This is a genomic window from Cryptosporangium aurantiacum (genome assembly GCF_900143005.1).
Lineage (GTDB): Bacteria > Actinomycetota > Actinomycetes > Mycobacteriales > Cryptosporangiaceae > Cryptosporangium > Cryptosporangium aurantiacum.
The window spans coordinates 114,334-170,710 of sequence record NZ_FRCS01000004.1 but is presented as its reverse complement, the minus strand read 5'-3'; the positions used below and the strand labels follow the sequence as shown (position 1 = coordinate 170,710).

Genomic DNA, 56,377 nt, shown 5'->3' with positions numbered 1-56,377 from the left:
GCCCACGACCTGGGCCACCCCCCGTTCGGCCACAACGGCGAGGACGCGCTCGACGTCGTCGCACAGAGCGCCGGTGGCTTCGAGGGCAACGCGCAGACGCTCCGCGTCGTCAGCCGCCTGGAGGCCAAGGTGCCGGACGCCGGCCTCAACCTCACCCGAGCCACGCTCGACGCGATCACCAAATACCCGTGGGCGCGCAAACCAGGCACCCGGAAGTTCGGCGTCTACCCCGACGACGAGCCGGTCTTCCAGTGGTACCGCGAGGGAGCGCCGCAGCATCAGCGGTGCCTCGAAGCCCAGATCATGGACTGGGCCGACGACGTCGCGTACTCCGTGCACGACCTGGAGGACGGTGTGCACGCCGGGCACGTCCGGATCGAGCTGCTCGCCGACCCGGACGAGCGGCTCGCACTCTGCGCCGACGTTGCCGGCGCCTACTCCGACGAATCGCCCGATGACCTGCGGGAAGTACTGGCCGAGCTGCTGAGGCAACCCGTCGTGGACGGCCTGGCCGGATACGACGGGAGCCACGCCGCCCAGGCCAGGCTCAAGCACGTCACCAGCGCGCTGGTCGGTCGCCTCTCGGCGGTGGCGGTGCGGGCCACCCGAGCGAACGCCGGCCCCGGCCCCCTGCGCGGCTACGCGACCGACCTCATCGTCCCCCGGAAGGCCCGCGCTGAGTGCGCACTGCTCAAGGGGCTGGCGCTGCGGTACGTCATGAACCGCCCCGGCGCGGAGGCCCGCTACGACCGGCAGCGCGAGATCCTGGTCACGCTCGTCGAGGCGCTGGTGCGCCGGGCGCCGGACGACCTCGACCCGATCTTCGCCCCGCTGTGGAAGAGCGCCCCGGACGACGCCGCGCGGCTCCGCGTCGTCGTCGACCAGGTCGCCAGCCTGACTGATCCGGCCGCGGTCGCCTGGCACGACCGCCTCACGAGGGAGCCTCGATGAAATACGCCCGACTGGGCAACACCGGCCTGGAAGTCTCCCGGATCAGCCTCGGCTGCATGACGTACGGCGATCCGAACCGCGGCAACCACACCTGGACCCTGCCCGAGGACGAGAGCCGCCCATTCATTCAGAAAGCGCTCGAGAGAGGCATCAACTTCTTCGATACGGCGAACGTCTACAGCGACGGCAGCAGCGAAGAAATTGTCGGCCGCGCACTACGCGATTTCGCCAACCGTGACGAGATCGTCCTCGCCACCAAGGTGCACGGCCGCATGCACAAAGGCCCGAACGGCGCCGGACTCTCCCGCAAAACCATTCTCGCCGAAATCGACAACAGCCTGCGCCGTCTCGGCACGGACTACGTCGACCTCTACCAGATCCACCGCTTCGACCCGCGCACCCCGATCGAGGAGACCGCCGAAGCGCTGCACGACGTCGTCAAGGCAGGAAAGGCTCGTTACATCGGCGCGAGCTCGATGTGGGCGTGGCAGTTCGCGAAATACCTGCACACCGCCGAAAAGCACGGCTGGACCCGCTTCGTCTCCATGCAAAATCACTACAACCTGCTCAATCGCGAGGAGGAGCGGGAGATGCTGCCGCTCTGCCTCGACGCGGGCATCGGCGTCATCCCCTGGTCGCCGCTGGCCCGCGGCCGGCTCACACGCGACCCGGACGTCACCACCGCACGCAGCGCCAACGACGGCTTCGGACGCTCCCTCTACGACGCCACCGAGGCGGCCGACCGCGCGGTGATCGACGCGGTCGCCCGCGTCTCGGCCGAGCGCGGCGTCCCCCGCGCGCAGGTCGCGCTCGCCTGGGTGCTGGCCAGGCCCGGCGTGACCGCGCCGATCATCGGCGCCAGCAAACCGACCCACATCGACGACGCGGTGGCTGCGGTCGATCTCGACCTCTCCGCCGAGGAACTCGAGGCCCTCGAGAAGGCTTACGTCCCCCATTCGGTCGTCGGCTTTTAGATCTACGCATGCATGGCGGGCGCCGGGTGGATTCGCATCCGGCGCCCGTCGGCCGGTCGCGAGACGTCCCGCTCCGCCGTCGCGGTACGGGCAGGTGCCCTCGCGTCCTCGTTAGTACCCCCCGTGGTGGGCACCGCCGGCCCCGCGGAACCACCGCCCGGGGCAAAGCCGCGGCCCGCGGAACCACCGCCCGGGGCCAGAGCCGCGGCCCCTCACTCGACCGGATGTCCGTCGATCGTCCAGAAGTGGAATCCGCCGATCATCTCTTTGACCCGGAAACCCAGCTCCGCGAGCCGCAGCGCCGACCGGGTCGACCCGTTGCAGTGCGGCCCGTCGCAGTACGTGACGTAAACGAGCGAGCGGTCGAGCCCGGCGGTGGTCGCCTCGCTGATCGTCCGGGTAGGCAGGTTGACCGCTCCGGGGAGGTGGCCGGCCGCGAACTTCTCCGGCGACCGGGCGTCCACGATGACGAACCCTTCGACGCCGTGGGCCAGGTCGCTCGCAACGTCCGCACAATCGGTTTCGAAGCGGAACCGTTCCGCGAGGCGCGCCACCGCCTCGGTCGGGTCCGCCGCAGGGACGCGGGTGACCAGGCCGCGTAACACGCGGGGCGCGGTCATCGGGGGCCGTCCAACGCGAACCGGCGGACGGCCGACACCCGGCCGCCGAGCTCGACCAGGCCCTCGCCGGTCGGACCGGCGACCAGGACGGACCCGACGCCCTGGTGGATCTCGACCCGTCGCTGCACCTGCCCGACGAGCGCGACCGCCGCCGCGCCGGTGGCCTCGTCCTCGCTGATCCCGAGCGCGACCGGGAACGAGCGGGACCGGACCACGCCTGCGGCCTCGTCGATCCAGGCCCAGACGTACGTGTTGCCCTCGGTGGGCTGCGGGTAGGCGTCGACCTCGGCGGCGCTCGCGAGCTGCCGGAAGTTGATCGGCGGTGCCCATTCGGGGCGTCCGGAGACCCAGGTGAGCTCGGGCTCGTACCGCACGGGCACGGTGCCGGCCGGGGGGCGGAGTGCGGTGGCCGGTGTGCCCTCCTGCGCCAGCAGCCACGCCGTGCCCACCGTGGGGTGACCCGCGAACGGCAGTTCGGCGGCGGGGGTGAAGATGCGGATCGCGCCGGTGGCGGCGTCGTCGACGAAGACCGTCTCGCTGTAGTTGAGCTCGGCTGCGATGCGCTGGCGGTCGGCGTCCGGAACGCGCGCACCGTCCAGGATCACACCGAGCGGGTTGCCTGCCCGACCGTCCGGGCCTGGGAAAACCAGCAGCTCATGCACCTCGATACTCATGGGGCAGAGCATGACGTGCGGGCAGGCCTTCAGTCGAGTGGCAGAGACGCCCACTATCGAAAGTTTTCTGCCATCGGCCGCGCCGCCGATTGTCGGGCCTCAGCTTTACACTCGACGCCGTGGCGGGGCGGATCAGGGACAGCGACATTGCGCTGGTGCGGGAACGGTCGGCGATCGTCGACGTCATCGGTGAGCGGGTGACGCTGCGTCCGGCAGGCGGCGGCACGTTCAAGGGCCTGTGCCCGTTCCATGACGAGAAGACCCCCTCATTCAACGTAAATCCTGCCAAAGGTGTCTACTACTGCTACGGCTGCGCCGAGGGCGGTGACGTCCTCAGCTTCGTGATGAAGACCGAGGTGCTGTCGTTCGCCGAGGCTGTCGAGCGGTTGGCGGCGCGGGTCGGCGTCCAGCTCACCTACACCGAGGCCGGTCCGGCGCCGGTGCGCAACAGTGGCCAGCGCGCCCGGCTGATCGCGGCGCACACCGCGGCAGCGGAGTTCTACGCCGAGCAGCTCGGCACCCGCGAGGCGCTGCCTGCCCGCGAGTTCCTGGCCGCCCGCGGGTTCGGCCCCGACGCGGCCCGGCAGTTCGACTGTGGGTTCGCGCCGATCGGCTGGGACGCGCTGACCAAGCACCTCCGCGGCCGCGGGTTCACGCACGAGGAGCTGGTCACCGGCGGTATCTCCAAGGCGGCCCGGTCGGGCTCGTTGATCGACCGGTTCCGCGGCCGGCTGGTCTGGCCGATCCGCGACCTCGGTGGCGAGGTGATCGGGTTCGGTGCCCGCCGCCTGCTCGACGGGGACGACGGGCCGAAGTACCTCAACACGCCCGAGTCGCCGATCTACAAGAAGTCGCACGTCCTGTACGGGGTCGCGGCTGCGAAGAAGGACATCGCGAAGCAGCAGCGCGCGGTTGTCGTCGAGGGATACACCGACGTGATGGCCTGCCACCTCGCCGGGGTGGGCACCGCGGTCGCCACCTGCGGCACGGCGTTCGGCGCCGACCACATCCAGGTGCTCCGGCGCCTGCTGATGGACCAGGACGAGTTCCGCGGCGAGGTGATCTTCACGTTCGACGGTGACGCCGCCGGGCAGAAGGCCGCGGTGCGCGCGTTCGAGGACGATCAGCGGTTCGTCGCCCAGACGTTCATCGCGGTGTCGCCGCAGAACATGGACCCGTGCGACCTGCGGCTCGCGCACGGCGACTCCGCGGTCCGCGACCTGGTGGCCCGGCGTGAGCCGCTGGTCGCGTTCGTCCTGCGGACGATCCTCGCGCGCTACGACCTCGACACCGTGGAGGGCCGGGTGGCCGCGCTGCGTGCGGCCGCGCCACTGGTCGCCCGCATCAAGGACCGCGCGATGCGGCCCGAGTACGCGCGCAAGCTCGCCGGTGACCTGGGCATGGACCTCGAGCCGGTGCTCAAGGCCGTGAACGAAGCCGCCGGGAAGGCGCAGTCAGGCAAGAACGCGCAGGCCGGGCGAGGCACGCCGGCCGGCCGGGGCACGCAGCCCGGACGCGCGCCGCGGCAGGGCACCTCGCCGGAGGCAGAGTCGGCCGCGCCGGTGAGCCCGGCGGCCGGTGGACGCCCCGATCCGCACGATCGCGCGCTGCTCGTCGAGCGGGAAGCGCTGAAGCTCGCGGTGCAGGAGCCGGTGCTGGCCGGGCCGCTGTTCGACGCGGTCGGCGAGGACGCGTACACCCATCCGTCGTATCGGGCGGTGCGGCGCGCGGTCGCCGCTGTCGGTGGTGCGGTCGCGGGCACGTCCGGCCCGGAGTGGGTGCAGGCGCTGGTGTCACACTGCGAGGGCAGTGACGCCCAGGCACTGGTCGTCGAGTTGGCGGTCGAGCGGTTGTTCAACGACGGTGAGCTCGACCCCCGGTACGTCGCCGCGCAGGTCAACGAGGTGCAGCGGCTGGCCATCGTCCGTCGAGTGGTCGCCGTCAAGTCGAGGCTGCAGCGGGTGAATCCCGTCGACGCCGCGGACGAGTACATGAAGCTGTTCGGCGAGCTGGTCGCCCTCGAACAGTACCTGCACGGCCTGCGGCAACAGGCGATCGGAGGCCTGTAATTCTGTGCTGAATCCCAAGACAGTGCTCGACCGGTTACTGCGCCGGGATGCCCCGCCGGTGACACCGCCGCTGGAGGCGCACGACCGGGTGGTGGCGTGGGCCAACACCGCGGAGGCCGTGGCGGTGGCCAGCACGCAGGCACTCTGGTTGCCGCCCAAGAAGGGCACCGGCGACGGGGCGGAGTGGCATCGGCTCGGCTGGGCGGAGATCCACAAAGCGGTGTGGCGGGACGGGGCGCTCGTCGTCACGCCGGGCGTCGAGATCGAGCCGGGCGTCGTCGCGGACGGGCCCGTGCGCCGGGTGCGGCTCGCCGAGCCACGTGATCTCCCGGCCGAGGTGCAGACCCGGGTGACGCGCAGCGTGGCGTACACCAGTCGCCACGATCTGGGCACCGGTGGCGCTGTGCTGGTGCTGGCCCGCCGGGTGCCGGGCGTTGATGGTTTGACCTGGCAACTCCGGTTCGACGACCCCGCCGACCGCGAGGTGCCGGCCGCCCGCGCCGAGGCCGAAGGACTCCTCGCCGACGCCCGCGCCTCCCGCGCCTGACGCACCGCGCGTCGGCCGAAGGGCTCCTCGCCGAGGCGCGCGCGTCTCGCGCCTGAGACGTCGCGCTTCCGAGTCGGAGGACTCCTCGCCGACGCGCGCGCCTCCCGCGCCTGAGACGTCGCGCTTCCGAGTCGGAGGACTCCTCGCCGACGCGCGCGCCTCCCGCGCCTGAGGCACGCGCTTCCGGGGCACGCGCTGGCCGTGTCGGCTGAAGTGTCGTGCTAATCGGACCGATGGGCCCGGCATCCGAGATGTGTCTCGGATGACGGGACCCTGCACGGTGGGGCGTCTCCCTGAGGTGGAAGCCGGTCACCCGATCGACCATCTGCTTAGAGCCCTGCTTCGCGTCGACCCACGGCGAGGGGCCGGGGAGCGCGGGGCGGGCGCGCGCCTCCGGCGGGGCTCAACCCCAGTGCCAGGCCGACCGCGACGACCGCGATACCGACCCAGACGAGCACGCCCGGCACCGGCTGGCCGAGAGCGATGCCGCTCAGCGCTGCCGCCACCGGCGCGACGCCGGTCAGGAGCCCGGCTCGCCCGGAACCGAGGCGGTCCACGCACGTGTACCAAAGCACGAACGCCAGCGCGGTGACCGCGACCGCGAGGTATCCGACCGCAACCAGCTCGGTGCGGTCCAGGTGCAGTGCGGCGGTCGGCCCCTCGCGCAGGACGCCGATCGCCAGGAACATCAGCGCGGCGATCCAGGTGGTGTGCACCGAGACGCCCCACGGCCGGTGGCGCCCCAGCACGGGCACCGCGAGCAGCGTGAAGCCGGCCTCGCACGCGAACACTACGACGGCCCACACCAGCCCCTGGGTGTCACTGCGTCCGAGTCCCTCGACCAGCGCCGCCCCGCCGGTTACCACCAGCGCCGCGACCAGCACCCGCGCGGTCGGCCGCGCCCCTTCGAGCAGCGGCCCGACCGCGGCCATCACCACCGGCACGCTCGCCACCGCGACGCCGAGCACGGCTGGCTCGGCGTGCTCCGACCCGTAGACCAGCGCGACGTTGAACATCACCATGCCGGTCACCGCGACCCCGCTGAGCCAGAGCCACTCGACGCCGCGCGGTACGACGATTCGCTGCCGGGCGAGGCGCGCGAACACGACGAGCAGTAGGCACGCCAGCCCGTAGCGCACTGCCTGGACGGTGAAGAGCGGGCTGCTCACCAGCAGCGAGGAGACCGCGACGCTGCCGCCGACAAAGACCATGCCGGTGGCGCCGGACGCCGCGGCGGTACGGGTGCCGAGACCGGGACGAGCGAGTACGGAGTTGACCATACGGTCATGCTCGGCGACCCTCGTGGTTCGGTTGAAGGACCATTGAACGCGCGAGAAGGTAGACCAATGTCGTCGGGTTCGGACTTCCTCCAGCTGCGGGCAGCGTCCGCGCCGACCAAGGGACTGACGACCTGGCTGGTCGACGCGGTGCGTGCGGCGGTCGCTGACGGGCGCCTCGTGGCCGGGGCGCGGTTGCCGGCGACCCGGGTGCTCGCGACGGATCTCGGCGTCTCGCGGGGCGTGGTGGTGGAGGCGTACCAGCGGCTCGTCGACGAGGGACTCGCCCAGGCCCGGACCGGCGTCGGCACCGTGATCACCACCCTCCTCACCCCGCCCGCGCCCGGACCGGCCGGGGCTGGCCCGGCCACGCCCGGCCCAGCGACGCCCGACCCGGCCGAGGTCGCGCCCGGGCCGGCGGCGCCCGGCTCGGCCGAGGCCGTGCCCGGCCCCGGCGCGGTGGGCGGCCCGCCGGACAGGGCCGGCGCGTCGACGCCGACCGGGTTTCGGCTGCCGTTGGGCCCGGCGGCCGGGATCGAGTTCGACCTCTCGCCCGGCCGCCCCGACCTCGCCGCGTTCCCGCGCGCCGCCTGGCTCCGCGCCGAGCGAACCGTGCTGGCCACGATGACCAGCACCGACCTCGGTTACGGCGACCCGCGCGGCACGCTCCCGCTCCGCACCGAGCTGGCCGCCTGGCTGGCCCGCACCCGCGGCACCCGCGCCGACCCCGACGATGTCGTGGTCGTGGCCGGCGTGGCCCAGGCGCTCGCACTGGTCGCGCGCATCCTCGGCGCCGGTAGAGCCGTCGCGATCGAGGATCCCGGTTCCCGCGGCGCGCGTGACCAGCTGATCCACTGGGGCATGCACCTACATCCGGTCCCGGTGGACGGCGACGGGCTCCGGATCGACGCGCTGGCCGCGACCGGTGCGCCCATTGTGCTGCTGACCCCGGCTCACCAGTTCCCGACCGGCGTCGTGCTGGCCCCGCAGCGGCGGCGCGAACTGCTCGGCTGGGCCGACGCACACGGCGGCCTGATCCTCGAGGACGATTATGACGCCGAGCACCGGTACGACCGAGCGCCGGTGGCCGCGCTCCAAGCGTCCGCTGCGGACCGCGTCGTCTACATGGGCAGCACGTCCAAGACGCTCGCGCCGGGCATGCGCCTGGGCTGGATGGTCGCGCCGCGCGCGATGCGGGACCACCTGATCGCGGCGAAGCACGCGACCGACCTGGGCAACCCGGCGTTGTCCCAGCTCGTCCTCGCGCACCTCCTGGCCTCCGGCGAGTACGAGCGGCACCTGCGACGGGTCCGGGTCCGCCAGCGCCGCCGCCGGGACGCGCTGCACGCCGCGCTGACCCGGCACCTCCCGGACGCCCGGGTCGAAGGGGTTGCCGCCGGCCTGCACCTGTTGATCTCGCTGCCCGGCGACGTCCCCGACACGGTCCTCGCCGAGAAGGTCGCCGAGGTCGGCGTCCGGGTGCATCCGCTGTCCTGGCACCGGATGGTTCCCGGACCGCCCGGCCTGGTGATCGGTTATGCCGCACATCCCCCGAACCGTCTCGAAGAGGCCGCCCGCAGGATGGGCGCCGGTCTCGCCGCTGTGGTGCGGAGCACGACCGCGAGGTAGGAAGTCGGCATGGCACTCGTCGCAGGCGTCGACTGCTCGACGCAATCCACCAAGGTCCTGATCTGTGATGCCGAGACCGGGGCGGTGGTCCGGCAGGGGCGCGCGCCTCATCCGGACGCGACCGAGGTCGCTCCCGCGGTCTGGTGGGACGCGCTGCGTAGCGCGTCCGACGGGCTGCTGGACGACGTGCAGGCGCTGGCCGTCGGTGGTCAGCAGCACGGCATGGTGACGCTCGACGCGAACGGCGAGGTCGTCCGCCCGGCGCTGCTCTGGAACGACACCCGCTCGGCGGGGGCGGCCACCGACCTGATCGACGAACTCGGCGGCGCCCAGCCCTGGGTGGACGCGGTCGGCGTCGTCCCGGTCGCCAGCTTCACGGTCACCAAGCTGCGGTGGCTCGCCGCGAACGAACCGGACGAGGCCCGCCGCACCGAGCGGGTGGTGCTCCCGCACGACTGGCTGACCTGGAAGCTGTCGACGAACGCGGACCCGACCACCGACCGCGGCGACGCGTCCGGCACCGGCTACTGGTCGGCCGCAACCGGTGAGTACCGTCACGACCTGCTGCGACGTGCGTTCGGCCGGGAGCTGGGCGTGCCGGAGGTCAAGAAGCCCGACGCGATCGTCGGCCATACCCCGGACGGCATCGCGCTGGCCGCGGGCACCGGCGACAACATGGCCGCGGCCCTGGGACTGGGCGCCGGCCCCGGCGACGTCGTCGTCTCGCTGGGGACCAGCGGCACCGTGTTCGCGGTCTCCGAGTCGCCGACCACCGACCCGAGCGGTTACGTCGCCGGCTTCGCCGACGCGACCGGCCGGTTCCTGCCGCTGGTCTGCACGCTGAACGCAGCCCGGGTGTTGACCGCCGCCGCGGACCTGCTCGGCGTCGACCTCGACCGGCTGTCGGAGCTGGCCCTCGCGAGCACGCCCGGCGCTGCCGGGCTGACCCTACTGCCTTATCTGGACGGTGAGCGCACCCCCGATCTGCCCGACGAGACCGGGCGGCTCACCGGCCTGACCCGCGCCAACGCCCGCCCGGAGAACCTCGCACGCGCCGCCGTCGAGGGCATGCTGCTCGGCCTCGCCGACGGTCTGGACGCCGTCCGGCAGCACGGCGTTCCGGTGCGGCGGGCGCTGCTGATCGGTGGCGCGGCGCTCTCGCCCGCGGTGCGCGCGGTCGCGTCCGGCATCCTCGGCGTCCCGGTCGACGTCCCGGCGCCGGGGGAGTACGTGGCGCTCGGCGCGGCCCGGCAGGCCGCGTGGGCACTGTCCGGTGCCGCAGAACCGCCGCAGTGGACGGTTGAGGCGGAACGTGCCCCCGAGGCCACCGAGGACTACTCCGGGGCCCGTGACCGCTACGCCCAGTTTCGGACGGGAGTGCAAGAACTTTCGGTTCGCTCGAACAAAAGTTAGGCGTCTGTGATCCAAAAGAGTCTGGACAGGCATCCCTGAGCGGCCCTACCGTCGTCCCACGCCCTGTGACGGAGGCCACCCCGGCCTCGGACGCTCGGGAAGGCTGCGTTATGACGCCTCGGCCCAGACCGGACAACACCGCTCAGTCCCAGATCCTGCTGACCCTCCGCGACGAGGGGCCCGTGTCCCGGGCCGAGCTCGGCGACCGGCTGGAACTCCCCCGTGCCCGGCTGGCAGCCGAGCTGGGCCGGCTCGCCGAGCTCGGCTTGGCGCGCGACGGTGGTCCGGCCGCGTCCCGGGGCGGCCGCCGGTCGACGCTCGTCGAACTCGACCCCGAGCTGCGGTTCGCCGGTGTCGACCTGGGCGCCACGTCGGTCACCGTCGAGGTCACCGACGCCTCGCTCGAGCCGGTCGCGTCGGTGGAGGAGCCGATCGATATCCGGAGCGGGCCGGAAGCCGTGCTCGACCGCATCGACGACCTGCTCGCCAAGGTGCGCGCCGACGGTCACCTCACCCGGCTCGCCGGGATCGGCCTCGGTGTCCCCGGGCCGGTGAGCTACCGGGACGGCGTCCCGGTGTCGCCGCCGATCATGCCGGGCTGGGATCGCTACCCGGTCCGCGAGGAACTGGCCGGACGCCACGGCTGCCCGGTCGTCGTCGACAACGACGTCAACATCATGGTCGTCGGCGAACGCCGCGGCGGAGTGGCCCGGTCGATCGAGGACCTGCTGTTCGTCAAGGTGGGCACCGGGATCGGCTGCGGGATCGTGGTCGGCGGCCAGGTCTACCGGGGCGTCGACGGGTGTGCGGGCGACATCGGGCACATCCAGGTCGACCCGCACGGCCCGGTCTGCGCGTGCGGCAACGCCGGCTGCCTGGAGGCGGTCTTCGGTGGTGCCGCGCTGGCCAGGGACGCGTTAGCCGCGGCGCGCAACGACACCTCACCGTCGCTCGCCGAGCGCCTGCGGACCCACGGCACGGTCACCGCCGCGGACGTCGGTGCGGGCGCCGTCGAGGGTGACCCGGTCTGCATCGGGCTGATCCGCGACGGTGGGCGCCGCCTCGGCGGTGTGCTGGCCAGCCTGGTGAGTTTCTTCAACCCGTCGATGATCGTGATCGGCGGCGGGCTCGCCGGGCTCGGGCACCTGCTGCTCGCCGAGGTGCGGTCGGTGATCTACCGCCGGTCGCTGCCGCTGGCCACCCGCAACCTGCCGGTGGTGCTGTCCGAGCTGGGGTCGCGCGCCGGGGTGGCCGGAGCGGCCGCGCTGGTCAGCGAACTCGCGTACGGACCGGTGACCCGATGACGCCCGCGACCGGCCGGCCCGACGACAACGGCCGCGGCCCCGATCTCACCCCAGAAACGACTGCCCGCGACGCCAGCCCGGCGGCGGGCGCCACCGGCACAGGCGGCGCGAGCGTTGCTGAGAATCGAGCCGCGCCGCTGCTGCGACTCTCCGGCATCGTCAAGACGTTCCCCGGCGTCCGCGCGCTGGACGGGGTGGACCTCACGGTTCTGCCCGGCGAGGTGCACTGCCTGCTCGGTCAGAACGGGGCAGGCAAGTCGACGCTGATCAAGGTGCTCTCCGGCGCGCACCAGCCGGACGAGGGCTCGATCGAGTGGCTCGGCGAGCCGGTGCGGTTCACCAAACCGACCGCTGCGTTACGCGCCGGGCTCGCGACGATCTACCAGGAGCTGGACCTCGTCGACGACCTCACGGTCGCGGAGAACGTGTTCCTCGGGCACGAGCCGCGCCGGCTCGGGTTCAGCAGCCGCGGGGTGGCCCGTCGGCGCGCCAGGGAACTGCTGGCCCGGCTCGGCCACGGCGAGATCCCGGTCGGACGCGAGGTCGGCCGGCTGCCCGCCGCGGGCAAGCAGATCGTCAGCATGGCCCGTGCGCTCTCGCACGACGCCCGGCTGATCATCATGGACGAGCCGTCCGCGGTGCTGGCCCACGACGAGGTCGAGAACCTGTTCCGGGTCATCCGGGACCTGACCTCCGCCGGTGTCGCGGTCATCTACATCTCGCACCGGCTGGCCGAGATCCGGGACATCGGCGACCGGGTCACGATCCTCAAGGACGGCCGGACCGTCGCCGTGAACCTCCCGGCCCGGACGACGCCCACCGCTGAGGTGGTGCGGCTGATGACGGGCCGGAACGTCGAGTACGTCTTCCCGGCCCGGCGCGGCGATCGGGCCGACGCCCCCTCCGCAGCGCCCGGCGATACAGCTCCGGCGAGCGGCGATTCCACCGGGGCGCGGGAGGATGCCTCCGCGGAACGCGGCGACACGGCCGCGGCGCGCGATGCCGCAGCGACGCGGGATGGTACGGCTGCGACGCCTCGAGTCGAGACGGCCGCGGTACGTGCCGGTGTGGTGCGCGGGCCGGAGGCGGCTGCGCCGCTGCTGCGCGTCACCGGGCTGGGGCGGCCGGGGGAGTTCGAGGGGATCTCGTTCAGCGTCCGGGCGGGCGAGATCGTCGGGTTGGCCGGGCTGGTCGGCGCCGGTCGCTCGGAGATCCTGGAAGCCGTCTACGGCGCCCGGAAATCCGCCACCGGCACCGTCGAGGTTGACGGCAAGACGCTGCGCCGCGGCAGCGTGCAGGCCGCCGTCGCCGCGGGGATGGGGCTCGCCCCCGAGGAGCGCAAGAGCCAGGCGCTGCTGCTCGGCGAGCCGGTGTACCGCAACGTCGCGCTGGCGTCGCTGCGGCGGTTCTCCCGGCTCGGATTCCTGCGACGCGGCTTGGAACGCGCGGAAGTGAGTGCGGTGACCAGTTCGCTGGACCTCCGCCCGGCCGATCCGCGCCGCGTCATGCGCACGCTCTCCGGCGGCAACCAGCAGAAGGCCGTCGTTTCGCGCTGGCTGCTGGGCCGGACCCGCCTGCTGTTGCTCGACGAACCGACCCGTGGCGTCGACATCGGAGCGCGCGCCGAGCTGTACGCGCTGATCCGGTCCCTGGCCGACCAGGGCGTCGGCGTGCTGATGGTCTCCAGCGAAGTACCCGAAGTACTCGGCCTCGCCGACCGCGTCCTGGTCGTGCGGGAAGGACACGTGGTGCACGAAGCCCCGGCGTCCGAACTCACCGAAGCACAGGTTCTCGACCTCGTCATGGCCGGGGAACGCGTCACCACCGGCCGCTGACCCGCCCCAACCGTCCCCGCGCGCACCCGGCTCGGCCGACCTCCGGCCACCACCGTGTGCGACGGCACCGCTACTGAAGAACGATCCGCCGCCACCGCATTGGAGCGAGGCGCTCATGACCGATCCCTCTACGAGACCAACGGCCGACCCGTCGGCCACCGCGTCCGCCACCGCCGTACCGCCCGCCGACGAGCACGCCCGGGTCGAAGCGGCCGCGGCCAAACCGACGGCCCAGGCCAGCCCGATCCGCACCTGGCTGGCGGCGCTGTCGGAGGGCGGCGCCACCCGCAACATCGGGTTGATCGTCGCGCTGGTCATCCTCTGCATCGTCGGTCTGGTCACCGCCGACACGTTCGCGACCACCGGCAACGTCCGCACGATCCTCACCAACGCCTCGGTGATCGGCGTCGTCACGGTCGGCATGACGTTCGTGATCATCGGCGGCGGCATCGACCTCTCGGTCGGTTCGATCGTCGGACTCGCCTCGGTCTGGTGCACCACCGTCGCCACCCAGTCCTACGGACCGTTCGTCATGGTGCTCTGCGCGCTGCTCGTCGGGCTGATCGTCGGCCTGATCAACGGCGCGCTCATCGCCTACGGACGACTCGTGCCGTTCATCGTGACGCTCGGCATGCTGATCGGCGCCCGCGGACTGGCCCAGCAGATCGCCAACCTGCAAACCCAGGTCGTCACCCAGCAGTCGTTCAACCGGATCGCCGACGGGTCACTGCTCGGCGTCCCGTACCTGGTCTGGTTGTTGCTCGGCACGTTCGCGATCGGCTGGGTCGTACTCAACCTGACCACGTTCGGCCGCCGCACGGTCGCGGTCGGCGGCAACCCCGAGGCCGCGCGGCTGGCCGGCATCGACATCCGCCTGCACACGGCGTTGCTCTACGGGGTGTCCGGGCTCTGCTGCGGCCTGGCCGCGGTGATGCTCACCGCGCAGACCGCCTCCGGCTCGTCCACGAACGGCCAGAACTACGAGTTGGACGCTATTGCCGCGGTCATCATCGGCGGAACGCTCCTCACCGGTGGCCGGGGCACGCTGGTCGGCACGTTCCTCGGCGTGCTGGTGTTCACGCTGATCACGAACCTGTTCATCCTGAACAACCTGTCCACGCCGGTTCAGAACCTGGCGAAGGGCCTGATCATCATCGGCGCCGTGCTGCTGCAGAGGCGCCGTGCCGAAACCTCGACCTAGCGCACCCCGCTCGACGTCGGCTCTACCCGAAATCCCGTTCACCCACCGCGGTTCAGCACACCCACGGTGGTTCGCCCGCACGCGTAATTCTCAAAGGAGAGAACCATGAGTGACGTCATCAGTGGCCCGCGTAGCGGGCTCCGGCGCCGCAGCTTCCTGCTCGGCGGGGCCGCCGTGGGTGCGACCGTGCTGGCGGCCGGCTGCACGTCGAACGACTCCGGAGACGACAACAACGAGACGAACACCAAGGCGGTCGGCGGGGACAACGCCGCCAAGGGCACCCAGGTGACGATCGGGTTCTCGGCGCCGCAGGCCGACCACGGCTGGATCGGTGCGATCGCGAAGAACGCGGAGGCGCAGGCCAAGCAGTTCGAGGACGTCACGTTCGAGCCGGTGGAGCCGACCAACGACGTGGCGGCGCAGATCGCGGCGATCGAGACGCTGATCACCAAGAAGGTCAACGTCCTGGTCGTGCTGCCGAACGACGGCAAGCAGCTCACGGCCGTGGCGCGGAAAGCAATGGACGCCGGGATCCCGGTCGTGAACCTGGACCGGATCTTCGACAGCCCGCTCGCGTATCGGACGTGGATCGGTGGGGACAATTACGGCATGGGTGTCTCTGCGGGTCACTACATCGGAGCGCGGGTGAAGCAGGCGAACAGGTCCAACCCGGTGATCGCCGAGGTGGCCGGCATCGACTCGTTGCCGCTCACCCAGGACCGCAGCCGGGGCTTCAAGGACGCGCTGGCCACCTACGGACTCCGGGTGACGAACCGCGTCGCGGCGGAGTTCACGGTGGCCTCGGGGCAACAGGTCACCTCGAACCTGCTGCAGGCGGCGCCGAGGATCGACGCGATCTGGAACCACGACGACGACCAGGGCCTCGGTGTGCTGGCGGCGATCCGGCAGGCCAACCGCAGCGAGTTCTTCATGGTGGGCGGCGCCGGCTCGCTGGACGCGATGGAGGCGATCAAGGCCGACAACTCGGTGCTCAAAGCGACCGTGACGTACAGCCCGAGCATGGCGTCGTCGGCGATCTCGATCGCACGGCTGATCGGCCAGAAGAAGGGCTTCTCCGACCTGGTCGAGAACGACGTCCCCGCGCACATCACGCTGGCCTCGGCCACCGTGACGAAGGAGAACGTCGACCAGTACATGTCCACCGGGTTCCGGTCGTGACTGGGAAGCTCGACCTGGGCGTCGGCATGGTGGGGTACGCGTTCATGGGCGCGGTGCACTCCCAGGCTTGGCGCACCGTCGGCCACGTGTTCGACCTGCCGGTCGAGGTCCGGATGGCAGCCATCGGCGGGCGCGACCCGGTGGCGGTGAAGGCGGCGGCCGATCGGCACGGGTGGTCCGCGGCCGAGACCGACTGGCGGACGCTGATCGCGCGCGACGACGTGCAGATCGTCGACATTTGTACGCCGGGGGACACGCACGCCTCGATCGCCATCGAGGCGTTGCGAGCGGGCAAGCACGTCATTTGTGAGAAGCCGCTCGCGAACACCGTGTCGGAGGCCTCCGCGATGGCCGAAGCGGCTGCGGAGGCCGCCACTCGGGGCGTGCGCTCGATGGTGGCCTTCAACTACCGGCGGGTGCCGGCGTTGGCGTACGCGCGGTCGCTTGTCAAAGCTGGCCGGATCGGGACGTTGCGCCATGTCCGTGCCGCTTACCAGCAAGACTGGCTCGTCGACCCGTCGGCGCCGCTGACCTGGCGGATGCAGAAGGAGCGGGCGGGGTCCGGGGCGCTCGGTGACATCGCGGCGCACATCGTCGACGCGGCGCAGTTCGTCGTCGGTGACGTGTTGTCCGGGGTCAGCGGGTTGACCGAGACGTTCGTGCGGTCCCGTCCGCTCTCCGGCGGCTCAGGGTTGTCGGCGGCGGTCGGGGGCTCCGGCGTCGGCGAGGTGACCGTGGATGACGCGGCCGTGTTCTTCGGCCGGTTCGTGGGCGGCGGCATCGCGACGTTCGAGGCGACGCGGTTCGCGACCGGGCGGAAAAACGCGATGCAGCTGGAAATCTACGGGTCGGACGGCGGCATCCGGTTCGACTTCGAGCGGATGAACGAGCTGCTGTTCTTCGACGGCTCTCAGCCCGCCGAGGAGGCGGGCTACCGCCGGGTGCTGGTGACCGAACCGGAGCACCCGTACCTGGGGGCATGGTGGCCGCCCGGGCACCCGCTGGGGTACGAGCACACGTTCACGCACGAGTTCCGGGATTTCCTGGTGGCTGTTGCCGAGGATGCTGATCCGTCGCCCTCGTTCGCCGATGGGCTGCAGGTGCAGAAGGTCCTGGCGGCGGTCTCGTTGAGCGCCGAGTCTGGTTCTGGATGGGTGGTGGTCTGACATGCCGAGGCCCGTGACGCTGTTCACCGGTCAGTGGGCGGATTTGCCGTTCGAGGAGGTGTGCAAGCTCGCGTCCGGATGGGGGTACGACGGGCTCGAGATCGCGTGCTGGGGTGACCATTTCGACGTCAGCCTGGCGGTTTCCGACCCGTCGTACGTAGCCTCCCGGCGGGAGATCCTGAAGCGGTACGGGCTGCAGGTCTGGGCGATCTCGAACCACCTGACCGGGCAGGCAGTCTGTGATCACCCGATCGACGAGCGTCACCAGGCGATCGTGTCGCCGGCGATCTGGGGAGACGGAGACCCCGAAGGGGTGCGTTCTCGGGCCGCTTCCGCATTGAAGGACACGGCGCGGGCCGCCCGGGCCTTGGGGGTGGACACCGTCGTCGGGTTCACCGGGTCCTCGATCTGGCACACGGTGGCGATGTTCCCGCCGGTGCCGCAGTCGATGATCGATCGCGGGTATCAGGACTTCGCTGATCGATGGAACCCGATCCTCGACGTGTTCGACGCCGAGGGGGTGCGCTTCGCCCACGAGGTACACCCCTCGGAGATCGCCTATGACTACTGGTCGACGGTGCGAGCGTTGGAGGCCGTGGACCACCGGCCGGCGTTCGGGCTGAACTTCGATCCGTCGCACTTCGTCTGGCAGGACTTGGATCCGGTCGGGTTCCTCTGGGACTTCAAGGATCGGATCTATCACGTGGACTGCAAGGAGTCGGTGAAGCAGTTCAATGGGCGGAACGGGCGTCTCGGGTCGCACCTGCCGTGGGGTGACCCGCGGCGCGGCTGGGACTTCGTGTCGACGGGGCACGGGGACGTCCCGTGGGAACCGGTGTTCCGGATGCTGAACTCGATCGGGTACTCCGGGCCGATTTCGATCGAGTGGGAAGACGCCGGGATGGATCGCCTCGTCGGGGCGCCGGATGCGTTGGCGTTCGTGCGGAAGCTGGTGGCGATCGAGCCGCCGGAGGCCTCGTTCGACGCGGCGTTCACCTCGGGGCGCTGAGGAGGCGGTTCTTGGGCGGGGCGGTTTTTGGGCGGGCGGTTTTGGGCGGGGCGCCTTAGGGGCGCGCCGTCCGTCCGGGGCGGGCCTCTCGCCGGGCCGTCCGTCCGGGGCGGGCTGTGCGTCCGGGGGTGGGCCGTGAGCCCGGGGGTGGGCCGGGCGTCCCGGGGTGCGCCGTCCGTCCGGGTGGGCCTCTCGGCGGGCCGTCCGTTCGGGGCGGGCCGTCCGCTTGGCTCGCGCCGCCCGTCCCTGTCAGGGTCGTCGCGGATTGACGACTTTTGGGCCTCTAACGGCGCGTTAGAGGCCCAAAAGTCGTCGCTTTCCGTGGGAACACCACGAGGGCCCAGCCGTCTTACGGCTGGGCCCTCGTCGTGGTGCGGCCTTAGCTGATGGCGCCGTTCGAGCCGGCCGGCCGCGGCGTGCTAGCCGACGGCGTACCGGTCGCCGGGCCCGCAGTCACGGTCGGCGACGGGCTCGACGACGAGCCGAGCAGGCTGTTCACCTTGGCGCCGATCGCGGTGTTCCCCAGCTTGTCGTTCGCGATGTCCTTCGCGCTGGTGACCAGGCCACCGGCCTGGGCCTGGATCGCGCCGGCCGCTTCCTGCACGGTCGGGTTCTCCTTGACCTTGGCGGCGGTGCGGCGGATCTGCTCGTACCGCTCACGGCCTGCCTTCGTGCCCAGCACGTAGCCGATGCCAACACCGGTGAGGAAGAGCAGCTTGTTGCGCATGTCGACTCCTGAAGTCGGCTTCCGGGTGGTTGCCAGTAGTTCCCAAGTGATGCCCGACGGGTGTCTATCCCACACCCGTCCTACCAAACCGGTGCAGCCCTGTGGTTCCCTCGTGGTGGCCACCGCCGGGTGGGTGACCGGTGTCGGCGAGCACCAACCGGCATGTTGTAGGCTTGCCCAGGCACGTCGCCGAGAGGTGGCGCAGGCCGGAGTATTCCCCCGTAGCTCAATTGGCAGAGCATTCGACTGTTAATCGAAGGGTTACTGGTTCGAGTCCAGTCGGGGGAGCAGCTACCAGCGGAAACGCCGTCAGGCCCACCTCATCCGGGTGGGTTTTTGACATTTTACTGACAGTTTTCTCTAGAACTTGCACCGCCGTTGGGCGGTCCCGGCGGTCAGCCCGGAAGCCGCCCCTGGTGATGCGAACCGTGATGGCGGCGGCGGTCGAGTCCGCAGCCGCGGGACGTTATCGGAGCAGGGGCATGAGAACGCCGTCGACGATCTGTGCGATGTCATCGCTACTGATCGGGCGATCGTGGACGACTCCCCAGTGGACGAGAAGGGCGATGGCGGCGGAGACCGCGATCGCGTTTCCATCCTGCGGGAGGTTCGGTCGGGCGGGCAGGTCGCCACGCTGCACCGCGTGGTCCAGCACACCTGCGAGAGCCTGGTGCAAGGATTCGACGTAGCGCACTCGGATGAGGCTGCACAGCTCCGGCTCCTGGCGAGCCGTGTCCAGCAGGGCCGAGACCAGGTCGACCCGAGAAGTGTCCTGGCTCCCGATGGCGCTGACCAGCGTGGCGTTGAGTTCCTCTCGCAACTGCCCGCTCCCGATGATGACCGGCACGACGTCGTCGGTGAGCCCCGCGTTGCCGAGGGCTTCCGCGGCGAGTTCGGCGCGGGACTGCCAGCGTCGATACACAGTCGCCTTGCCCACCCCGGCTCGGGCCGCGGCCTTGTCCATCGTTAAGGCCGGGTAGCCGCCCTCGGCGAGAAGCTCCGTTGCCGCGCGCAGGATCTTGGCGTCCCGGGCGGGATCGCGTGGCGGACCGGAGACGCCGGGGGGCCGTCGCAGTTGCGCGCCGGGTTCGGACATGTCTGCTCTCCTCGTGCACTGGGACCGTCTTGTATCGAGTCTATCCGGGTGTTACTGTCCGCTACATACCCGGAACATTAGCGTCTCGGGTTGTGGAATGCGCGATTCGTCAGCGAGGTATCCCAGTGAAAGCCGTAGGTTTCACCGAGTTCGGCGGCCGTGAGGTCATGCGGGTGCTGGACCTGCCCGAACCGCACGCGGGACCGGGCAAAGTGCGGATCAAGGTGGCCGCCGCCGCAGTCCACCCGGCCGACGCCAACATTCGGCGCGGGATCTCTGCCAAATACGACCCCGAGGCGAACCCGCCCTCGGAGGTCTATGTCGTGGGCTGGGAGGTCGCCGGGACGATCGATGAGGTCGGAGAGGGCGCTCGTCCGGAGCTGACCCTCGGCGCCGAGGTGATCGCGGTGACGGAACCGAAGCTGGACCTGGGCGGGCAGGCGGAGTACGTGGTCGTGCCGGTGGAGTCGGTGGTCCGTGCCCCGAAGGGGGTCGACCTGACGGCGGCCTCGACTCTGCTGATGGCCGCGCTGACCGCGCAGATGGGCTTGGACGCGCTGGGCCTGCCCGCGGGAGCGACGGTGGCGGTGACCGGTGCCGCCGGCGGGATCGGTGGTTACGCCGTGCAGCTGGCCAAGGCGGCCGGGCTGACGATCATCGCCGATGCGGCGGACAAGGACCGTGACCTCGTCTCGAGCCTGGGCGCCGATCACGTGGTCCCGCGTGGGGACGGATTCGTCGACGGGGTGCGCCGGCTGCGCCCCGAGGGTGCGGACGGGGTCATCGACGGCGGGTCGATGGACGCGGCGGTGGCCGGGGCAGTGCGCGACGGCGGCGGGATCGCGACGTTCAAGGGGTATACCGGCGACACCGACCGGGGCGTGCGCTGGTCGTTCGTCTCTGTATACGACCGCATGCGGGACACGGCAGCCCTGACGAAACTGCGTGACCAGGCCGAGTCCGGGGAGCTCCGGCTCCGCGTCGCCGGGACGTACCCGATCGACCAGGTCGCCGAAGCACAGCGGCTCGTCGAAGAGGGCGGGGTGCGGGGGCGACCCGTACTGGTGTTTTAAGTGGGTTCTTCGCGCCCCGAGCTGTCTGAACGAGATCAACCGAAAGTAGGACTTTGAAGTGACTGAAGACAAAAAGACCAGAGTGCTGGTTACCGGGGCAACCGGAATGCAGGGGGGCGCTGTTGTCCAGGCGCTACTTCGCGGAGGTCACTCGGTGACGGCGTTCGTGCGGAATCCCGAATCGGCGGCGGCACAAGCGCTCGCTCGGCAGGGCGTTGCCCTCGCGACCGGGAACCTCGAAGACCTTGCGTCCCTGGAGGCTGCCAGCGCCGGACACGACGTCGTGTTCTCCGTTCAGCTAGCAGGCGTTGACCCCGCCGATCCCGGCGCCGAACAGCGCCAGGCCGGCAACATCGCCACTGCGGCCAAGCGAGCCGGCATCCGCCAGATCATCCACACGTCCGTGTCGGGAACAGGCTGGCGCAGCCAGCACCCGGGCTACGAACAGGCCGACCTCTTCAAGGCGTACTGGGACGGTAAAGAAGCCGCCGAGGCCGCGGTCCGGCAGTCGGGCATCGACCGCTGGACCATCGTCAAGCCCGCCTACTACATGGACAACTTCCTCCCGGGCAAACGCGAGGACATGCACCCCCAGCTGCATCGGCTGCCTGAGGGCACGCTGGTGGCCACGACCATCCCGCGGACCGTGCTGGCACTCATCAATGCGGACGACTTCGGAGCTGCTGTCGCCGCCGCCGTGGCCAACCCCGACAAGTTCCACGAAGCCGAGATCGAGTTCGCCGGTGACACGTTGACCTACCCCGAGATCGCCGACACCATCTCCGCGGTCGCCAACCGCACGATCACCGCCGTCTTTGTTCCCCCGGAAGAGTTCGAGCAAATTCGCGGCGCAACGCAGGAAGCGCGAACCTGGGACGACCTCGTCGGCTACCCCGCACGCCCCCACCACGCGGCTCGCTACGGTCTGACCACCACGACACTCAAGCAGTGGGCAGCGCGGCAGGACTGGCGCGTCGCAGAGGCGTGACCCCCGGACGGCCTGCTCCTGGGTTGCGTCAGGGCGAATATGACACGTCGCCCAGAAGCCGGCCCGCGAGCGCTGGAGGCCGGGAACCTCGACGGCGCTCGACGTGACGGGAGCCGCTTCACCGGCGCGGCCTGTCTAGCCTCATCCCGGCCTGGCCTATATCGGCTTGGAGTGGCAGCGCAGCTTCGCGTCCGCGACCATTCGCGGTGTCGGCCGACGCTGAGTACGGCGTATGCCACTTCCAAATGGAGAGCGCGGAGACCCGGACGAGGCAATTGACGGTTACGGCAAGTCCCGGCCGCCCGAAGCGGGTCTTCCGGTGGCCCGGCCTCGACCGCCCTGGTGCCGCGACCGGGTGCGCGGGATCAGGGCGTTTGCGCCCGTCATCGGGCCGGGACCGAAGACGGGCTGTTCAGGTCGGCCGTTGTACCCCGCCCAGAGAAACGCCAAGTGAGATGAGCAGTAGTGCAGCGGTGCGTTCGGCGGCGTCGTGGCCTTCCGGCGTGAGCAGGGGCGCACAGCCGGTCTGGTCGAGTTGCTGGACAACGATCGCGACTACGACCGATCGGGTGAGCCAGGATCTCCCGCTCGTCTTCCAACTCACGGACCCGTCGGCGCAGCGCGGCGTTCTCCTCTTCCACCGCACCGGACGCCGGCCCGTGCGCCGTTGCTGATGGCCGCGAACGGCCGGTCTCACCGCGTCGCTGGTCATCCAGCCGCACCCAGTTGCGCAGTGTCTCCCGGTTGATGCCTAGGTCGTCGGCGATCTGGGCGATCGTCGCCTCGGGCCTAGACCGGTACAACGCGACCGCGTCGGCCTTGAACTGCGCCGGATAGTGCTTGTTCACCATCGTGCTCAAGGACTCCTGTCCACCAGGACCACGGAGGCCCATGGTTCAGGTGTCCAAGATCAGGGGGCAAGGCCCTGTGATGATGTCGGCGAAAAGAACGCTGTTGAGGAGCAGCGTCGGAACGCGGCGGTCGACTAACCGATGCTGGGCGAGATCCAGCGTCGTTGTACCGCGCTGATGGCGACGTCAGCTCCGTGAACTGCAATCGCAATTCTCATTTGGCAAGTATGGTCCACTGAGTTTGAGCCGTCACAGCCGCGTTGGCGCTTCTTACCGTTGGACGTGGAACGTGACACCTGGAAGACGATCGAGAGCCGTTGCGCTGCTCTGGATGGGCAATGCGCCCCTTAACGACGAAGACTCATGCGGCTGCGATGTCGAGGGCTTCGAGGACGGGTGCGGCGCCGGTGTTCGTGATGTCGCGGCCGTAGTAGTTGTCTTCGGTCATGCTGACCTGTTGTGCCCGAGCTGATCGGCCGTCGCCCTGCTGGTGAGCCCAGCCTCCTTCATGATTGTGGCGACGGTCTTGCGGAAGACGTGGCTGGTGACCCAGTCGTACCCACACCAGGCGAAGGCTTCCTTGAGGCCACGGTCGTCGGCAAGCCCGCGCCTGCTTCGAATCCGCGCTGGCCGACCTCGACGTCGAGCCCGCGAACGCGCTGATGGTCGGAGACGACGTCGACTCCACGTCCTCGCGGCACAGGCCGTCGGCGTCACCGGGGTGTTGGTCCGGACCGGCAAGTTCACAGCGGACGCGCTCGAGCGGCCGGAGGGATCGCCCGATCACGTCGTCGACTCGTTCGCCGACGTACCGGCGCTGCTCGACCTCTGGTGACACAGCCGGGTCCGCTCCAGACTCCTTCTGCTCGCGCCGTCGGTGCATGGCGGCCACCGGTGTCCATCCGTACGGCCCCAGCACATGTGCTGCACGCCGGACTCGTATCGACGGCGTGGCCGGACGGAGCACGCGACGGGGGAGCACTCCCGGCCGACGTTCGCACGGGCGGGGGCGAAACACCCCCGCCCGCGTCAGGAACTCAGATGCAGAGCACCCGGACGAACAGCCGGTCGTTCGCCTGCATGTTGTTCGCCGCGGCGAACCACCCGTTCCGGGACGGGTGCGGCACCCGGTTGGAATACTCCAGGCGCGCCGACGCCGAGTCGCCGCCGGACCCGTTGTCGATGTAGGCGCCCCCGCTCAGCGGCTGCATCGACGACGGGCAGGAGTGATATCCACCCGCGGTAGTGACGAGCACGGTTCGAGGCGCCTGGACAGCCGGGGCGAGGAGCGCCCCCGGCAGCCGGGCGCACAGCGCCCTGACATGGAGCGTGTCGGTCAGCTGGCGGGTGTGCACGGTGACCCTCCAGCCGGTGCCGTCGGCGGTGACCATGCTGCCGACCATCCGGGATCCGCCGAGCGACGGATTCGTGGACTGGGCGGGCACGAGGTATCCCCCACCGCCGTAGGCGATCTCCCCGGGCCGGCATCGCGCGGTGGCGGTGCGCAGCGTCGAGGTGGAGGCGGGCGCGACGGCCACCACCGTCACGGTACCGGCGGGGACCTGCGCGAACGGAGCACAAGTCGCTTGCAGGAACAGGAAGTTCAGCGGTGACGGGCGGATCGGAGCGCCCACAGCGCGGGCCACTCCGGGGCTTTGGCTCGAGTGACCGAATCCGGTCAGGTCGGCGTTGCCCGCGCCGATCGACAGCAGCGACTCGCCCGCCGGGCACTGGGCGCTGCCGGAGATCTGCCTGCCCGGCGCGCCGAACGCCGCCTGGACCTCGACATCGTGCAGACCCGGGATCGCCGCCGAGGCCGGCGATGCGGGCAGCACGACCAGCGACGCCACGACGGCGAACGCGAGTAGTGCGAACATTGGTATGACCTTCATGGAGCTCCCTCTTCGAAAGGTTGACTTCGGACGGTCGAAGTCAACCTTTTCGGTGAAAGCTCAACTAGGTAGTTCTACACACAGTGGATGGTTCAGGCCCGGCTGTCCGATAGCCGTCAGTTCTCCCGAGCCCAGAGGCTGGCAGTGGATTCGGCCGCGTGTCTGCGCGTGGTCCAGCAGAGCCTTCATCTGGGTCGTGACACCGGCTGCCCACCGCTCGGTCTCGCTCTTCTCCCGCAACCCAACTTCCGCGCCGGATTGTCCGTCTCGGTGCTGCTAGCAGGGTCCGGTCGCCGAGCCGCCGCTGCGACCGATCGCCGTCACCCGGTACTCGAGGTCGGGCCCAGCGAGAGCTGCCTTGGTGCGGACCGTTGGACCACAACCCAGCCAACGTCATGCGCACCTTTGACGGGCGGCTCGTCGCTGCCGACCTGTTCTACGCCGACGGCCCGAATCTCTACGCGACCGCGGCCAACGATCCCGATCTCCTCGTCGCCACGATTCCGGAAACCGAGCGGCGGTTCATGACCGAGATCCCGCTGGCTGCCTCCGGGCCGTGGCAACCCGGAGAGCGGGAGACACTTCGCGCCAAGCTCACGGCTGCCGACGCTCGCAAGGCCGCGCCCTGAGTGCTGCCTCGTAACCGTTGCTGGTGGTGCTGCTGGTCGGGGTCAAGCAGGCCGCGGTGCCCGCATTATCGACCAGCTGGCGCCGTTCTTGGAGCTTGCCCCGGTGCGCTGCTGGCATTCGCCGGACACCGCGCTGGTCGTGGACGGCGCTCTCGTTCCGGTGCATGACCACTCCATCACCGCCGCCGTAGAACCGGCTGGTTCGTGGCACCTGCGTGACTCGCACGATCGAGATGCGATTCGTGCCCACCCTGCGATGGTGGGTCGAGCCGATCTTGAATCGATCCTTGCAGCCGCACGGGGCGGTGTGCTTAGGGTCTCGAGGTGCCTCACCGTCCTCCGCTCATCCGCCGCTGGACCGCCGCGCACAGTCGGGGCCGGGAACTCAAGGCACGGATCGGCGCCCGGTGACCGGGTTCGAGCAGCTCGTCGAGCCACTCCGCACCGAGCTGCATGTCCACTGCTACCAGCTGCTCGGCTCCGTGCACGATGCGGACGACGCCGTCCAGGAAACGCTCCTCCGGGCGTGGCGGGCACTCGACGGCTTCGAGGACCAGGGCGCCGGAATCCGCCCCTGGCTTTTCCGCATCGCGACTAACCGGTGCCTGACCCTGCTGGAGCGCCGCGCCCGCCGCGAGCTACCGGCCGACCTCAGCGTGGCGTCGGACCCGCACTGGATCGAGCCCTACCCCGCGCCGGAAGGAGCGGTGTTGGCGCGGGAGAGCCTGGAGCTGGCGTTCGTGGCCGCGCTGCAGCACCTGCCGCCGCTCCAGCGGGCCGTGCTGTTGTTGCGCGAAGCGCAGGGTTTCCCGGCGAGCGAGGTCGCGGCGCTTCTTGATACCACCGTGCCCGCGGTGAACAGCGCACTGCAACGAGCCCGGGCAGCGCTGCCGGCAGTGACGCCGTCCTCGGGCCCGGGCGATCCGGGCGTGCGGGAGCTGGCGCGGCGGTACGCGTCGGCGTGGGAAGCCGGCGACGTGGAGACGATCCTCGCACTGCTGGCGGGCGACGCGCGCTACTCGATGCCGCCGGAAGCGGCGTGGTACGCGGGAGCGGACGCGATCCGCGGGTTCCTGCTCGCCGGGCCGCTGAAATTCCGGTGGAAGTTCCGGGCCACGACCGCGAACGGGCAGATCGCGTTCGGCACGTATCTGCTGCGCTCCGGCGCCTACCGGCCGGGTGGGCTGGACGTGCTGTCGATCCGGGACGGTCGTGTCACCGAGGTGGTGTCGTTCCTCACCGCGGACCTGAGCGCGTTCGGCCTGCCGGAGAACCTTCCCGTGGAGCGATGAGTTCGGCTCGTCCCAGGGGTTGTAGGGGTATGGACGAAATACAGGAACTCATCGAACGCTGGGTGCTGGCCGTCGGGGCCGGCGATCTGGACGCCGTCGTCGCCGACCACGCCGAGGACATCGTGATGTTCGACGTGCCGCCGCCGGAGAACGGTGTACGTGGCCTCGACGCGTACCGGCAGACGTGGCCGCCGTTCTTCGAGTGGCTGCGGTCGGGAGCGGTGTTCGAGCTGGTGTCGCTGGAGGTCACCGCGGGGGAGGACGTGGCGTTCGCGGTGGCGCTGCTGCGGTGCGGCCAACCGGCGGATGTCGCTGATCGCCGATTGCGGCTGACGCTCGGGCTGCGTCGGGAGGACGGCCGGTGGGTGGTGGCGCACGAACACCACTCGTTCACCGTGTCCGATTCCGCGGCGGGCGTCGAGGCGCTACACAAGGCCTGGTTCGGCGCCACCGCGGCGAAGGACCTGGACACGATGATGGCCGGCATCGCGGACGACGTCGTGTCGTACGAGCACGAGGCGCCGCTGGAGTACGTGGGCGTGGACGCGGTGCGCGCGGTGTGCGCGACCGGCCTGGACTCCTCGACCGGGACAGTGACCTGGGACGTACCGGACCTGCGGATCCTGGTGCGCGACGACCTGGCCGTGTCGTGGGGCCTCAACCGGATGACCGCCGCGCAGCCGGACGGCACGGTAGCCGAGACCTGGTCCCGCGGCACGCGGGTGTTCCGCCGTAGCGCGGGGGAGTGGCTCATGGTGCACCAGCACGTCTCCTGGCCGGTCGACACGTCGACGGGGAAAGCCCACACGACCCTGCGGCCCTAGCGAGGTCGTCCACGTGGAGGCCCACCTAGGCCCTCGCGCGCAGGTCCTATATAGACTCCGGCGCCGAGGGGGACCGCGATGGACATCGACGTCGTACTTGAGCTGCTTCGCCGGCAGGGTGGTCAGTTCTGGCAGCTGACCACCCGCGAAGAGCTGGCCGAGTGGATTCTGACCGAACATCCGGAGGCGGCTGCGCTGGAGGACTTCCCCGCAGCCGTGGAGGCGATGCCGATAGCCCTGCGCGTGGCCGGACAGGGCGGCCTCTACGCCGAGGCGATGACCTTCGCGGGTGCGGTGATCCGGACGGCCGTGCCGCTGGCCGCGCGGACCGCTGGACGGAACTGGATGCTCAGCGTGTGGCGACCGGACGGTCCCGATCCTCGTGTTCGGCTGACCGTCGGGCTGCCGGAGGTCCTCGACCTGACGACCCGCGATGGGGACCTCTACGCCTGGGCCGCCCTGTCCGGTAGTGCTGTTCGCGCCGCGTTGGCTTCGGGATCCTTGAGCGCCGACGAGATGGAACGGCGAGGTCTCATCGAGTCGATGCGTCCGTACAAGACGCTGGGCGAGTACGACGCCGTGGCCTACCAGGGCACTCTCGATGCGATCCGCTGGCTGTACGCGCAGCCGGCGGGGTTGACCGCCGCGCGTCTCCTCTGCGCCCAACTCGTCGCCGACGGCCGCTTCCCTCACCGGAAGAACTACGAACCGGCCGCGGTCGCCGAGGCATGGGCTATTCACGAGGCCGCCGGCCAAGGACGTCGTGGTTTTGACCGTCCGTATCGTGGCAAGCCGGCCGACGGGGTCTACCCCGAGCTGATCCCGGTGGGCGCTGCTGCCCGCGCGGCGGCAATCGGCGAGCACGACGCGTTATGTCGTCAGCTGCGCGACCACCTCGCCGCGGCCGGCATCGCAGCCGGCGAGCTGGTCGCCGTGCCGGCAGATCTCGCCTGGCGCGACCGAGCAGGGGGCCAGGTGATCGCCGAGGTCAAGAGTTGCCTGGCCGGCGCGGACGCTGACCGGTTGCGTCTGGGCCTGGGGCAAGTCCTCGACTACCGGCAGCGCCTTGCCGCGCGCGGGGTGGCCGCGAAGGCTGTGCTGCTGGTGTCGCGTGTCCGGGACCCGGCATGGTTCGACATCTGCGCCGGCGTCGGCGTCACGCTGCTGGCGGGCGATGACGAGAAGGCGTGGCGACTGGCCTGAGTCTCGGTGCTCGGTGGTGGCCGACTGGCCAAGCGAGGACCACGAGTTCCTCGGCCGGATGTGGGTCTCCGGGATACGCGTAGTCGAGCTGAAGCGCCTTCAGGGCGTGATCAGGCGTTGCAGCGCTCGCCCTGCCAGCGCGACCATGCGGCGGCGGTCGCTCCGGGTGAGGACCGGATCCTTAAGCACCCAGTACGACAGCATCAGGCCGGAGACCTGAGCTGACACCAGGCGTGCGCGCAGCTCCCGATCGTCGCCGGACAGGCGCTCGGCCAGCCCTTGCTCGAAGAACTCTCGCGAGGCGCTGAGGATGCGCTCGCGAACGTCCGGGCGGTCGGCGGCCATGATGAGTGCCTGGAACGTGTCGCTGCCGGGGGTGCCCGCGGTGTTGATGACGAACTCGACGAGCGCTTCGCCCAGCGACTCCAGTGGGCCTTCGAGGATCGGCGTGAACCCGTTGGTCGGGGTCATCGTCGCCAGGAACAGCGCTTCTTTCGACCCGTAGTGACGGATGACCAGCGCCGGGTTGATGCCGGCCTCGGCGGCGATCGCGCGCACCGTGGTCGTCGCGTAGCCGTCGCGGAGGAACAGCCGACGGCCTGCCTCATAGATTGCCTCAGCGGTGGTCATCGAGGTAGCTCCGGGCACGATCGCATCGTAAGGGCGGAACCGCGAACAAAGTAATTGCACATTTACAAGACCGGTAAACAAAGTTTACTCTAGGCCCCTCGCACGCACGCCCGCGACCGAGGGAGTCGACCGTGAGTCCACAAGAGCCGGTCTACTGGGACCCGTACGACCGCGACATCGCCAACGATCCTTACCCGGTCTACCAGCGGCTGCGCACCGAAGCTCCGCTCTACTACAACGACAAACACGATTTTTACGCGCTGAGCCGCTACGGCGACATCGACGCGGCGCTCCAGGACTGGAAGACGTTCTCGTCCGCGCGCGGCCCGATCCTGGAGATCATCAAGGCCGATATCGAGATCCCGCCGGGCACGCTGATCATGGAAGACCCGCCGGCGCACGACATTCAGCGCAAGCTGCTCTCCCGCGTGTTCACCCCGAAGCGCGTGCTCATGCTCGAACCGCAGATCCGGGCGTACTGCGTTCGCTCCCTCGACCGGCTCGACGGCGTCGATCAGTTCGACTTCATGGCCGAGTACGCCAAGGAGATCCCGATGCGCGTCATCGGGATGCTGCTCGGCATCCCGGAGACCGACCAGGAAGCCGTCCGCGACCGCGCGGACGCGAACCTGCGCACCGAACCCGGCCAGCAGATGAACGTCGAAGAGCGCGGGATCGGCAACCCGGACCTATTTGGCGACTACATCGACTGGCGCGTCGATCACCCGTCGGACGACTTGATGACCGACATGCTGCGCGCGGAGTTCGTCGACATCCACGACGTCAGGCGCACGCTGACCCGCGACGAGATCCTGACCTACGTCTCGGTCCTGGCCGGCGCGGGCAACGAGACCACCGCGCGGCTCCTCGGATGGCTGGGCTCCCTGCTGGCCAAGTATCCCGAGCAGCGCGCCGAACTGGTCGACGACCCGTCGCTGATCCCCAACGCGATCGAGGAGACGCTGCGGTTCGAGCCGACCGGCCACGCGATCGCCCGGTACGTCACCACCGACATCGAGTTCCACGGCGTCACCGTGCCCGCGGGCAGCGCGATCTCGCTGATCATCGCGTCGGCCAACCGGGACTCCGATCGCTGGTCCGACCCCGACCGCTTCGACGTCCGCCGCTCGGTGAGCCACCTGCGGACGTTCGGCTTCGGCCCGCACTTCTGCCTCGGTGCCTCGCTGGCCCGGCTGGAGGCTCGGGTCGCGATGGAGGAGTTCCTGAAGCGGTTCCCGCGGTGGGACGTCGACTGGGACGCGCTGTCGCTGTCGTCCACCTCGACGGTCCGCGGCTGGGAAGCCCTTCCGATCACCGTCAACTAATCAGGAGAGAGAGCCTCATGGGAAAGCTCGAGGGCAAGGTCGCCTTCATCACCGGAGCCGCCCGCGGCCAGGGTCGTAGCCACGCGATCCGGCTGGCGCAGGAGGGCGCGGACATCATCGCGGTCGACATCTGTTCCCAGCTGGAATCCGTCCGCTATCCGATGGGCACCGCCGAGGAGCTCGAGGAGACCGTCCGCGCGGTCGAGGCGCTCGACCGGCGGATCATCGCCCGCCAGGCCGACGTCCGGGACATCACCGGGCTGCGCAAGGCGTTCGAGGAAGGAGTCGCCGCGTTAGGGCCGGTGGACATCGTCCTGGCCAACGCGGGCATCGGTGCGGGTGGCGCCCCGGTCTCCGAGGAGCAGGAGTGGGAGGAGGTCGTGGCCGTCAACCTGACCGGTGTGTGGAACACCGGCCGGGTCGCGATCCCGTCGATGCTCGAACGCAACCAGGGCGGATCGATCGTGCTGACCAGCTCGACCGGCGGCCTGGTCGGCGTCGGCATCCCGACCGCGGGATTCCTCGGCTACACCGCGGCCAAGCACGGTGTGATCGGGCTGATGCGGTCGTGGGCGAACTTCCTCGCGCCGTTCAAGATCCGGGTGAACAGCGTCGCACCGACCGCTGTGCGCACGCCGATGGCCGCCGACGGTGACCTCCAGGCCATCCTCGAACGCGCCCCGGCGCTCGCCAACGCGCTGACCAACGCGATGCCCGTCGACCTGGTCGAGCCGGAGGACATCTCCGCCGCGATCGCCTGGCTCGTCTCCGACGACGCGCGGTACGTCACCGGCACCGTCGTCCCGGTGGACGCGGGCCTGCTGAACAAGCGCTAGCGGGCGCCGTACGCGCGGATGAACGCGCGGACCCCGTCGACCATGGTCCGGCGAACGCGCGCCGGGTCGGCCTTCGCGGGGTCCGGCTGATCGTGGTACGCGAGCAGCACGGTCAGCGCGTTGAAGTGGTTGGTGGCCAGCCGCGGGTCGTCCGCGTCCAGGAGACCGACGGCGACGAAGTGGGCGAGGCGTTCGGTGAACGCCTCCTCCGCTGCCGCGGTCATGACGTCGTCCTCGGCCGTCGGCTCCTGCCAGCGCTGCTGGGCGACGAGCGCGAAGGCCGCGGTGTAGTCGGCCGAGCCGACGATCGTCGTGCCGAGGTCGATCGCGAACCCGGTGAGCGCCTTCTCCAGCTGGGGCACGGTGGTGATGCCCGCGTCGTCGGAGAGGTGATCGTCGAGCGCTCGGCGCACCGAGGCGTTCATCGACTCGGAGGCGTCCGAGAGGATCGCCAGGAAGAGCCGGCGTTTGTCGCCGAAGTAGTCGTACACGGTGCGTTTCGACACTGTGGCCCGAGCCGCGACCGCGTCCATGCTGACGCGGTCCACCCCGTGACGCAGGAAGAGTTCGCGGGCGGCGGCGAGGATCGCGGTCCGTTTTGCCGGTGACCCCTCGCGCACCGCTTTCTCCGTGCCGACAGTGCTCATTGTGGATCAGCTTACACTTGATAACTACACGGTACGGTGTAGTTTAGCGCTCGATCGGTTCCCGCGGAGCCTGGTCGGACCGTCGCCGGCGCGCCACAGCTCGGCCGAGCGGCAGCAGCGCCACGGCGAGGAAGAGCGCGAACAGCGTCCCCGAGATCGGGCGGGTCAGGAACCCGGTCGGATCACCGTCGAAGAGCAGCAACGACCGGCGTAGCGACGTCTCCAGCAGCGACCCGAGCACGAACGCCAGCACCAGCGGGCCGGGGTCGAAGCCGAACTTCTTCATCAGGTAGCCGATGACGCCGAACACGATGACCAGCCCGATGTCGAAGACGCTGTTGTTGACCGTGTAGGCCCCGACGAGCGTGATCAGCGTGGTGATCGGCGCCAGGATCGCCGGCCGGACCCGCAGGATGCGCACGAACAGCCCGACCAGCGGGATGCTCATGATCAGCAGCAGCACGTTGCCCAGGTACATCGAGTTGATGACGCCCCAGAACAGCTCGGGCTGCTCGGTGACCAGCTGCGGCCCCGGCGTGACGCCCTGGATCAGCAGCGCACCGAAGATGACGGCCATCGTCGCGTTGGCCGGGAGGCCGAGCGAGAGCAACGGGATGAACGACGACGTGGCAGCGGCGTTGTTCGCGGTCTCGGGTGCGGCGACGCCCTCGATCGCCCCGTGCCCGAAGCGCTCGGGGTGGCGGGAGCGGCGTTTCTCCACCGCGTACGCGGCGAGCGACGAGAGCACCGCGCCGCCGCCGGGCAGGATGCCGAGAACGAACCCCAGGACACCACCCCGGCCGATCGCGCCGCTGGCCTGCCGCAGGTCGGCGCGGCTCGGCCACACGTTGGCCACGGTCGTCGGCGGGCTCACCGCCCGATGCCGTTCCTCGAGGTTGTAGAGGATCTCCCCGAGACCGAACAGCCCCATTGCGATCGGGACGAAGTCCAGCCCGTCGGCGAGCGACAGGTTCCCGAACGTGAACCGCTCGGCGCTGGTGAAACCGTCCCGGCCGACGACGGCCAGCAGCAGGCCGAGCACGGCGGCCACCAGGGCCTTCAGCTTGCCGCCGGTGGAGATCGTGGACACCAGCAGGATGCCGAGCAGCGCCAGCGCGGTGTACTCGGGTGGCCCGAAGTCCAGCGCGAACGCGGCGACGAACGGCGCGACCAGGCTGAGCGCGACGACCGACATCGTGCCGCCGACGAACGACCCGATCGCCGCGATGCCGAGCGCGGTGCCGGCTCTGCCCTGCCGGGCGAGCGCGTGCCCGTCGAAGACCGTGACGACCGACGACGCCTCGCCGGGCAGGCGTAACAACACGGACGTGATCGTGCCGCCGTACTGGGCGCCGTAGAAGATGCCCGCCAGCAGAATGATCGCGGTCACCGGCTCTAGGCCGAACGTCAGCGGCAGCAGGATCGCGATGGTGGCGGCCGGGCCTAGGCCCGGTAGGACGCCGATGAGCATGCCGACGACGACGCCGATGAAGCAGTACAGCAGGTTCTTCGGCTCGAGGACGACGGTGAAGCCGTCGAGCAGCGCGTCCACTGGTTACCCCGGTCAGAACAGGTGCGGAATGGTGACGTCGAGCGCGCCGACGAACAGCGCGTAGAACACGACCGTGAGAGCGAGGCTGACGACGATCGACATGCGCCAGCTCTCCCGGCCGAGGAACCGCAGCCAGACGAACGCCAGCACCGCGGCCGGAATCTCGAAACCGACGACGCCGATCACCGCGACGAAGACGGCCATCGTCGCCACCGCAGCGATGACCAGCAGGCTCGTGCGGCTGAAGCGTTCGGCGTCGTCGGTCCGGCGGGCCCGGAGCGCGAGCACCAGGCCGAGCACGACCAGCGCGGCGCTGACCAGGGCGGGCCAGAGGCCGGGGCCGGGCTCGGCGGCGCTGCCCATGCCGAGGGTCAGCGCTCCGGCGAAGGCGGCGGCGCCGAGGACGACCACGACGGCCGCTGCCACCACGTTCGCGACCGGCCCAGCGGCCTCCGGCCCAGCGGCCTCCGGCCCAGCGGCCTCCGGCCCAGCGGCCTCCGGCCCAGCGGCCTCCGACCCGGCAGCCGCTGGCGGTGGTGCGGTCTCGGACGGCGGCGCGCCCGAACCGGGCAGCGCCGCCTCCGGCGGTGGTGCGTCTTCGGGCGGTGTCACTCGCCACCCAAGTCGATCTTGTACTGCTCGACGAGCCCTCGGTACGTCTCGCGCGCCTTCGTCCACTGCTCCAGCAGCGTCGGCCCCTCCACCTCGTTCGGCGTGAGCAGCCGCTCGGCGTTGAACGCCTGGTACTTCTCCGACTCGAACGCCTTCGCGAACGCGTTCCGCAGCCGGTCGATGACCTCCTGCGGCGTCCCGTCCGGCGCCACGATCGCCCGCGACTGCTGCACCGGCACGTTGAACCCGGCCTCGACCGCGGTCGGGCTGTCCGGCAGGTACGCGGGGCGCTTCGCGGCGAACGTCACCAGCGGCGTGAGCTTTCCGGCCTTGATCTGGGGCTGCGCCTCGCCGAGCTGGATCGAGGCGACGTCGACCTGGCCACCGAGCACCGCGGCCAGCGCCGGCGCGCCGCCGTCGAACGGCACCGCCGTGGCCTGCACCTTCGACTGCGCGAACAGCAGGGCCTGGGTCAGCTGGCTTCCGGTGCCCACCCCGGTCGTCGCGTACTTGATCGGCCGCTTGGCGTCCTGGATGTCCTTGACCGTGGTGAAGCCGGTCTTCGGATGGGCCACGAGCACGAAGTCGTCCTGGGAGATCCCGGTGATGACCTCGTACTGCGTGATGTCGACGGCCTCCTCCGGCGCGACGGCCAGCGGGGTGATGTACGCGAGCGAGCCGACGAAGATCATCACGGTGTAACCGTCGGGCTTCGCCGCGGCGAGCTGCTTGGCGGCCACTCCGCCGTTGGCCCCGGGCCGGTTGACGACCGTGACCGGCTTCCCGAGGTCCTCGCTCACCTCGTCGGCGAGGGCCCTGGCGATCAGGTCGGTGCTGCCACCGGCGTCCTGGCCGACGAATAACGTCACCGCACGCTCCGGATAGGAACCGGCCGCGTCGGAACCGTCGTCACCCAGGTTGCCGCCGCACCCGGACAGCGCGGCGACGAGAACGAGCGTGATGCCCGCTGCCACCGCCCGAACCCTCGTAGACATGGGCTTCTCCTCAACGATGGGGAGTTCCGGTTCAGGATTCGGGCAGCCTATGGGCAGGCATTTATGCGTGTCTAACTCCCTTACTGCATTGATTGATACCTTCACAGCATGGCGTACACACTGGAGCAACTCCGGGGTCTCGTCGCCGTGGCCGAGGAGCTGCACTTCGGCCGGGCCGCCGCGCGATTACGGATGACGCAGCCGCCGCTGAGCAGGCAGATCCAGAAACTGGAGGCCACGGTCGGGGCGCGCCTGCTCGACCGCGACAACCGGCGCGTGTCGCTGACCCCGGCCGGTGAGGCGTTCCTCCGGGAGGCGCGGCGCATCCTCGCGCTCGCCGAGGCGGCCCCGGAGATCGCCCAGCGGGTCTCGTCCGGCTCCCGTGGCCTGCTGCGGCTCGGCTTCACCGCGGCGTCGACGTTCGGCATCCTCGGCCAGCTGCTCAACGAGCTCGAGCGGCAGCTGCCCGAGGTACAGATCGACCTGTTCGAGATGGTCACCCGCGAACAGGTCGCGGCGCTCGCCAACGACGATCTCGACCTGGGCCTGGCCCGGCCGCCGTTCGACGCCGAGCTGTTCGACTCCGTGCTGCTGCACCGCGAGGCCCTGCTGCTCGCGGTACCGGTGAACCATCCGCTGACCACGCTCGAACGCGCCGTGGAACCGGCCGACCTCGCCACCGAACCGCTGATCTTCCACTCCCAGCAGAAGGCCCGGTACTTCTACGACCTGGTCGTCAGCATGGTGCCGCTGGCCCAGGAACGTGTCGTGCACACGGTCAGCCAGATCCTGACGATGCTCTGGCTGGTCGCCGCCCGCCGGGGCGTCGCGTTCGTCCCCGCGTCGGCCACGCTGCTGCGCATCCCGGACGTCGCTTTCGTCCCGCTGGCCACTCCGGTCGCCGAGCCGGTCGAGCTGCACCTGCTCTGGCCCCGGCACTCCCGCAACCCGGCGCTCGGGCGAGCGCTCCGAGTACTGCGAGAAACAATGCCCTAGAGGTATCACGTAATGCGGAAACACTCTTGGACAGGCATCAACCTCGCTTCTTACGGTGACCGCGTGACGCTGATGCCCCCTTCCGAACTGGCCGCCCGCCTGCGGACCGGCCTGCTCTCGTTCCCGGTGACGCACTTCGACGAACAGCTCGCGTTCGACGAGCCCCGGTACCGGGACCACCTGGCCTGGCAGACCGAGTTCGGCGTCGCCGGCCTGTTCGCCGGTGGGGGCACCGGCGAGGGTTTCTCGCTCACGTCCGGCGAGATCGACGCCGTGGTACGCGCCGCCGTCGACGAGGTCGGCGCGCGCGTGCCGGTCGTCGCACCGGCCACCGGCGGCACCGCGCAGGCCGTGGAACAGGCGATCGCCGCCCAGCGCGCGGGCGCCGCCGGGCTCCTGCTGTTACCGCCGTACCTCACCGAAGCCAGCCAGGAGGGCTTGATCGCGCACGTCAGCGCGGTGTGCCGAGCGACCGACCTCGGGGTTGTCGTCTACAGCCGGGGTAACGCGGTGCTCGAGGACGTCACGGTCGCCGCGCTGGCCGACCGGCACCCGAACCTGGTCGGGTTGAAGGACGGCGTCGGGGACATCGAGCGGATGACCCGCACCTACGCGAAGGTCGGCGAGCGCCTCCTCTACATCGGAGGGCTGCCGACCGCGGAGACGTTCGCGCTGCCGCTGCTCCAGCTCGGCGTCAGCACGTACTCGTCGGCGCTCTACAACTTCGTGCCCCGGTTCGCGCTGCGCTTCTTCGACGCGGTCCGCGCCCAGGATCGCGACGCCGTCTACGGCATGCTCAACGACTTCGTCATCCCGTACCTGGACATCCGTAACCGCGCCCGCGGCTACGCGGTCTCGATCATCAAGGCCGGCCTGAACACGGTCGGACGTAACGGTGGCCGGGTCCGTCCACCGCTGACCGACCTGACCCCGGCCGAGCAGACCGACCTCGCCGCGCTGGTCGACAAGGTCACCTGATGGGCAGCCCTACGGTGGTGCGCGTCGAAGCGGTGCCGGTTGCCGGGCACGACAGCATGCTGCTGAACCTCAGCGGCGCCCACGGGCCGTTCTTCACCCGCACGATCGTGCTGGTCACCGACAGCGGCGGCAACGTGGGCGTCGGCGAGGTCCCGGGTGGTGAGGCGATCCGCCGCCTGATCGACGAGGCCGGTGCGACCCTGATCAACGAGCCGATCGCCCGCTACGGCAGCCTGCTCAACCGCATCGCGGCAACCTACGCCCACCTGGACGCCACCGGCCGCGGCTCGCAGACCTACGACCTGCGCACCACCGTTCACGCGGTCACAGCACTGGAGTCCGCGCTGCTCGACCTGCTCGGCCAGCACCTCGGGGTGCCGGTTGCGGAGTTACTCGGCGACGGACAGCAGCGGTCGAGCGTCCCCATGCTCGGGTATTTGTTCTATGTGGGGGACCGGAACCGGACCGACCTGCCGTACCACGCGGAGAGCGATCCGGCCGACGACTGGGAGCGGCTCCGCCGCGAACCGGCCCTCACGCCGGACGCGATCGTCGCGCTCGCCGAGGCCGCACACGCGCGCTACGGGTTCGCCGACTTCAAGCTCAAGGGCGGGGTGTTCGCGGCCGACGAGGAGATCGCGGCGGTCGAGAAGCTCGCGGCCCGGTTCCCGCGCGCGCGGATCACGATCGACCCGAACGGTGCCTGGCCGCTCGCCGACGCGGTCGCGCTGTGCCGGGACCGGGGCGGGGTGCTCGCGTACGCCGAGGACCCGGTCGGCGCGGAGGGTGACCTGTCCGGCCGGGAGACGATGGCCGAGTTCCGCCGCGCGACCGGCCTGCGGACGGCGACGAACATGATCGCGACCGACTGGCGTCAGCTGGCGCACGCGGTGCGGGGTGCGGCCGTCGACATCCCGCTGGCCGACCCGCATTTCTGGACGATGCGCGGCTCGGTGCGCGTCGCACAGCTCTGTGCCGACTTCGGCCTGACCTGGGGCTCGCACTCCAACAACCATTTTGACGTGTCGCTGGCGATGTTCACGCACGTCGGGGCGGCGGCGCCGGGGGAGATCACCGCGCTGGACACGCATTGGATCTGGCAGGACGGCCAGCGGCTCACGCGTGCGCCGCTACGCATTCGCGACGGTGCGATCACCGTGCCGGACGAGCCCGGACTCGGCGTCGAGATCGACCGCGACGCGCTCGCCGCCGCGCACGAGCTCTACCGGGCGCACGGGCTCGGGGCGCGCGACGACACGGTCGCGATGCAGTACCTGGTTCCGGGTTGGACGTTCGATCCCAAACGACCCTGTCTGGTGGTGCGGACATGATCAGCGAAGTCGCGCTGTCGTCGGTGACGCTGCCGCTGAAGAACCCGATCAGCGACGCCAAGGTGTTCACCGGGCGCCAACGTCCGATGGCCGAGGTCGCGTTCCTGTTCGCCGAGGTCCGCACCGACGACGGCCACGAGGGCATCGGTTTCAGCTACAGCAAGCGGGCAGGCGGCCCCGCGCAGTTCGCCCACGCCCGCGAGGTGGCCCCCGACCTGATCGGCGAGGATCCGAACGACATCGGACGGCTGTGGGCCAAGCTGGTCTGGGCCGGTGCGTCGGTGGGCCGCAGTGGCGCGTCGACGCAGGCGATCGCGGCGATCGACGTCGCGCTGTGGGACCTGAAAGCCAAACGCGCCGGCCTGTCGCTGGCGAAGCTGCTCGGCGCGTATCGGGGCTCGGTCCGCTGCTACGACACGTCCGGCGGGTTCCTGCACGCCCCGATCGAGCAGGTGCTCGAGAGCACCAGCGCGGCCCGCGCGGCCGGGATCGGCGGCGTCAAGATCAAGGTGGGTCACCCGTCTGCGGCGATCGATCTCGCCCGGGTCGCTGCGGTCCGCGAACACCTGGGGGACGACGTCCCGCTGATGGTCGACGCGAATCAGCAGTGGGACCGGCCGACCGCTCTGCGGATGGGCCGTGCGCTCGAGGAGTTCGGTCTGGTCTGGATCGAGGAGCCGCTCGACGCGTACGACGCCGCCGGGCACGCGGAACTCGCGGCCGCCCTCGACACACCGATCGCGTCCGGCGAGATGCTGACCAGCGTCGCGGAGCACGTCGGAATGCTCGATGCGGTCGACGTCATCCAGCCGGACGCGCCACGGATCGGCGGCATCACCCAGTTCCTCCGCCTCGCCGCGCTCGCCGAGCACGCGCACCTCACGCTCGCGCCGCACTTCGCGATGGAGCTCCACGTCCACCTCGCGGCCGCGTACCCGTACGAACCCTGGGTCGAGCACTTCGACTGGTTGTATCCGCTGTTCGAGGAACGGTTGGAGATCAGCGACGGCAGGATCGTGGTGCCGGAGCGACCCGGCCTCGGCGTGACGCTCAGCGAGCAGGCTCGTGCCTGGACCGTGGATCGGGCGGTGATCACATGACGGACGTGCCGAGCATCGATCCGCGCACCGGCGATGTCGCCGAGATCGTCGCGGCGGAGACCACGACGGCCGAGGTCGCTGCGTTGTGTCGCGTGGCGGACGCGGCCTCTCGCCCCCTCGAAGACCTCGGCCGGGACGGGCGCGCCGCGCTGCTGGACGCCCTCGCCGCGGCACTGGAAGACGCCGCCACCGAGGTCGTGGCGCTGGCCGACCGGGAGACCGCGCTGGGCACCACCCGGCTGACCGGCGAGCTCGCCCGCACCTGCTACCAGCTGCGGCTGTTCGGCGAGGTCCTGCGGGAGGGCGGTTACCTCGAAGCCACGATCGACCACCCGGCCGACACCCCGATGGGGCCGCGGCCGGACCTGCGCCGGATGCTGGTGCCGATCGGCCCGGTCGCGGTGTTCGGCGCGAGCAACTTCCCGCTGGCGTTCTCGGTGCCCGGCGGCGACACCGCTTCGGCGCTGGCCGCGGGCTGCCCGGTCGTGGTCAAGGCGCACGGCTCGCATCCGGCGACGTCGCAGCGGTGTTACGAGGTCCTGGCCGGTGCCGCGGAACAGTTCGGAGCACCGCCCGGCACGCTGGGCATCGTCCACGGGCAGCAGGCGGGCGCCGACCTCGTCGCGCACCCGCTGGTTCGTGCGGTCGGCTTCACCGGATCCACCGCGGGCGCCAGGGCGCTGCTCGCGATCATCGAGAAGCGCGCCGACCCGATCCCGTTCTACGGCGAGCTGAGCAGCCTCAACCCGCTCGTCGTCACGCGCGCCGCCGCTGCGGACCGCGCCGCCGACATCGGAGCCGGGTTCGTCGCGTCGTTCACGCTCGGCGGTGGCCAGTTCTGCACGAAGCCCGGCCTCGCTTTTGTCCCCACCGGCCCGGACGGCGACGCGCTGGTGGAGGCCGCGCGCCGGGCAGTCGCGGCTCTCGACCCGGTCGTGCTGCTCAACGAGCGGATCGCGGAGTCGTACGCGGCCGGTGCGGCGCGGCTCGCGCAGGCTCCCGGCGTGTCGGTGGTGCGGACCGGGACGATGCGTGCGGGTGGGGTTCCGGTGCTGCTCACGACCAGCGCTCGCGCGCTGCCGCCGGAGGTGGTCGAGGAGTGTTTCGGTCCGATCGCGGTGCTCGCCCGTTATCGGGACGACGCTGAGCTGCGCACCGCTATCGAGCGGCTACCGTCCTCGCTCACCGCCACCGTGCACCGCGGCCCGGGTGAGACCGAGCTGCCCGACGCGCTGGCCGGTTGGCTGCGTCCGAGGGCCGGGCGGCTGGTTTTTGACGGGTACCCCACCGGCGTCGCGGTGTCCTGGGCGCAGCACCACGGCGGGCCGTGGCCGGCGACGAACACCCAGCACACGTCGGTCGGCACCGCGGCGATCCGGCGGTTCCTCCGGCCGTTCACGTGGCAGAACGCACCGCAGGAGGTCCTGCCCGCCGAGCTGCGGGACGCCTACGGCGCGATCCCACGCCGCATCAACGGCACCCTCCACCCGACCGCCTGACCGCCGTCGCGTGGTCAGCGCTCTGGTGGGAGGCGGTAGATCCGGGCAGCGGTGGCGCCGAGGACGGCGTCCCGGGCGGTAGCGGGGATCGCGTCGAACAGGGCCGTCGCGATCTGCGTGTAGGAGTCTGCGGCCAGCAGGGCGAACGGCCAGTCACCGCCGTACATCAGCCGGTCCGGCCCGAACACCTCGAGCGCGTGGTCGACGTACGGCTGGAAGCTCGCCGCGCTCCAGCCCTCCTCGGCAGCGGTGTTCAGCCCGGAGACCTTGGCGACGACGTTCGGCGCGGCAGCGGCGTCCCGCAGCAACGAGGCCCAGGGTTGCCAGCCGCGCTCGCGGATCGGCGGCTTGCCCAGGTGGTCGACGATCAGCGTCAGCGTCGGGTGGGCCGCGGCGAGCGCCGGGACCTGCGCCAGCAACTCCGGCGTCTCCGCGCAGACGTCGAACGTCAGACCGCGCTCGGCGAGCAACCGAAGCCCGTCGGCGACGTCGGCCCGGAGCAGCCACTTCGGATCCGGATCCCGGTGGATCATGTGCCGGATGCCGACGATCGGTGTGGCGGCCCAGCGGTCGAGCAGCGCGGCGGCGTCGTCCGGCCGGGTGAGCGGGGCCCAGGCGACGACGCCCGCGATCGACGGGTCGAGCGCGGCCTCGCGGAGCATGTTCTCGGTGTCGGCGACGTTGTCCGCCGCCTGCACCAGCACGGTGAGATCGACACCGGCCGCGCGCAGCTCCCCGGCGACGTCGGACTGCGTGAACACCCGGTCGAGCACGGTCAGGTCCGGGGTGAGCCACGGGTAGTCGGTGGTCGCCGGGTTCCACAGGTGCTGGTGGGCGTCGACGATCGTCATGAGTTCTCCGGGCGTCCGACCGGCCATTCGACGTCGAGCGCATCGCCGAGGATCGCCTCGACGGCCCGCAGCAGCTCGGTGTCGAGCGGCTCGGAAGCCCACGCCACGTTCCGGGTGACGCTCTCCGGATCGACCGCACCGACGATCGTGGACGCCACGCCGGGAAGCGTCACCGCGAACTGCAGCGCGAGGCGGGCGAGGTCCGTGCCCTCCCGGCGGCAGAACGCGGCGGCCTCCGCGCAGGCTGCCCGCAACGCGGCCGGCGCGGGGTGCCAGTCCGGCGGACCGGCCTCGGTGAGCAGGCCCATGCTCAACGGCGACGCGTTGAGCACGCCGATACCGCGGTCGGCGAAGAACGGTATGCGCGCGGCCAGCGTCCGACATTGCAGTGTGTAGTGGCAGTAGGAGAGGACCGTGTCGACGGGCGCGCGCCCGGCGACGGAAACCAGCGCGGGCAGGGGGTAGCCGGTGATACCCACCGCCCGCACCACACCCTTCTCCTGCAGCGCGCGCAGCGCGGGAAGGGTCTCCTCCACGACCTGATCCAGGTCCCCGAACTCGATGTCGTGGCACTGGATCAGGTCGATGTGGTCGGTGCCGAGCCGGCGCAGGCTCTCCTCGACGCTGCGCCGCACCCGGTCGGCGGAGAAGTCGAACTCGTCGACGTCGTACCGGCCGACCTTGGTCGCGAGAACGTACGAGCCTCGGTTGACGCCTTTCAGGGCGGAGCCCAGCACCGTCTCGGCGGTGGTACGCCCGTAGTACGGGGACACGTCGATCAGCGTGATTCCGGCGTCGAGCGCGGCACGCACGGTGGCCCGCGCGGTCGCCGGTTCGACCGCGCCGTACTCGCCGCCGAGGCCCGCGGCGCCCAGCCCGATCGGGCTGACGACGAGGTCGGTACCCCCGAGTGAATTCATTCCTGCGCCTTCCCGCTGGTGATCCGGGAGATGATCAAAGCGCACAGGATGATCGCGCCGTTCAGCGCCGCGATCCACTGGGCCGGGACGCCGGCCAGCGTCAGCACGTTCTGGATCACGTACAGCAGCAGGATGCCGGTGAACGCGCCGAAAACCGTGCCCTTGCCGCCGTTGAGGCTGACGCCGCCGATCACCGCGGCGGCGAACACCGTGAAGATCGCGCCGTTGCCCTGTGCGGCGGCGACCGAGGCCAGGCGTCCGGAGAGCATCAGGCCGCCGAGCGCGGCGAGCATGCTCGCGACGACGAGCACCACCCACAGCACGCGGTCGGTGCGGATACCGGCGGCCCGGGCCGCGTCGGCGTTGCCGCCGATCGCGTACAGCGAGCGACCGACCCGGGTGTACCCCAGCACGCCGATACCCACCGCGAACAGCGCGAAGCAGACGTACACGGAGACGGGCACCCCGAGCCAGACCGTGGACCCCAGGTACATCATCGACTCCGGCAGGCCGAAGAACGTCTGGCCGCCGGAGATGCCGGTGAGCAGTCCGCGGAGCACGATCAGCATGCCGAGCGTGACGACGAAGCCGTGCAGCCGGAACCGGACGATCAGCAGACCGTTGATCAGGCCGATCACCGCGCCGACCGCGAGCGTCAGCGGCACACCTGCCCAGCCGGGCAGCGCGCCGAGCCCGTGGGTGACACCCGGCTCGACGATCAGCCACGCCGCGAGCCCCGGCGCCAGGCCGAACGTCGACTCCAGCGAGAGGTCCATCTTGCCGGCGATCAGCACCAGGGTCTGGGCGAGCACCAGCAGACCGATCTCGGCCATCGTCTGCAGGATGTTGACCAGGTTGTCCGAGCTGAGGAACACCGGGTTGACCAGGTAACCGACGATCGCGATCACCACGATCGCCGGTACCAGGGCCAGGTCACGCAGGCGCGCCAGCTGGAGCTTCCGCGGCGCGACAGCGGCCGCCGGCCGAACTGCCGTGTCAGTGGTCATCGACTGCGATCCCTTCCATGGCAGCGACCAGGTCGTGGTCGCTCCAATCGCTTCCGAACTCGGCCACCTGGCGGCCCTGGAACAGCACGAGCACCCGGTCGCAGGTGCGGAGGTCGTCGAGCTCGTCGGACGCGACGAGCACGCCGGCGCCGCCCTCGCGCACCTTGTCGACGACGCCGAGCAGCGTCTCCTTCGAGCGGACGTCGACCCCGGCCGTCGGCTGGATGAGCACCAGCAGCTTCGGGTCGTTGGCCAGCGCACGGCCCATCACGACCTTCTGCTGGTTCCCGCCGGAGAGCGCGGAGACCGGAAGCTCCGGGCCGGGCGTTTTCACCGCCAGCTCGTCGATCAGCGTGTGGGCGAGCCGGTCACGGCGCTTGCGGGAGATCGTCCCGAACCGGCCGAGCCGCCGCGGCACCGTCATCGTGAGGTTCTCCGCGATCGACAGATCGGGGACAAACCCCTGGTGGTGGCGGTCCTGCGGCACCAGCCCGACACCGGCGGCGAGCGACGCCGGAACGCTGCCGGGCTTCAGCGGGGCGCCGCTGATCCTCACCGTGCCGGTGTGCGGCCGCCGGAGGCCGACGATCGTCTCGGCGATCTCCTTCTTGCCGCTGCCACCGCCACCGGCGAGGCCGACCACCTCGCCGGCCCGCACCGTGAACGTGACGCCGTCGAGGTCGTCGACCTCGAGGACGGCCGGGGTGCCGTCCGGCAGCGGCGGCCGCGACGCCCGCTCGGTCAGCGCGGTGGCGTCACCGGTCATCGCCGCGACCAGCTCGGCCGGTGGCAGCTGGGAGACCGGCCCGGTGACGATGTGCTGGGCGTCCCGGAACACGGTCACCTCGTCGCAGACCCGGTAGATCTCCTCCAGGTGGTGGCTGATGAACAGGAACGTGACGCCGCGTTCCTGCAGGCCACGCATCCGGTCGAACAGCCGGTTGATCGCCGGGCCGTCCAGCTGGGCGGTCGGCTCGTCGAGGATGATCAGCCGGGCGTCGTACGACAGCGCCCTGGCGATCTCGACGAGCTGGCGCTGCTCCACGGTCAGGTCGCCGGCCGGCCGGGTGACGTCGACCTCGACGTCCCAGGTCGCGAGCAGCTCCGCGGCGTTCCGGCGGAGCGCCGACCACCGGATCAGCCGTCCCGGGTGCCGGTTGAGGAACAGGTTCTCCGCGACGGTCAGCTCGGGGATGATCGTCGACTTCTGATAGACGCAGGCCACGCGCCGCCGCCAGGCGTCACGATCGGTCAGCGGCGGGGCGGGCGAGCCTTCGAACGTGACCGTGCCCTCGTCCGGGGCTTGGAGCCCGGTGAGGATGCTGACCAGCGTGGACTTACCGGCGCCGTTGCGCCCGACGAGGGCGTGGGTGGCGCCGGCCCGGACGACGATCCCGGCGTCGCGCAGCGCCACCGTGGTTCCGTAGCGCTTGGTGACGTGAGCCGCCTCGACGAGGGACTCAGCTGACATTGTTGCCCCAGAGGCTCTTGTCGTCGAAGCGGAGCGTCTTCTCGCCGTTGATGGTGGCCCCGTCGAGGGTCACCAGCGGGGCGGCGAGCTGGTCCTCGAGCACACCGTCACGGACCTTGATGATCGTGCTGCCGTGGTCGGTCGGGCCGGGCTCGAACGTCTTGCCCGCGATCGCCTGCTGCACGTAGTACAGGCCGTACTTCGCGTAGAGGTCTGCGGGCTGGGAGACCGTGGCGTCGATCTGACCGGCCTCGATGTCCTTGAGCTCCTCGGGGATGCCGTCGTTGGAGACGATGAACACGTGCTTCGGGTCGGTCGGCGGAACCAGCAGGCCGCGCTGCTTGAGCACCTGGAGCGTGCCGGAGAGCGCGAAGCTCGCCTGCATGTAGATGCCCTTGATGTCCGGGTGAGCGGCGAGCCGGGTCTGCAGCTGGTTGGCTGCGGTGGCGCCGTCCCACTTCGACGGTTCCGCGAAGACCGTGATGCCCGGGTAGTTCTTCTTCATGCAGTCGTTGAAGGCCTCGGTCCGGTCGCGGCCGTTGATCGAGGCGACATCGCCCATCAGCATGACGACCTTGCCCTTGCCCTTCAGCTTCGTGCCGAGGAAGTGGCAGGACTTCTCGCCGTAGGCGCGGTTGTCGGCGCGCACGACCATGAACACCTTGCCGGTGTCCGGGCGGGTGTCGATCGTGACGACCGGGATCTTCTTGCTCTCCAGCTGAGCGAGCGTCGGGGCGACGGCTGCGGTGTCCTGCGGTGCCATCACGATGCCCTTGGAACCCTGGCTGAGCAGCGTCTGCACGTTCGCGGTGAGCTTCGCGATGTCGTTCTCGGAGTTGGTGGTCTTGAGGTTGGTGATGCCGAGCTTCTTGGCCTCGTCCGGCGTGTAGCGGACGTAGGCGTTCCAGAAGTCGGTGTCCGAACGGGGGTAGTCGGAGCCGATGACGGGGTCATCGCCGGACGCGCCCCCTTCGGCGGAGTTGCAGGCGGCGAGCGCGGTCGCCGCGACGGCCACTACTAAAAGACGAAGCATTCTCGAACGACGCACGGGGACTCCTTCGTCGGTGCGGGAGCTCAGGCCCAGGCCGGGCCGTCGGGGTAGCGGAATTCGGTGAGCGACGCGTCATGCATGCGGGCGCCGATGCCGGGGCTCGTCGGGGCGCGGTACCGTCCGCCGCGCACCTCGACCGGGTCGACGAAGTGCTGATGCAGGTGGTCGACGTACTCGATCATCCGGCCGTCCTGAGCGCCGCTGACCGCCACGTAGTCGAACATCGCGAGGTGCTGCACCATCTCGCAGAGGCCGACGCCGCCGGCGTGCGGGCACACCGGGACGCCGAACTTCGCGGCCAGCAGCAGGATCGCGATGTTGTCGTTGACGCCGCCCACGCGAGTGGCGTCGATCTGGACGACGTCGATCGCGCCTGCTTGGAGCAGTTGTTTGAACAGCACCGGGTTGGCGCCGTGCTCACCGGTGGCTGTTCTGGTCGGGCGGACCGCCTCCCGGATCCGGGCGTGGCCGAGGACGTCGTCGGGGGACGTGGGCTCCTCGATCCAGTACGGACCGTAGGGCGCCAGCACGCCCATCCACTCGATCGCCTCGTCGACGCCCCACACCTGGTTCGCGTCGACCGCGATCGGTAGGTCGGGGCCGACCGCCTCGCGGGCGATCCGTAGCCGCCGGAGATCGTCGTCCCGGTCGCCGCCGACCTTCAGCTTGATCATGCCGAAGCCGTCGGCGACCGCCTCCTTCGACAGCCGGGCGAGCTTCTCGTCGTCGTAGCCGAGCCAGCCGGGCGTGGTCGTGTAGGCGGGGTAGCCCTCGGCGCGGAGGGTCTCCGCACGCTCCGCGCGGCCGCCTTCGGCCTTCCGCAGCAGGTCCAGCGCCTCGTCCGGGGTCAGCGCGTCGCGCAGGTAGCGAAAGTCGACCAGCCCGACGATCTCCTCCGGCGAGAGTTCGGCGAGCAACTGCCAGAGGGGTTTGTTCTCCCGGCGGGCGCGTAGGTCCCAGGCCGCGTTGACGACCGCGCCGGTCGCCATCGCGATGACACCCTTCTCCGGGCCGAGCCAGCGCAACTGGCTGTCGCCGGCGAGCCGCCGTGAGAACGCTCCGAGGTCGCCGAGTACGTCGTCCACCGGGAGCCCGACCACCAGCGGCGCGAGCGCGCGAATTGCGGCGACCTGCACGTCGTTGCCCCGCCCCACGGTGAAGACGAGCGAGTGGCCCTCGGCGCCGTCGCTGGTCCGCAGCACCACGTACGCCGCGGAGTAGTCGGGGAACGGGTTCATCGCGTCCGAGCCGTCGAGGAAACGGGAGGTCGGGAACCGAACGTCCCGTGTCTCCAGCTCGACGATCGAGGTCGTCACTAGGGCAACCACCTTCCGGCGGCTCAGCGGGTGGACCCAACCCTCCGAGCGATCTGCGGTGACAATGGGTCCTTGGTATGACCGGCGTCTCATTTACGAGCGAGACATCCGATGTTTACACCGGGTCGTTTGGGTCGGGGGAGGGGCTGCTCAGTTACGAATTGGTAACATTGCTCGGACCTATGAGGTTCAGCGAGGCGCATTGAGGCGGTTTTGGTTCGCGATAGCGGCCTAGCCCTAGGATGTTTCCCGACCCAGGAGGTGGTTGCCCTGTCGCTGACCGACGACGCGATCGCTCGGATCCGTGGCTTGATCCAGTCCGGCGAGCTGACTCCCGGTAGCCGGCTGCCGCCGGAGAACCAGCTCGCCGCTCAGCTGGGGATCTCCCGCAACTCGATGCGGGAGGCGGTCAAGGCGCTCCAGTTCGCCCGGGTGCTCGACGCCCGGCCCGGCGACGGCACGTACGTCACGAGCCTGGCGCCGGACCTGCTGCTCGCCGGGCTCGGCTCGGCCGTCGACCTGCTCCGGGACGACACGCTGCTGGAGATCATGGAGATTCGCTCGATGCTCGAGCCGGCCGCCACGTCGGCCGCGGCGCTGCGGATCACCGGTGAGCAGCTCGCCGAGCTGGAGTTCCTGCTCGGACGGATGCGGGCCGCGGCCGCCGACGCGGAGGAGCTGGTGCGCTACGACATGGAGTTCCACCGCACGGTGGTGGCGGCCACCGGGAATCAGTCGCTCACGTCGGTCCTCGACGGCCTGTCCGGCCGGACCGCGCGCGCCCGTGTCTGGCGCGGGTTGCTCAATGCGGACGCCGCGGCGACCACGCTCGCTGAGCACCAGGCGATTTATGACGCGCTGGCGAGCGGTGATCCCGAGCTGGCGCGGGCGGCGGCACTACTGCACGTCAGCTCGTCGGCTCGGTGGCTGCGGCACGCGCTCGCGGAGGGGCCGATGTAGGCGGGGTCCTCGCCGCGGTCCTTCCGCGGCCTGGGTGCGGTCCTGAGTGCCGTCCGGCCTTCGTTGCCGCCGTCCGTCCTAGTCGCGGGTCAGGCGGCGGGGTGGTCGCCACTGTTCGGCGATCGCGGCCAGCGTGTTGATGTCCGGGGCCCGCACCGGTAGCGGTGTTGCGTCCGTGCGCAGGCCGTCGAGCAGGATGGTCAGGTACCGCTGCCAGAGACCCGGCGTCGCGTGCTCGGTGTACTCGAGCAGTGCGGCGGTCATGAACTGCAGCATCGCGAGGTCGCCCCCGACGATGTCCGGCCGCACGACACCGGCCTCCTGGCAGTGCGCGACGAGCGCGTCGACGGCAGGCGCGATCCGGTCCCGTGCCCTCGCCACCCGCTCGTGCCCGTAGACGCGGCTGAACAGCACGTCCTGCAACCCTCGGTCGGCGGCCATCAGCTCGGCCGAGCGCGCGAAGAACTCGGTCAATCCGGTCCACGCGTCCGGATGTTCCGCGCCGTCCCGCGCCAGCGTGACCAGCCGGTCGAGTTGCTCGTCGAAGAGCGCCTCGACGAGATGTTCCCGGCTCGGGTAGCGGCGGTAGACCGTGCCGACGCCGAGCCCGGCGTGGTGCGCGATGTCGTCGAGCGTGACGTCGACGCCGCGGGTGGCGAAGACCTCACGGGCGGCCGCGAGGATGCGCAACCGGTTCCGCTCAGCGTCACGCCGGAGCGGTCGATCGGGAACGCCGGTGGCAGCACTGCCGCTCATGAACTCACCGTAACATGATTTGAGACACAGTCTCCACTTGGAGTCAATCTCTCAAGTTAGCGGCTGGGTCGGCCGACGAGACCGAGGACACCCCTCGATCTTTCGGAGACGGACCGCTATGACCACCGCGCACCTGGATTCGGCCACCGGCGTCGATCCCGGCCCGGCTACACCGCACAACGCCCACCACGCCCGCCGCTGGCTCATCCTGGGCGTGCTCGGGCTCGCGCAGCTGATGGTGGTGCTGGACGCGACGATCGTGAACATCGCGCTGCCGTCGGCGCAGACCGCGCTGGAGTTCTCGAACGAGGACCGCCAGTGGATCGTCACCGCGTACGCGTTGGCGTTCGGCGCCCTGTTGCCGCTGGGTGGCCGGGTCGGTGACCTGATCGGCCGGAAGACCGCGCTGCTGGTCGGGCTGGTCGGGTTCGCGCTGGCCTCGGCGGTCGGTGGTGCGGCCGAGGGCTTCGGCATGCTGGTCGGTGCCCGCGCCGCGCAGGGTGTGTTCGGGGCGCTGCTGGCCCCGGCGGTGCTGTCGCTGGTGACCACGACGTTCACCGACGCGAAGGAACGCGCGAAGGCGTTCGGCATCTACGGTGCGATCGCCGGCGCCGGTGGCGCGATCGGTCTGCTGCTCGGTGGGGTGCTGACCGAGTACCTGAACTGGCGCTGGTGCCTGTACGTGAACGTGCCGATCGCGATCGCCGCGCTGACCGGCGGGGTGCTGCTGCTGCACAACCAGCGGACCGACGGGCCGCGACACCGCCTGGACGTGCCGGGCACGCTGACCGTGTCGGCGGGTCTGTTCAGCGTCGTCTACGGGTTCGCGAACGCCGAGACGCACGACTGGAGCGAGGGTGTGGTGTGGGGCTGGCTGGTCGCCGGCGCCGTGCTGCTCGCCGCGTTCCTGGTGATCGAGTCTCGCGTCGCCCACCCGCTGATTCCGCTGCGGGTGCTGTTCGACCGGACCCGCGGTGGTTCGCTGATCGCGGTGCTGCTGCTGGGCATCGGGATGTTCGCGGTGTTCCTGTTCCTGACCTACTACCTGCAGCAGAACCTCGGCTTCTCCCCGATCTCCTCGGGTGCGGCGTTCCTGCCGATGATCGGCGCGCTGGCCGTCACCGCCACGCTGACCACGAGCATCGTGCTGCCGCGGGTGGGTCCGCGGCCACTGGTGCCGGTCGGGTTCCTCCTCGCCGCGGCCGGCATGCTCTGGCTCACCCAGCTGGAGGTCGGCTCCACCTACGCCGCGGACGTGCTCGGCCCGCTGATCATCACCGGCGTCGGTATCGGCCTGGGTATGGCTCCCGCGATGTCCGCCGGCACGTCCGGTGTCCACGCTTCGGACGCCGGGGTCGCCTCCGCGCTGGTCAACACCGCCCAGCAGATCGGCGGCTCGGTCGGCACCGCGGTGCTGAGCACGATCGCGGCGAGTGCGGTCACCGACTACCTCGTCGGCAAGAACCCCACCGCCGAGGTCGTGGCGGCGGCCACGATCAACAGCTACACGACGACGTTCGCCTGGGTCGCCGGGTTCTTCGTGCTCGGCGCCGTCCTGTCCGGACTCCTGCTGCGCTCGGGACCGCTGGCCGTGGACCCGGACGCCGCACCGGCCGCGCACATGTGACCGTCGCCTGACACGACGACCCGCACCCGACACCGGGTGCGGGTCGTCGTTTTGTCACCCGACCGTGGCACACGCGAAGTGGTGACCGGCCGCGGTGGCGGTGAGAATGCGTGTATGCCTTCCGCGGGACACGGGCCGAACGTGATCGAGGTGACCGGCAGACCGATGCTGCTCACCGCGACCAGCAGTGGTGTCGCCGTGCACCTGGCCACCGTCGCCGACGAACCCGGGAGCGGCCGGGAAGCCGTGCACGACGTCCACTTCGACGACGCGAACGGGGACGAGGACCGCACGATGTCCGGTTACGACCGCACGGCGCTGACCGCGCCGCTGTGGTCGCGGACCACGCTCTGCGGACGAGAATGGGCGGTCATGGTCGGCGGCGACGGCGGCCCGGTGGTGCGGAACGGCGACGTCGCGTTCGCGCCGACCTGCCGTCGCTGTCTCGCGCTGATCGACCGGCACTTCCCGGCGCCGAAGCCGGACTCCCGGCTGGCCCTCGTCGCCGGCCTCGCGGCGGACGTCGTCGTCGACCAGCGCGGGTTCGCCGAGATCCATGGCGTACCGGGCGACCAACAGGCGGAGCTCCGGAGGACCGTGCGCCGGTTGATCCGGCAGCGGACGAACCAGTCGGTGCGCACGTTCGTCGCCGGTGGCAACGTCTACGTCGAGTGCCCGGAGATCCACGCGGAGAAGGTGGGGCAGGGCGCGCCCCGGGCCCCGGCGGCCCTCGACGCGGTAGCGCTCGATGCGGCGTTTGCCGGCGAGCTGCCGCCGCGGGCGGAGCGCGACTGGGTGATCTCCTGGCAGACCTGGGACCTGGGCTGACGGCAGCCGGGCCGTCTCGGTCTCTAGCGCCTCCATCCTCGGGTGGCCTCTGCGCGTCGTTTAGCCTCGGGCGGGCGCCGGGGACTCGGTCTGTGGCGGCCGCGGCTCGGTCGGCACCGTCTCTGACGGCGACCGGGCGATCAGCGTCACCGCGACCTCGTAGACGACGAGCAGGACCACGATCACCAGCAGACCGCTCCACGACGACACCAGGATCACGGCCAGCGCGGCGACCACCGCGCCGCCGATCCGCAGCGGGTCCCGGTAGCGCCGGATCCAGCCCGGCCCGTGCGCGGCCAGCCACCGACCACCCCGTGCGGTGCCGCGTCCGGCCGAGCGTGTGCCGCGGGCGATGCCCCGGCGGAGCGCGACCGGCACCCGACCCGGTCCGACCAGGTAGGCGACGAGAGCGATCAGCACTCCGGCGGCGATCACCAGCAGCCCTCGGTCACGCAGCGGCGCGGTGACGATCGTCAGCGTCGCAGCCACCCCGTCCCGATAGACGCCGTCCGGCACCTGCTGCAGCAACTCGGCGCGGGCGGCGCGCAGGACGGCGGTGACGGCAACCGCGGCCACCGCCAGCCAGATACCCAGCTGCAACAGGGTGCGCCGTCGACGTGGTGCGATCGCGAGCGCGATGAGCAGCAGCGCAATCGCACCGAGGACCAGCGCGATCAGCCCCTGCCGGACAGCCACCACGGTCTCCTGCACGGCGCGCAGCCGACCGGCGTCGTACACCGTGAACTGCGCGAAGTTCGCCGGGAGCGACACCCCGAGCGCGGTCTCGATCCGTTCCCGCAGGTTGGGCGGGATCTCGCCGCTACGAAGGTCGGGCAGCGACAGACTTCGGCCGAAGAACGTCGGCAACTGGGTCTCGATGCGCTGGAGAACCTGGTTGATCAGCGGCAGCAGGTCGATCCGTACCTGGTCGTCGCTCGCAGTGATCAGCGTGCTTCGGCCCTCGATGATCGCCAGGGCCCGCTGGTGCGCGCGGCGGTTGGCCTCCTCCCAGACCGTCTGGAACCTTTCGCTGGACACGATGTTCAAGACTTGCGTCCGGATCACCCCGCGCAGCTGGACCGTGAGCGGCCCGATCACGAAGCCGGCCCGCGGCGGCAGCGCTTCCCGCAGCCGCGTCTCGACGTCCAGCACCTCGAAGAGCTGGTCGGTCGAGTACTGCGCGACGGCGGTGGCGACCGCGGGGTCCTCCGGCAGCGGCGCGACCGCCGCGACCCAGCGGTCGGTGTCCAGCACCGTGCGTGCCGCCCAGACCCCGACCACGCTGGCGACCAGCGCGAAGGCCGCCAGCATCACGCACACGGCCGCGATGATCCGGCGGGCGGCGTCCAGGATCGAGCGTCGCTGGCGCCGGGTCGACAACTCCGCCCGGAGCGCCGCGACCTCACCCCGCAACCGATCAACCTCAGCCCGCTCCCGCTCGTCGCCCTCGCGCCCGTCCCCGACGCTGGCCCCAGCGGTTCCGACTTCATCAGCGCTGCCGTCAGCGGCCCCGCCGTCAGCGGCCCCGCCCTCGGCGGCGCCGACCTTGGCCTCAGCGCCGCCGGGCCTGACCTCGGCTCCAGCGGCCTCGGGGCCACTGTCGACGCCCTCGGTCTCGGCTCCCGCGGTCGCGGGTGCCGGGGGCTTGGCGGCTGGGAACCCAGCGGCTGGTGGCGCGGCGGGGGTCTCCGCGGCTGGTGGCGCGGCTGGGGTCTCTGCGGTTGGTGGCGCGGCGGGGGTCTCTGCGGCTGGTGGCGCGGCGGGGGTCTCTGCGGCTGGTGGCGCGGCGGGGGTCTCCGCGGCCGGAGGCGCGGCTGGGGCTTCAGCGGCTGGGGCGGCTGCCACCGGTTCGGCGTCGTTCGGTCGGGTGGGTGGCGGGGAGGTCATGGCGTCCTCCGTCGGACGAGAATCCGGCATCGCTCGACGGTCGCGCGGACCTCTCGGCCTGCGGCTCATCCCGAGGGGGTGAGGCTGCGACACGAACGCCCGGCGGCGGGTTCATCCGCGGCGGGGGAAGCGGCCACCCGCCGCGGTCTGGCCCACTGAACTCCGTACGTGTGCCCCGGCGGCGCAGCCACCGGTCCGGGAGGAGGACGCTGATGACCGAGAGGTCTTCCGCCGACCAGCTCGGCAGTCGGCCGGGGCGTTGGCGCCGCCTCGGCTTCCGACTGCGCATTCGGCGCGCGAGCGAGGAGAGCACGGCTGCGGCCGTCTACGGGCTGATCGTCAGCGGCGGGGTACTCGCCGCCTCGCACGCTCATACCGCCTGGGGCGCGTCGGCGTTCGTGCTCGGGACCCTGGTCATCTACTGGAGCGCCGAGCGGTACGCCCGCGTGGTGGCCGAACGGATCCACGCGGGACACCGGCCCCCTTGGGAAGTGATCCGCCGGCGCCTGACCGAGGGTTGGGAGCTGGTCAGCGCGTCCGCGATACCGCTTGCCTGCATGGTGATCGTGCGCCTGCTCGGAGCGAAGGTGGGGACGGCGATCATGGCGGGGTTGATCTGCACCACGGTCCTGCTCGCTCTCACCGGCTGGGAGATCGGTCGGAACGGTCGGCTCACGACGCCGGAGCGCTTGATGTCAGCAGCGGTGGCCGCCGCGTTCGGCGTCGGCATGATCGGCTTGAAGACCCTCGCGCACTGACCTGCCGCGCCCGTGAAGAGCGGACCCGTCTGGGCCAGCCATAGCTAGCCCGAGCGGGTCCACTCACCTGCTGGCGGAATGATGCGCTGCTGGGCTCGGATGGATGGTTGGGTGCCGGGGCACCCGCGGCGGGACATCCACACAGAGCGCCTAGCCGCCTAAGACTGGTCCACCGGCGGACGCCGCTCCGCGCCATCTTCCCCGGCGGCGTCCCCGGCCGCGGTCACTCGATCCGCGGTTCCACCCGCGGCGGCGGCGTCGCCGGCGTTGGCTCGCCCGGGGTGGCCCCGCCTGCGGCGTCCGCGGCAGTGGTCTTGGTCGCGGTGGCCCGATCGGCGGCGACCTCCCCGGCGGCGGACTCGGCGGCGAAGGCGCGGACGGCGTCTTCGACCGTGGGGTAGAAGTGGCGCGGATCGATCGTCCGGGTCAGCTCGTAGCGCTTCACCTTCTCCCGCACCGGCGTCTTGAGCTCGGCGAACACCAGCGAGATCCCCTCGGCGTTCAGCTCCAGGTCGAGCTCCTCCAGCATGTCGGCGGCGGTCGTGTCGACGTCGGTGATCGGTTCGGCGGCGATCACGATCCACCGCGGACGCGGATCGCTGCGGGCCAGCCGCCGCACCTGCTCGCGGAACGTGCGGGAGTTGGCGAAGATCAGCGGCGCGTCGAAGCGGTAGAGAACCAGGCCGGGAAGCCGCTCGGCGTCCCGGTGCACCTCGACGTCGTGGTAGCCGTCCATGCCGTCGACGCGGCCGAGCACGGTCTGGTACGGCCACCAGGCGCGCCGGAAGACGTTCAGGACCGACAGCGCGACCGCGACGCCGATCCCGGGAAGGACGCCGAGCACGACCACCCCGGCGAAGGCCGCCGCCGAGACGCCGAATTCCAGCCGCCGCTGCTGCCACAGCCGGACCGCGCCGGGGATGTCGACCAGCGAGAACGCGGCGACGATGACCACGGCGGCCAGCGTCGCCTGCGGCAGGTATCGCAGCAGGTTCGGGGCGACGAGCAACAGCACGGCGATGCTCACCGCACCGACCAAGCCGGTTACCTGGGTGCGGGCGCCGGCCTGCTGGGCTACGGCGGTGCGGGAACCGCTGGTGCTCACCGGGAACCCCTGGAACAGGCCCGCGGCGATGTTCGCCGCGCCGATGCCCACCATCTCCTGGTTGGGCCGGACCTCGGTGCCCGACTTCGCGGCGAACGCGGATGCGGTGGAGATCGTGTCTGTCAGCGCCACCAGCGTGATGCCCAACGCCGCGACGGCCAGCAGCCCGACGTCCGACAAAGAGGCCGACGGAATCGTGAACGGCGGGAAGCCCTGCGGAAGGGTCCCGACCACGTCGACGTCGTCGAGTTCGACCAGCCAGCACAGACCGGTCGCCAGAACCACCGTCACCAGGATGCCCGGGACCTTGGGCGCCCACCGGCGCAAGCCGAGGATCAGAGCCAGGCTCCCGATCCCGATCGCGGCAGCAGCCGGGGTAGCCGCGCCCTCGAACACCGCGCGGATCGTCCCGGTCAGCTCCGCCCAGACCCCGTCGCCGTCGACGTCGGCGCCCACCAGCGAGGGAAGGCGCCCGATCAGGATCGTGAGCGCGAGCCCGTTGAGGTAGCCGATCCGGGTGGGCTTGGCCAGCAGGTCGGCCAGGAAACCGAGCTTGCCCGCGCCGGCGATCACCATCGCAGCCCCGACCATCAGGGCCAGGATCGACGCGAGCGCGACCGCCTCGGCGTCCGCGCCGCTGCCCGCCACGACGAGCGGCAGCACGGCGGCGGCGATCATCGGCCCCAGCGACGAGTCCGGGCCCAGGACCAGGACCCGGGACGGCCCGAACACCGCGTACCCGATCAGGCAGAAGATCGACGTGTAGAGGCCGGTGATCGGCGGGAGCCCGGCCAGCGTCGCGTAGGCCATGCCCTGCGGCACCAGCAGCGTGGCCAGCACCAGGCCCGCGACGAGGTCACGGCGCGCGTACTCGGGACGATACGTGGTGACCATGCGCACGCCCGGCAGCCACGCG

The 56,377-nt window shown here is 70.7% G+C and carries 51 protein-coding genes, 1 tRNA gene and 1 pseudogene (2 of these 53 running past the window's edge); 32 read left to right on the top strand and 21 right to left on the bottom strand.

Features of this window, described 5'->3' with window-relative positions; genetic code table 11:
* Positions 1-951 carry the 3' portion of a deoxyguanosinetriphosphate triphosphohydrolase gene (locus BUB75_RS15170; protein WP_425430889.1) on the top strand. The gene continues 294 nt to the left of window position 1, outside the view, so the window shows 951 of its 1,245 coding nt (coding positions 295-1,245); the start codon falls outside the window, past its left edge; its stop codon occupies positions 949-951.
* Positions 948-1,925, top strand: coding sequence for an aldo/keto reductase (locus BUB75_RS15165; protein WP_073257619.1), 978 nt, complete (start codon positions 948-950; stop codon positions 1,923-1,925). Before BUB75_RS15170 ends, BUB75_RS15165 begins: the two co-directional genes overlap by 4 nt.
* A 212-nt stretch (positions 1,926-2,137) precedes the next feature.
* Here the strand turns inward: BUB75_RS15165 and BUB75_RS15160 are convergent, their stop codons facing one another.
* Together BUB75_RS15160 and BUB75_RS15155 are read right to left on the bottom strand one after the other, a co-directional pair.
* On the bottom strand, positions 2,138-2,545 hold the full coding sequence (locus BUB75_RS15160) for a rhodanese-like domain-containing protein (protein ID WP_073257617.1): 408 nt from the start codon (positions 2,543-2,545) through the stop codon (positions 2,138-2,140).
* Positions 2,542-3,219 carry a PhzF family phenazine biosynthesis protein gene (locus BUB75_RS15155; protein WP_218617532.1) on the bottom strand — a complete coding sequence of 226 codons (678 nt, stop codon included), beginning with the start codon at positions 3,217-3,219 and terminating at the stop codon, positions 2,542-2,544. Before BUB75_RS15155 ends, BUB75_RS15160 begins: the two co-directional genes overlap by 4 nt.
* 119 nt (positions 3,220-3,338) lie before the next feature.
* Here BUB75_RS15155 and dnaG point away from each other — a divergent pair, with 119 nt between their 5' ends.
* Positions 3,339-5,288 (top strand): DNA primase, encoded by a 1,950-nt coding sequence (gene dnaG / locus BUB75_RS15150; RefSeq protein ID WP_084741200.1) that lies wholly within the window; start codon positions 3,339-3,341, stop codon positions 5,286-5,288.
* Between the two features lie 4 nt (positions 5,289-5,292).
* Positions 5,293-5,835, top strand: a complete 543-nt coding sequence (locus BUB75_RS15145) for a hypothetical protein (RefSeq protein WP_218617531.1) — start codon at positions 5,293-5,295, stop codon at positions 5,833-5,835.
* Between the two features lie 329 nt (positions 5,836-6,164).
* Here the strand turns inward: BUB75_RS15145 and BUB75_RS15140 are convergent, their stop codons facing one another.
* On the bottom strand, positions 6,165-7,115 hold the full coding sequence (locus BUB75_RS15140) for a DMT family transporter (protein ID WP_073257609.1): 951 nt from the start codon (positions 7,113-7,115) through the stop codon (positions 6,165-6,167).
* Positions 7,116-7,181: 66 nt separating this feature from the next.
* Here BUB75_RS15140 and pdxR point away from each other — a divergent pair, with 66 nt between their 5' ends.
* The 8 genes from pdxR to BUB75_RS15100 all read left to right on the top strand — a co-directional run bounded on the left by pdxR (position 7,182) and on the right by BUB75_RS15100 (position 17,848).
* Positions 7,182-8,741 carry a MocR-like pyridoxine biosynthesis transcription factor PdxR gene (pdxR, locus tag BUB75_RS15135; protein ID WP_073257607.1) on the top strand — a complete coding sequence of 520 codons (1,560 nt, stop codon included), beginning with the start codon at positions 7,182-7,184 and terminating at the stop codon, positions 8,739-8,741.
* 9 nt (positions 8,742-8,750) lie between these two features.
* Positions 8,751-10,154: a xylulokinase gene (gene xylB / locus BUB75_RS15130; RefSeq protein WP_073257606.1), complete on the top strand. Its 1,404-nt coding sequence runs from the start codon at positions 8,751-8,753 to the stop codon at positions 10,152-10,154.
* A gap of 110 nt (positions 10,155-10,264) precedes the next feature.
* Positions 10,265-11,458, top strand: a complete 1,194-nt coding sequence (locus tag BUB75_RS15125) for an ROK family transcriptional regulator (protein ID WP_073257605.1) — start codon at positions 10,265-10,267, stop codon at positions 11,456-11,458.
* Positions 11,455-13,293: a sugar ABC transporter ATP-binding protein gene (locus BUB75_RS15120; protein ID WP_084741199.1), complete on the top strand. Its 1,839-nt coding sequence runs from the start codon at positions 11,455-11,457 to the stop codon at positions 13,291-13,293. Before BUB75_RS15125 ends, BUB75_RS15120 begins: the two co-directional genes overlap by 4 nt.
* Positions 13,294-13,408: 115 nt before the next feature.
* Positions 13,409-14,494 carry an ABC transporter permease gene (locus BUB75_RS15115; RefSeq protein ID WP_084741197.1) on the top strand — a complete coding sequence of 362 codons (1,086 nt, stop codon included), beginning with the start codon at positions 13,409-13,411 and terminating at the stop codon, positions 14,492-14,494.
* 105 nt (positions 14,495-14,599) lie between these two features.
* Entirely contained in the window at positions 14,600-15,673 is a 1,074-nt protein-coding gene (locus BUB75_RS15110; protein WP_073257603.1) for a substrate-binding domain-containing protein, read from the top strand.
* A gap of 26 nt (positions 15,674-15,699) precedes the next feature.
* Complete coding sequence (locus BUB75_RS15105) at positions 15,700-16,839, top strand: Gfo/Idh/MocA family protein (protein ID WP_073258412.1); 1,140 nt, start codon at positions 15,700-15,702, stop codon at positions 16,837-16,839.
* 1 nt (position 16,840) lies between these two features.
* Positions 16,841-17,848 (top strand): sugar phosphate isomerase/epimerase family protein, encoded by a 1,008-nt coding sequence (locus BUB75_RS15100; RefSeq protein WP_073257601.1) that lies wholly within the window; start codon positions 16,841-16,843, stop codon positions 17,846-17,848.
* Between the two features lie 379 nt (positions 17,849-18,227).
* On the opposite strand, the gene BUB75_RS15095 is transcribed toward BUB75_RS15100, so the two are convergent.
* Positions 18,228-18,575: a hypothetical protein gene (locus BUB75_RS15095; RefSeq protein WP_073257599.1), complete on the bottom strand. Its 348-nt coding sequence runs from the start codon at positions 18,573-18,575 to the stop codon at positions 18,228-18,230.
* A gap of 215 nt (positions 18,576-18,790) precedes the next feature.
* Here BUB75_RS15095 and BUB75_RS15090 point away from each other — a divergent pair.
* A tRNA-Asn gene (locus tag BUB75_RS15090) sits at positions 18,791-18,863 on the top strand.
* A gap of 178 nt (positions 18,864-19,041) precedes the next feature.
* Here the strand turns inward: BUB75_RS15090 and BUB75_RS15085 are convergent.
* Positions 19,042-19,671 carry a TetR/AcrR family transcriptional regulator gene (locus tag BUB75_RS15085; RefSeq protein ID WP_073257597.1) on the bottom strand — a complete coding sequence of 210 codons (630 nt, stop codon included), beginning with the start codon at positions 19,669-19,671 and terminating at the stop codon, positions 19,042-19,044.
* Between the two features lie 125 nt (positions 19,672-19,796).
* Between BUB75_RS15085 and BUB75_RS15080 the strand changes: the two genes are divergently transcribed.
* The 3 genes and pseudogenes from BUB75_RS15080 to BUB75_RS48830 all read left to right on the top strand — a co-directional run.
* Complete coding sequence (locus tag BUB75_RS15080; protein WP_073257595.1) at positions 19,797-20,744, top strand: NADP-dependent oxidoreductase; 948 nt, start codon at positions 19,797-19,799, stop codon at positions 20,742-20,744.
* A gap of 58 nt (positions 20,745-20,802) precedes the next feature.
* Positions 20,803-21,732 (top strand): NmrA family NAD(P)-binding protein, encoded by a 930-nt coding sequence (locus BUB75_RS15075; protein ID WP_143175221.1) that lies wholly within the window; start codon positions 20,803-20,805, stop codon positions 21,730-21,732.
* Positions 21,733-21,845: 113 nt separating this feature from the next.
* Positions 21,846-21,955 (top strand): annotated as a pseudogene (locus BUB75_RS48830) (FAD-dependent oxidoreductase); the annotation flags it as partial.
* A gap of 160 nt (positions 21,956-22,115) precedes the next feature.
* Here the strand turns inward: BUB75_RS48830 and BUB75_RS44235 are convergent.
* Positions 22,116-22,583, bottom strand: a complete 468-nt coding sequence (locus BUB75_RS44235) for a transposase (protein ID WP_084741195.1) — start codon at positions 22,581-22,583, stop codon at positions 22,116-22,118.
* Positions 22,584-23,304: 721 nt separating this feature from the next.
* Between BUB75_RS44235 and BUB75_RS48825 the strand changes: the two genes are divergently transcribed.
* On the top strand, positions 23,305-23,418 hold the full coding sequence (locus BUB75_RS48825; RefSeq protein ID WP_218617529.1) for an HAD hydrolase-like protein: 114 nt from the start codon (positions 23,305-23,307) through the stop codon (positions 23,416-23,418).
* A 202-nt stretch (positions 23,419-23,620) separates the two neighbouring features.
* Here the strand turns inward: BUB75_RS48825 and BUB75_RS15060 are convergent, their stop codons facing one another.
* The gene (locus BUB75_RS15060; RefSeq protein ID WP_143175219.1) at positions 23,621-24,475 is read right to left on the bottom strand and encodes a hypothetical protein; all 855 of its coding nucleotides are present in this window, start codon (positions 24,473-24,475) and stop codon (positions 23,621-23,623) included.
* 395 nt (positions 24,476-24,870) lie between these two features.
* Between BUB75_RS15060 and BUB75_RS15055 the strand changes: the two genes are divergently transcribed.
* The 4 genes from BUB75_RS15055 to BUB75_RS15040 all read left to right on the top strand — a co-directional run bounded on the left by BUB75_RS15055 (position 24,871) and on the right by BUB75_RS15040 (position 28,423).
* Complete coding sequence (locus BUB75_RS15055) at positions 24,871-25,104, top strand: hypothetical protein (protein WP_073257587.1); 234 nt, start codon at positions 24,871-24,873, stop codon at positions 25,102-25,104.
* A 407-nt stretch (positions 25,105-25,511) separates the two neighbouring features.
* Positions 25,512-26,396 carry an RNA polymerase subunit sigma-70 gene (locus tag BUB75_RS15050; protein WP_073257585.1) on the top strand — a complete coding sequence of 295 codons (885 nt, stop codon included), beginning with the start codon at positions 25,512-25,514 and terminating at the stop codon, positions 26,394-26,396.
* Positions 26,397-26,425: 29 nt separating this feature from the next.
* Positions 26,426-27,220, top strand: coding sequence for a YybH family protein (locus BUB75_RS15045; RefSeq protein WP_073257583.1), 795 nt, complete (start codon positions 26,426-26,428; stop codon positions 27,218-27,220).
* Between the two features lie 78 nt (positions 27,221-27,298).
* Positions 27,299-28,423, top strand: coding sequence for a hypothetical protein (locus BUB75_RS15040; RefSeq protein WP_073257581.1), 1,125 nt, complete (start codon positions 27,299-27,301; stop codon positions 28,421-28,423).
* Positions 28,424-28,522: 99 nt separating this feature from the next.
* Here the strand turns inward: BUB75_RS15040 and BUB75_RS15035 are convergent, their stop codons facing one another.
* Positions 28,523-29,071, bottom strand: coding sequence for a TetR/AcrR family transcriptional regulator (locus tag BUB75_RS15035; protein ID WP_218617528.1), 549 nt, complete (start codon positions 29,069-29,071; stop codon positions 28,523-28,525).
* A 113-nt stretch (positions 29,072-29,184) separates the two neighbouring features.
* Between BUB75_RS15035 and BUB75_RS15030 the strand changes: the two genes are divergently transcribed.
* A complete protein-coding gene (locus tag BUB75_RS15030) occupies positions 29,185-30,378 on the top strand; it encodes a cytochrome P450 (protein WP_073257579.1) in 1,194 nt (397 codons plus the stop codon).
* 17 nt (positions 30,379-30,395) lie between these two features.
* Positions 30,396-31,214: a mycofactocin-coupled SDR family oxidoreductase gene (locus BUB75_RS15025; RefSeq protein WP_073257578.1), complete on the top strand. Its 819-nt coding sequence runs from the start codon at positions 30,396-30,398 to the stop codon at positions 31,212-31,214.
* On the opposite strand, the gene BUB75_RS15020 is transcribed toward BUB75_RS15025, so the two are convergent.
* The 4 genes from BUB75_RS15020 to BUB75_RS15005 are packed head-to-tail and all read right to left on the bottom strand — an operon-like array spanning position 31,211 to position 35,020.
* Entirely contained in the window at positions 31,211-31,861 is a 651-nt protein-coding gene (locus BUB75_RS15020; RefSeq protein ID WP_073257577.1) for a TetR/AcrR family transcriptional regulator, read from the bottom strand. The two genes, BUB75_RS15025 and BUB75_RS15020, sit on opposite strands and share 4 nt — an antisense overlap.
* Positions 31,862-31,904: 43 nt before the next feature.
* Positions 31,905-33,404, bottom strand: coding sequence for a tripartite tricarboxylate transporter permease (locus BUB75_RS15015; protein ID WP_143175260.1), 1,500 nt, complete (start codon positions 33,402-33,404; stop codon positions 31,905-31,907).
* A gap of 21 nt (positions 33,405-33,425) precedes the next feature.
* A complete protein-coding gene (locus BUB75_RS15010; RefSeq protein WP_084741193.1) occupies positions 33,426-34,025 on the bottom strand; it encodes a tripartite tricarboxylate transporter TctB family protein in 600 nt (199 codons plus the stop codon).
* Entirely contained in the window at positions 34,022-35,020 is a 999-nt protein-coding gene (locus BUB75_RS15005; protein WP_073257573.1) for a tripartite tricarboxylate transporter substrate binding protein, read from the bottom strand. The genes BUB75_RS15010 and BUB75_RS15005 overlap by 4 nt, the downstream gene beginning before the upstream one ends.
* A gap of 108 nt (positions 35,021-35,128) precedes the next feature.
* Between BUB75_RS15005 and BUB75_RS15000 the strand changes: the two genes are divergently transcribed.
* From BUB75_RS15000 to BUB75_RS14980, 5 genes are all read left to right on the top strand, one after another.
* Complete coding sequence (locus tag BUB75_RS15000) at positions 35,129-36,016, top strand: LysR family transcriptional regulator (RefSeq protein WP_073257571.1); 888 nt, start codon at positions 35,129-35,131, stop codon at positions 36,014-36,016.
* A gap of 72 nt (positions 36,017-36,088) precedes the next feature.
* Positions 36,089-36,994, top strand: a complete 906-nt coding sequence (kdgD, locus tag BUB75_RS14995) for a 5-dehydro-4-deoxyglucarate dehydratase (protein ID WP_073258408.1) — start codon at positions 36,089-36,091, stop codon at positions 36,992-36,994.
* On the top strand, positions 36,994-38,325 hold the full coding sequence (locus tag BUB75_RS14990) for an enolase C-terminal domain-like protein (RefSeq protein ID WP_073257569.1): 1,332 nt from the start codon (positions 36,994-36,996) through the stop codon (positions 38,323-38,325). Before kdgD ends, BUB75_RS14990 begins: the two co-directional genes overlap by 1 nt.
* Positions 38,322-39,425, top strand: coding sequence for an L-talarate/galactarate dehydratase (locus tag BUB75_RS14985; RefSeq protein WP_073257567.1), 1,104 nt, complete (start codon positions 38,322-38,324; stop codon positions 39,423-39,425). Before BUB75_RS14990 ends, BUB75_RS14985 begins: the two co-directional genes overlap by 4 nt.
* Positions 39,422-40,924, top strand: a complete 1,503-nt coding sequence (locus BUB75_RS14980) for an aldehyde dehydrogenase (NADP(+)) (RefSeq protein ID WP_073257565.1) — start codon at positions 39,422-39,424, stop codon at positions 40,922-40,924. Before BUB75_RS14985 ends, BUB75_RS14980 begins: the two co-directional genes overlap by 4 nt.
* A gap of 14 nt (positions 40,925-40,938) precedes the next feature.
* Here BUB75_RS14980 and BUB75_RS14975 read toward each other — a convergent pair whose 3' ends face one another.
* From BUB75_RS14975 to BUB75_RS14950, 6 genes are read right to left on the bottom strand one after another with little or no spacing between them, the layout of a single operon-like run.
* Entirely contained in the window at positions 40,939-41,775 is an 837-nt protein-coding gene (locus tag BUB75_RS14975; protein ID WP_073257563.1) for an amidohydrolase family protein, read from the bottom strand.
* Positions 41,772-42,695 carry an aldo/keto reductase gene (locus BUB75_RS14970; RefSeq protein ID WP_073257561.1) on the bottom strand — a complete coding sequence of 308 codons (924 nt, stop codon included), beginning with the start codon at positions 42,693-42,695 and terminating at the stop codon, positions 41,772-41,774. The genes BUB75_RS14975 and BUB75_RS14970 overlap by 4 nt, the downstream gene beginning before the upstream one ends.
* Positions 42,692-43,702, bottom strand: a complete 1,011-nt coding sequence (locus BUB75_RS14965; RefSeq protein WP_073257559.1) for an ABC transporter permease — start codon at positions 43,700-43,702, stop codon at positions 42,692-42,694. Before BUB75_RS14965 ends, BUB75_RS14970 begins: the two co-directional genes overlap by 4 nt.
* Positions 43,692-45,173, bottom strand: a complete 1,482-nt coding sequence (locus BUB75_RS14960; RefSeq protein ID WP_073257557.1) for a sugar ABC transporter ATP-binding protein — start codon at positions 45,171-45,173, stop codon at positions 43,692-43,694. The genes BUB75_RS14965 and BUB75_RS14960 overlap by 11 nt, the downstream gene beginning before the upstream one ends.
* Positions 45,163-46,206, bottom strand: coding sequence for a sugar ABC transporter substrate-binding protein (locus BUB75_RS14955; protein ID WP_143175218.1), 1,044 nt, complete (start codon positions 46,204-46,206; stop codon positions 45,163-45,165). Before BUB75_RS14955 ends, BUB75_RS14960 begins: the two co-directional genes overlap by 11 nt.
* 41 nt (positions 46,207-46,247) lie before the next feature.
* Complete coding sequence (locus BUB75_RS14950) at positions 46,248-47,540, bottom strand: enolase C-terminal domain-like protein (protein ID WP_073257553.1); 1,293 nt, start codon at positions 47,538-47,540, stop codon at positions 46,248-46,250.
* Between the two features lie 270 nt (positions 47,541-47,810).
* Between BUB75_RS14950 and BUB75_RS14945 the strand changes: the two genes are divergently transcribed.
* Positions 47,811-48,500: an FCD domain-containing protein gene (locus tag BUB75_RS14945; protein ID WP_073258392.1), complete on the top strand. Its 690-nt coding sequence runs from the start codon at positions 47,811-47,813 to the stop codon at positions 48,498-48,500.
* Positions 48,501-48,578: 78 nt separating this feature from the next.
* Here the strand turns inward: BUB75_RS14945 and BUB75_RS14940 are convergent, their stop codons facing one another.
* On the bottom strand, positions 48,579-49,256 hold the full coding sequence (locus BUB75_RS14940; RefSeq protein ID WP_073257551.1) for a TetR/AcrR family transcriptional regulator: 678 nt from the start codon (positions 49,254-49,256) through the stop codon (positions 48,579-48,581).
* A gap of 118 nt (positions 49,257-49,374) precedes the next feature.
* Between BUB75_RS14940 and BUB75_RS14935 the strand changes: the two genes are divergently transcribed.
* Complete coding sequence (locus BUB75_RS14935) at positions 49,375-50,883, top strand: MFS transporter (RefSeq protein ID WP_073257549.1); 1,509 nt, start codon at positions 49,375-49,377, stop codon at positions 50,881-50,883.
* A gap of 114 nt (positions 50,884-50,997) precedes the next feature.
* The gene (locus BUB75_RS14930) at positions 50,998-51,711 is read left to right on the top strand and encodes a hypothetical protein (protein WP_073257547.1); all 714 of its coding nucleotides are present in this window, start codon (positions 50,998-51,000) and stop codon (positions 51,709-51,711) included.
* Positions 51,712-51,771: 60 nt separating this feature from the next.
* On the opposite strand, the gene BUB75_RS14925 is transcribed toward BUB75_RS14930, so the two are convergent.
* Positions 51,772-53,124, bottom strand: a complete 1,353-nt coding sequence (locus BUB75_RS14925) for a hypothetical protein (RefSeq protein WP_218617525.1) — start codon at positions 53,122-53,124, stop codon at positions 51,772-51,774.
* 686 nt (positions 53,125-53,810) lie between these two features.
* Between BUB75_RS14925 and BUB75_RS14920 the strand changes: the two genes are divergently transcribed.
* Complete coding sequence (locus tag BUB75_RS14920) at positions 53,811-54,356, top strand: hypothetical protein (protein ID WP_218617524.1); 546 nt, start codon at positions 53,811-53,813, stop codon at positions 54,354-54,356.
* 223 nt (positions 54,357-54,579) lie between these two features.
* Here BUB75_RS14920 and BUB75_RS14915 read toward each other — a convergent pair whose 3' ends face one another.
* On the bottom strand, positions 54,580-56,377 hold the 3' portion of the coding sequence (locus BUB75_RS14915) for a SulP family inorganic anion transporter (protein WP_143175217.1). The gene runs 11 nt beyond the window's last position; only the last 1,798 of its 1,809 coding nucleotides appear in the window; its start codon lies off the right edge, out of view; the stop codon is at positions 54,580-54,582.

What these genes read in the sequence shown, in the direction of transcription:
- BUB75_RS15165 (WP_073257619.1), top strand. Translation starts at nt 948, where the DNA reads ATGAAATACGCCCGACTGGGCAACACCGGCCTGGAAGTCTCCCGGATC.
- BUB75_RS15160 (WP_073257617.1), bottom strand. Translation starts at nt 2,545, where the DNA reads ATGACCGCGCCCCGCGTGTTACGCGGCCTGGTCACCCGCGTCCCTGCG.
- BUB75_RS15155 (WP_218617532.1), bottom strand. Translation starts at nt 3,219, where the DNA reads ATGAGTATCGAGGTGCATGAGCTGCTGGTTTTCCCAGGCCCGGACGGT.
- BUB75_RS15140 (WP_073257609.1), bottom strand. Translation starts at nt 7,115, where the DNA reads ATGGTCAACTCCGTACTCGCTCGTCCCGGTCTCGGCACCCGTACCGCC.
- pdxR (WP_073257607.1), top strand. Translation starts at nt 7,182, where the DNA reads ATGTCGTCGGGTTCGGACTTCCTCCAGCTGCGGGCAGCGTCCGCGCCG.
- xylB (WP_073257606.1), top strand. Translation starts at nt 8,751, where the DNA reads ATGGCACTCGTCGCAGGCGTCGACTGCTCGACGCAATCCACCAAGGTC.
- BUB75_RS15125 (WP_073257605.1), top strand. Translation starts at nt 10,265, where the DNA reads ATGACGCCTCGGCCCAGACCGGACAACACCGCTCAGTCCCAGATCCTG.
- BUB75_RS15120 (WP_084741199.1), top strand. Translation starts at nt 11,455, where the DNA reads ATGACGCCCGCGACCGGCCGGCCCGACGACAACGGCCGCGGCCCCGAT.
- BUB75_RS15115 (WP_084741197.1), top strand. Translation starts at nt 13,409, where the DNA reads ATGACCGATCCCTCTACGAGACCAACGGCCGACCCGTCGGCCACCGCG.
- BUB75_RS15110 (WP_073257603.1), top strand. Translation starts at nt 14,600, where the DNA reads ATGAGTGACGTCATCAGTGGCCCGCGTAGCGGGCTCCGGCGCCGCAGC.
- BUB75_RS15105 (WP_073258412.1), top strand. Translation starts at nt 15,700, where the DNA reads ATGGTGGGGTACGCGTTCATGGGCGCGGTGCACTCCCAGGCTTGGCGC.
- BUB75_RS15100 (WP_073257601.1), top strand. Translation starts at nt 16,841, where the DNA reads ATGCCGAGGCCCGTGACGCTGTTCACCGGTCAGTGGGCGGATTTGCCG.
- BUB75_RS15095 (WP_073257599.1), bottom strand. Translation starts at nt 18,575, where the DNA reads ATGCGCAACAAGCTGCTCTTCCTCACCGGTGTTGGCATCGGCTACGTG.
- BUB75_RS15085 (WP_073257597.1), bottom strand. Translation starts at nt 19,671, where the DNA reads ATGTCCGAACCCGGCGCGCAACTGCGACGGCCCCCCGGCGTCTCCGGT.
- BUB75_RS44235 (WP_084741195.1), bottom strand. Translation starts at nt 22,583, where the DNA reads ATGGTGAACAAGCACTATCCGGCGCAGTTCAAGGCCGACGCGGTCGCG.
- BUB75_RS15060 (WP_143175219.1), bottom strand. Translation starts at nt 24,475, where the DNA reads ATGAAGGTCATACCAATGTTCGCACTACTCGCGTTCGCCGTCGTGGCG.
- BUB75_RS15055 (WP_073257587.1), top strand. Translation starts at nt 24,871, where the DNA reads ATGCGCACCTTTGACGGGCGGCTCGTCGCTGCCGACCTGTTCTACGCC.
- BUB75_RS15045 (WP_073257583.1), top strand. Translation starts at nt 26,426, where the DNA reads ATGGACGAAATACAGGAACTCATCGAACGCTGGGTGCTGGCCGTCGGG.
- BUB75_RS15040 (WP_073257581.1), top strand. Translation starts at nt 27,299, where the DNA reads ATGGACATCGACGTCGTACTTGAGCTGCTTCGCCGGCAGGGTGGTCAG.
- BUB75_RS15025 (WP_073257578.1), top strand. Translation starts at nt 30,396, where the DNA reads ATGGGAAAGCTCGAGGGCAAGGTCGCCTTCATCACCGGAGCCGCCCGC.
- BUB75_RS15020 (WP_073257577.1), bottom strand. Translation starts at nt 31,861, where the DNA reads ATGAGCACTGTCGGCACGGAGAAAGCGGTGCGCGAGGGGTCACCGGCA.
- BUB75_RS15005 (WP_073257573.1), bottom strand. Translation starts at nt 35,020, where the DNA reads ATGTCTACGAGGGTTCGGGCGGTGGCAGCGGGCATCACGCTCGTTCTC.
- BUB75_RS15000 (WP_073257571.1), top strand. Translation starts at nt 35,129, where the DNA reads ATGGCGTACACACTGGAGCAACTCCGGGGTCTCGTCGCCGTGGCCGAG.
- kdgD (WP_073258408.1), top strand. Translation starts at nt 36,089, where the DNA reads ATGCCCCCTTCCGAACTGGCCGCCCGCCTGCGGACCGGCCTGCTCTCG.
- BUB75_RS14990 (WP_073257569.1), top strand. Translation starts at nt 36,994, where the DNA reads ATGGGCAGCCCTACGGTGGTGCGCGTCGAAGCGGTGCCGGTTGCCGGG.
- BUB75_RS14985 (WP_073257567.1), top strand. Translation starts at nt 38,322, where the DNA reads ATGATCAGCGAAGTCGCGCTGTCGTCGGTGACGCTGCCGCTGAAGAAC.
- BUB75_RS14980 (WP_073257565.1), top strand. Translation starts at nt 39,422, where the DNA reads ATGACGGACGTGCCGAGCATCGATCCGCGCACCGGCGATGTCGCCGAG.
- BUB75_RS14975 (WP_073257563.1), bottom strand. Translation starts at nt 41,775, where the DNA reads ATGACGATCGTCGACGCCCACCAGCACCTGTGGAACCCGGCGACCACC.
- BUB75_RS14970 (WP_073257561.1), bottom strand. Translation starts at nt 42,695, where the DNA reads ATGAATTCACTCGGGGGTACCGACCTCGTCGTCAGCCCGATCGGGCTG.
- BUB75_RS14965 (WP_073257559.1), bottom strand. Translation starts at nt 43,702, where the DNA reads ATGACCACTGACACGGCAGTTCGGCCGGCGGCCGCTGTCGCGCCGCGG.
- BUB75_RS14960 (WP_073257557.1), bottom strand. Translation starts at nt 45,173, where the DNA reads ATGTCAGCTGAGTCCCTCGTCGAGGCGGCTCACGTCACCAAGCGCTAC.
- BUB75_RS14955 (WP_143175218.1), bottom strand. Translation starts at nt 46,206, where the DNA reads ATGCTTCGTCTTTTAGTAGTGGCCGTCGCGGCGACCGCGCTCGCCGCC.
- BUB75_RS14940 (WP_073257551.1), bottom strand. Translation starts at nt 49,256, where the DNA reads ATGAGCGGCAGTGCTGCCACCGGCGTTCCCGATCGACCGCTCCGGCGT.
- BUB75_RS14935 (WP_073257549.1), top strand. Translation starts at nt 49,375, where the DNA reads ATGACCACCGCGCACCTGGATTCGGCCACCGGCGTCGATCCCGGCCCG.
- BUB75_RS14930 (WP_073257547.1), top strand. Translation starts at nt 50,998, where the DNA reads ATGCCTTCCGCGGGACACGGGCCGAACGTGATCGAGGTGACCGGCAGA.
- BUB75_RS14920 (WP_218617524.1), top strand. Translation starts at nt 53,811, where the DNA reads ATGACCGAGAGGTCTTCCGCCGACCAGCTCGGCAGTCGGCCGGGGCGT.